Origin of the sequence: Coprococcus sp. HPP0074 (assembly GCF_964238105.1) — a bacterium.
Taxonomy (GTDB): domain Bacteria; phylum Bacillota; class Clostridia; order Lachnospirales; family Lachnospiraceae; genus Faecalimonas; species Faecalimonas umbilicata.
This window is the reverse complement of the sequence record NZ_CAXSKS010000004.1, coordinates 113045-170715: the sequence shown is the minus strand read 5'-3', so window position 1 is coordinate 170715 and position 57671 is coordinate 113045. Positions and strand designations below refer to the sequence as shown.

Annotated in this window: 56 protein-coding genes (2 of these 56 running past the window's edge); 43 read left to right on the top strand and 13 right to left on the bottom strand. The window is 42.3% G+C overall.

Annotated features, from left to right (window positions below):
- The 13 genes from ACESPO_RS06980 to ACESPO_RS06920 form a co-directional block, all read left to right on the top strand.
- Positions 1-28 carry the end of a pro-sigmaK processing inhibitor BofA family protein gene (locus tag ACESPO_RS06980; RefSeq protein WP_117577444.1) on the top strand. Its footprint begins 182 nt before the window's first position, so 28 of the gene's 210 nt are visible here — the last part of the coding sequence; the start codon falls outside the window, past its left edge; its stop codon occupies positions 26-28.
- Positions 29-276: 248 nt separating this feature from the next.
- Complete coding sequence (locus ACESPO_RS06975) at positions 277-1185, top strand: P-loop NTPase family protein (RefSeq protein WP_270665647.1); 909 nt, start codon at positions 277-279, stop codon at positions 1183-1185.
- Complete coding sequence (locus ACESPO_RS06970) at positions 1182-2384, top strand: TadA family conjugal transfer-associated ATPase (RefSeq protein WP_499788626.1); 1203 nt, start codon at positions 1182-1184, stop codon at positions 2382-2384. The genes ACESPO_RS06975 and ACESPO_RS06970 overlap by 4 nt, the downstream gene beginning before the upstream one ends.
- Entirely contained in the window at positions 2341-3096 is a 756-nt protein-coding gene (locus tag ACESPO_RS06965; protein WP_009263415.1) for a type II secretion system F family protein, read from the top strand. Before ACESPO_RS06970 ends, ACESPO_RS06965 begins: the two co-directional genes overlap by 44 nt.
- A gap of 1 nt (position 3097) precedes the next feature.
- Positions 3098-4393, top strand: a complete 1296-nt coding sequence (locus ACESPO_RS06960; RefSeq protein ID WP_009263414.1) for a type II secretion system F family protein — start codon at positions 3098-3100, stop codon at positions 4391-4393.
- 81 nt (positions 4394-4474) lie between these two features.
- Positions 4475-4651, top strand: coding sequence for a Flp1 family type IVb pilin (locus ACESPO_RS06955; RefSeq protein ID WP_008977156.1), 177 nt, complete (start codon positions 4475-4477; stop codon positions 4649-4651).
- Between the two features lie 15 nt (positions 4652-4666).
- On the top strand, positions 4667-6031 hold the full coding sequence (locus ACESPO_RS06950; RefSeq protein ID WP_499788625.1) for a DUF5702 domain-containing protein: 1365 nt from the start codon (positions 4667-4669) through the stop codon (positions 6029-6031).
- Between the two features lie 176 nt (positions 6032-6207).
- Positions 6208-7029, top strand: coding sequence for a pilus assembly protein (locus ACESPO_RS06945; RefSeq protein WP_499788624.1), 822 nt, complete (start codon positions 6208-6210; stop codon positions 7027-7029).
- Positions 7017-7439, top strand: a complete 423-nt coding sequence (locus tag ACESPO_RS06940) for a prepilin peptidase (protein ID WP_016439499.1) — start codon at positions 7017-7019, stop codon at positions 7437-7439. Before ACESPO_RS06945 ends, ACESPO_RS06940 begins: the two co-directional genes overlap by 13 nt.
- Positions 7436-7840 (top strand): TadE family protein, encoded by a 405-nt coding sequence (locus tag ACESPO_RS06935; RefSeq protein ID WP_016439500.1) that lies wholly within the window; start codon positions 7436-7438, stop codon positions 7838-7840. The genes ACESPO_RS06940 and ACESPO_RS06935 overlap by 4 nt, the downstream gene beginning before the upstream one ends.
- Positions 7824-8579, top strand: a complete 756-nt coding sequence (locus tag ACESPO_RS06930; RefSeq protein WP_499788623.1) for a DUF6382 domain-containing protein — start codon at positions 7824-7826, stop codon at positions 8577-8579. Before ACESPO_RS06935 ends, ACESPO_RS06930 begins: the two co-directional genes overlap by 17 nt.
- Before the next feature lie 153 nt (positions 8580-8732).
- On the top strand, positions 8733-9110 hold the full coding sequence (locus ACESPO_RS06925; protein WP_008977150.1) for a RidA family protein: 378 nt from the start codon (positions 8733-8735) through the stop codon (positions 9108-9110).
- A gap of 214 nt (positions 9111-9324) precedes the next feature.
- Positions 9325-9954, top strand: coding sequence for a rhomboid family intramembrane serine protease (locus ACESPO_RS06920; protein WP_499788622.1), 630 nt, complete (start codon positions 9325-9327; stop codon positions 9952-9954).
- Here the strand turns inward: ACESPO_RS06920 and ACESPO_RS06915 are convergent.
- The gene (locus tag ACESPO_RS06915; RefSeq protein ID WP_008977148.1) at positions 9932-10657 is read right to left on the bottom strand and encodes a sensor histidine kinase; all 726 of its coding nucleotides are present in this window, start codon (positions 10655-10657) and stop codon (positions 9932-9934) included. The two genes, ACESPO_RS06920 and ACESPO_RS06915, sit on opposite strands and share 23 nt — an antisense overlap.
- Before the next feature lie 135 nt (positions 10658-10792).
- Here ACESPO_RS06915 and ACESPO_RS06910 point away from each other — a divergent pair, with 135 nt between their 5' ends.
- Both ACESPO_RS06910 and ACESPO_RS06905 read left to right on the top strand, forming a co-directional pair.
- Complete coding sequence (locus ACESPO_RS06910) at positions 10793-11206, top strand: HIT family protein (protein ID WP_016439504.1); 414 nt, start codon at positions 10793-10795, stop codon at positions 11204-11206.
- Positions 11207-11225: 19 nt separating this feature from the next.
- Positions 11226-11774, top strand: coding sequence for an RNA polymerase sigma factor (locus tag ACESPO_RS06905; RefSeq protein WP_009263403.1), 549 nt, complete (start codon positions 11226-11228; stop codon positions 11772-11774).
- Between the two features lie 58 nt (positions 11775-11832).
- On the opposite strand, the gene murG is transcribed toward ACESPO_RS06905, so the two are convergent.
- Positions 11833-12897 carry an undecaprenyldiphospho-muramoylpentapeptide beta-N-acetylglucosaminyltransferase gene (gene murG / locus ACESPO_RS06900; protein WP_499788621.1) on the bottom strand — a complete coding sequence of 355 codons (1065 nt, stop codon included), beginning with the start codon at positions 12895-12897 and terminating at the stop codon, positions 11833-11835.
- A 177-nt stretch (positions 12898-13074) separates the two neighbouring features.
- Between murG and ACESPO_RS06895 the strand changes: the two genes are divergently transcribed.
- Entirely contained in the window at positions 13075-13971 is an 897-nt protein-coding gene (locus ACESPO_RS06895) for a DUF4367 domain-containing protein (RefSeq protein WP_117578443.1), read from the top strand.
- A 56-nt stretch (positions 13972-14027) separates the two neighbouring features.
- Entirely contained in the window at positions 14028-14474 is a 447-nt protein-coding gene (locus ACESPO_RS06890; RefSeq protein ID WP_117578441.1) for a DUF6147 family protein, read from the top strand.
- A gap of 316 nt (positions 14475-14790) precedes the next feature.
- On the opposite strand, the gene ACESPO_RS06885 is transcribed toward ACESPO_RS06890, so the two are convergent.
- The gene (locus tag ACESPO_RS06885; RefSeq protein WP_008977142.1) at positions 14791-15033 is read right to left on the bottom strand and encodes a TIGR03905 family TSCPD domain-containing protein; all 243 of its coding nucleotides are present in this window, start codon (positions 15031-15033) and stop codon (positions 14791-14793) included.
- A 194-nt stretch (positions 15034-15227) separates the two neighbouring features.
- Here ACESPO_RS06885 and ACESPO_RS06880 point away from each other — a divergent pair, with 194 nt between their 5' ends.
- The 7 genes from ACESPO_RS06880 (at position 15228) to gnpA (ending at position 23931) form a co-directional block, all read left to right on the top strand.
- On the top strand, positions 15228-15923 hold the full coding sequence (locus tag ACESPO_RS06880) for a 5'-methylthioadenosine/adenosylhomocysteine nucleosidase (protein WP_009263399.1): 696 nt from the start codon (positions 15228-15230) through the stop codon (positions 15921-15923).
- 153 nt (positions 15924-16076) lie between these two features.
- On the top strand, positions 16077-16889 hold the full coding sequence (locus ACESPO_RS06875; RefSeq protein ID WP_009263398.1) for a hypothetical protein: 813 nt from the start codon (positions 16077-16079) through the stop codon (positions 16887-16889).
- Between the two features lie 65 nt (positions 16890-16954).
- Complete coding sequence (locus ACESPO_RS06870; protein ID WP_008977139.1) at positions 16955-18304, top strand: glucose-6-phosphate isomerase; 1350 nt, start codon at positions 16955-16957, stop codon at positions 18302-18304.
- A 27-nt stretch (positions 18305-18331) separates the two neighbouring features.
- Positions 18332-19435 (top strand): PucR family transcriptional regulator, encoded by a 1104-nt coding sequence (locus ACESPO_RS06865; RefSeq protein WP_120105627.1) that lies wholly within the window; start codon positions 18332-18334, stop codon positions 19433-19435.
- 190 nt (positions 19436-19625) lie between these two features.
- Entirely contained in the window at positions 19626-20660 is a 1035-nt protein-coding gene (locus tag ACESPO_RS06860) for a M42 family metallopeptidase (RefSeq protein ID WP_008977131.1), read from the top strand.
- A gap of 18 nt (positions 20661-20678) precedes the next feature.
- Positions 20679-21332, top strand: coding sequence for a hypothetical protein (locus ACESPO_RS06855; RefSeq protein WP_336305055.1), 654 nt, complete (start codon positions 20679-20681; stop codon positions 21330-21332).
- 433 nt (positions 21333-21765) lie between these two features.
- Positions 21766-23931 (top strand): 1,3-beta-galactosyl-N-acetylhexosamine phosphorylase, encoded by a 2166-nt coding sequence (gene gnpA, locus ACESPO_RS06850; protein ID WP_016441323.1) that lies wholly within the window; start codon positions 21766-21768, stop codon positions 23929-23931.
- 117 nt (positions 23932-24048) lie between these two features.
- On the opposite strand, the gene ACESPO_RS06845 is transcribed toward gnpA, so the two are convergent.
- Positions 24049-24933 carry a helix-turn-helix domain-containing protein gene (locus ACESPO_RS06845; protein WP_016439512.1) on the bottom strand — a complete coding sequence of 295 codons (885 nt, stop codon included), beginning with the start codon at positions 24931-24933 and terminating at the stop codon, positions 24049-24051.
- Positions 24930-25781 (bottom strand): helix-turn-helix domain-containing protein, encoded by an 852-nt coding sequence (locus ACESPO_RS06840; protein WP_278887905.1) that lies wholly within the window; start codon positions 25779-25781, stop codon positions 24930-24932. The genes ACESPO_RS06845 and ACESPO_RS06840 overlap by 4 nt, the downstream gene beginning before the upstream one ends.
- 121 nt (positions 25782-25902) lie before the next feature.
- Here ACESPO_RS06840 and ACESPO_RS06835 point away from each other — a divergent pair, with 121 nt between their 5' ends.
- Positions 25903-27009 (top strand): SPASM domain-containing protein, encoded by a 1107-nt coding sequence (locus tag ACESPO_RS06835; RefSeq protein ID WP_499788620.1) that lies wholly within the window; start codon positions 25903-25905, stop codon positions 27007-27009.
- A 67-nt stretch (positions 27010-27076) separates the two neighbouring features.
- Here the strand turns inward: ACESPO_RS06835 and ACESPO_RS06830 are convergent, their stop codons facing one another.
- Positions 27077-28537: an arylsulfatase gene (locus ACESPO_RS06830; RefSeq protein WP_499788619.1), complete on the bottom strand. Its 1461-nt coding sequence runs from the start codon at positions 28535-28537 to the stop codon at positions 27077-27079.
- A 238-nt stretch (positions 28538-28775) separates the two neighbouring features.
- Here ACESPO_RS06830 and ACESPO_RS06825 point away from each other — a divergent pair, with 238 nt between their 5' ends.
- The 11 genes from ACESPO_RS06825 (at position 28776) to ACESPO_RS06775 (ending at position 40443) form a co-directional block, all read left to right on the top strand.
- The gene (locus tag ACESPO_RS06825; protein ID WP_117578431.1) at positions 28776-30149 is read left to right on the top strand and encodes a carbohydrate ABC transporter substrate-binding protein; all 1374 of its coding nucleotides are present in this window, start codon (positions 28776-28778) and stop codon (positions 30147-30149) included.
- Between the two features lie 76 nt (positions 30150-30225).
- Entirely contained in the window at positions 30226-31116 is an 891-nt protein-coding gene (locus ACESPO_RS06820; protein WP_008977121.1) for a carbohydrate ABC transporter permease, read from the top strand.
- Between the two features lie 15 nt (positions 31117-31131).
- Entirely contained in the window at positions 31132-32013 is an 882-nt protein-coding gene (locus ACESPO_RS06815; protein WP_008977120.1) for a carbohydrate ABC transporter permease, read from the top strand.
- Positions 32014-32025: 12 nt separating this feature from the next.
- Positions 32026-32196, top strand: a complete 171-nt coding sequence (locus ACESPO_RS06810; RefSeq protein WP_008977119.1) for a DUF6903 family protein — start codon at positions 32026-32028, stop codon at positions 32194-32196.
- Positions 32197-32445: 249 nt separating this feature from the next.
- Entirely contained in the window at positions 32446-33372 is a 927-nt protein-coding gene (locus ACESPO_RS06805; protein WP_008977118.1) for a nucleotidyltransferase family protein, read from the top strand.
- 4 nt (positions 33373-33376) lie between these two features.
- Complete coding sequence (locus ACESPO_RS06800; protein WP_008977117.1) at positions 33377-34492, top strand: phosphotransferase enzyme family protein; 1116 nt, start codon at positions 33377-33379, stop codon at positions 34490-34492.
- A 204-nt stretch (positions 34493-34696) separates the two neighbouring features.
- The gene (gene galE, locus ACESPO_RS06795) at positions 34697-35713 is read left to right on the top strand and encodes a UDP-glucose 4-epimerase GalE (RefSeq protein ID WP_008977116.1); all 1017 of its coding nucleotides are present in this window, start codon (positions 34697-34699) and stop codon (positions 35711-35713) included.
- A 188-nt stretch (positions 35714-35901) separates the two neighbouring features.
- Positions 35902-37950: a DHH family phosphoesterase gene (locus tag ACESPO_RS06790; RefSeq protein ID WP_499788618.1), complete on the top strand. Its 2049-nt coding sequence runs from the start codon at positions 35902-35904 to the stop codon at positions 37948-37950.
- Positions 37950-38396, top strand: a complete 447-nt coding sequence (gene rplI / locus ACESPO_RS06785; RefSeq protein ID WP_008977114.1) for a 50S ribosomal protein L9 — start codon at positions 37950-37952, stop codon at positions 38394-38396. Before ACESPO_RS06790 ends, rplI begins: the two co-directional genes overlap by 1 nt.
- A 9-nt stretch (positions 38397-38405) precedes the next feature.
- Entirely contained in the window at positions 38406-39749 is a 1344-nt protein-coding gene (gene dnaB, locus ACESPO_RS06780) for a replicative DNA helicase (RefSeq protein ID WP_008977113.1), read from the top strand.
- An 88-nt stretch (positions 39750-39837) separates the two neighbouring features.
- Complete coding sequence (locus tag ACESPO_RS06775; protein ID WP_116441057.1) at positions 39838-40443, top strand: helix-turn-helix domain-containing protein; 606 nt, start codon at positions 39838-39840, stop codon at positions 40441-40443.
- Between the two features lie 154 nt (positions 40444-40597).
- On the opposite strand, the gene fdxA is transcribed toward ACESPO_RS06775, so the two are convergent.
- The 4 genes from fdxA to pflB form a co-directional block, all read right to left on the bottom strand.
- On the bottom strand, positions 40598-40777 hold the full coding sequence (fdxA, locus tag ACESPO_RS06770) for a 4Fe-4S ferredoxin (RefSeq protein ID WP_330572380.1): 180 nt from the start codon (positions 40775-40777) through the stop codon (positions 40598-40600).
- Between the two features lie 169 nt (positions 40778-40946).
- Positions 40947-41720: a pyruvate formate-lyase-activating protein gene (pflA, locus tag ACESPO_RS06765; RefSeq protein ID WP_008977109.1), complete on the bottom strand. Its 774-nt coding sequence runs from the start codon at positions 41718-41720 to the stop codon at positions 40947-40949.
- A gap of 180 nt (positions 41721-41900) precedes the next feature.
- Entirely contained in the window at positions 41901-42161 is a 261-nt protein-coding gene (grcA3, locus tag ACESPO_RS06760) for an autonomous glycyl radical cofactor GrcA3 (RefSeq protein ID WP_270196201.1), read from the bottom strand.
- Positions 42162-42201: 40 nt separating this feature from the next.
- Entirely contained in the window at positions 42202-44313 is a 2112-nt protein-coding gene (gene pflB / locus ACESPO_RS06755; RefSeq protein ID WP_008977108.1) for a formate C-acetyltransferase, read from the bottom strand.
- 368 nt (positions 44314-44681) lie between these two features.
- Between pflB and ACESPO_RS06750 the strand changes: the two genes are divergently transcribed.
- Positions 44682-45908 carry a substrate-binding domain-containing protein gene (locus tag ACESPO_RS06750; protein ID WP_009263386.1) on the top strand — a complete coding sequence of 409 codons (1227 nt, stop codon included), beginning with the start codon at positions 44682-44684 and terminating at the stop codon, positions 45906-45908.
- A 147-nt stretch (positions 45909-46055) separates the two neighbouring features.
- On the opposite strand, the gene ACESPO_RS06745 is transcribed toward ACESPO_RS06750, so the two are convergent.
- The 3 genes from ACESPO_RS06745 to ACESPO_RS06735 are packed head-to-tail and all read right to left on the bottom strand — an operon-like array spanning position 46056 to position 50579.
- Positions 46056-47471, bottom strand: a complete 1416-nt coding sequence (locus ACESPO_RS06745) for a HAMP domain-containing sensor histidine kinase (RefSeq protein WP_009263385.1) — start codon at positions 47469-47471, stop codon at positions 46056-46058.
- Position 47472: 1 nt separating this feature from the next.
- The gene (locus tag ACESPO_RS06740; RefSeq protein ID WP_016441331.1) at positions 47473-48174 is read right to left on the bottom strand and encodes a response regulator; all 702 of its coding nucleotides are present in this window, start codon (positions 48172-48174) and stop codon (positions 47473-47475) included.
- A 32-nt stretch (positions 48175-48206) separates the two neighbouring features.
- Complete coding sequence (locus ACESPO_RS06735; RefSeq protein WP_116441390.1) at positions 48207-50579, bottom strand: endonuclease MutS2; 2373 nt, start codon at positions 50577-50579, stop codon at positions 48207-48209.
- A gap of 130 nt (positions 50580-50709) precedes the next feature.
- Between ACESPO_RS06735 and ACESPO_RS06730 the strand changes: the two genes are divergently transcribed.
- From ACESPO_RS06730 to ACESPO_RS06705, 6 genes are all read left to right on the top strand, one after another.
- Positions 50710-51963, top strand: a complete 1254-nt coding sequence (locus tag ACESPO_RS06730; protein ID WP_499788617.1) for a S1C family serine protease — start codon at positions 50710-50712, stop codon at positions 51961-51963.
- A 41-nt stretch (positions 51964-52004) separates the two neighbouring features.
- Positions 52005-52946: a 3'-5' exoribonuclease YhaM family protein gene (locus tag ACESPO_RS06725; RefSeq protein WP_016439521.1), complete on the top strand. Its 942-nt coding sequence runs from the start codon at positions 52005-52007 to the stop codon at positions 52944-52946.
- A gap of 242 nt (positions 52947-53188) precedes the next feature.
- The gene (gene rlmD, locus ACESPO_RS06720) at positions 53189-54589 is read left to right on the top strand and encodes a 23S rRNA (uracil(1939)-C(5))-methyltransferase RlmD (protein ID WP_009263380.1); all 1401 of its coding nucleotides are present in this window, start codon (positions 53189-53191) and stop codon (positions 54587-54589) included.
- A 177-nt stretch (positions 54590-54766) separates the two neighbouring features.
- A complete protein-coding gene (locus ACESPO_RS06715; protein WP_336305059.1) occupies positions 54767-55678 on the top strand; it encodes an NAD(P)-dependent oxidoreductase in 912 nt (303 codons plus the stop codon).
- A gap of 48 nt (positions 55679-55726) precedes the next feature.
- The gene (locus ACESPO_RS06710) at positions 55727-56161 is read left to right on the top strand and encodes a hypothetical protein (RefSeq protein ID WP_009263378.1); all 435 of its coding nucleotides are present in this window, start codon (positions 55727-55729) and stop codon (positions 56159-56161) included.
- A gap of 152 nt (positions 56162-56313) precedes the next feature.
- On the top strand, positions 56314-57671 hold the 5' portion of the coding sequence (locus ACESPO_RS06705) for a ribonucleoside-diphosphate reductase subunit alpha (protein WP_336305060.1). It continues 895 nt past the right edge of the window; only the first 1358 of its 2253 coding nucleotides appear in the window; its start codon is at positions 56314-56316; its stop codon lies beyond the right edge, outside the window.

Genomic DNA, 57671 nt, shown 5'->3' with positions numbered 1-57671 from the left:
CGGGATTCTTTTCTACCAAAACTTGTGAGTATTTCACAAAAAGCGTCAAATCTAAAAATGCATATAGACAAAAAGAAAAGATGTCGATATAATACAACATACAAACAGAACATTTCTAAATGAAATATCATTCTATGGTCAAGGGACCATTACATATCAAAAGAGGCTGGCAGTAAGTACAGCCAGATTCCATTACAAATTCAAAAGGAAAAATCCAAAACACAAAAATTCAAAAAGGAAACTTCAAAACACATAAACAGAAATGGAAGTGATTCATTGAAAGGAAAAATACTTGCAATCTGTACACAAGAGCCAGAGTATACAAGAGGTCTGTCGGAGTACATTTTGGGAAGAAGAGAACTGTTATTTCAAGTGATGGTCTTTTTAGATCTGGAGAAACTAAGACAGTTTATAAATGAACATAGAGTAGACCTACTGCTTCTGGATGATATTTATGCTGAGACAGAAACGATGGATGTTAAACAGGTATTTATGTTGTGTGATGATCGGAATTGTAAAGAAACAGATTGCTATCATCCAATTTATAAATATCAAAGTGGAGAGAAGATTATTGCAGAAATTCTAAGCTGCTGTGCAGAGGAGGAGGGAAGTGAGATAATTCTGAGGATACAGAAGGCAGATGTGGAGGTGATCGGTGTTTACTCGCCGATACATCGAATCGGAAAGACACAGTATGCACTGCAGCTTGCAAAAGAATTTGCAAAGAAAGGGAATACACTTTATTTGAACTTGGAGGCATATGCTGGCAGACAGGAGGGAGAAGAGGAGACAGGAGGACTTACAGAAATTTTGTATTATCTCAGGCAGGGCTGTAAAAATATGGGGATCCGGCTGGAGACATTGGTGAAGCATGAGGAGGCGGTTGACTATCTGGTACCGATAGAAATGTATCAGGATCTGAAATCGGTCACAGAAGAAGAGTGGAAGCAACTTTTGACCGAGATTGCTGAGAAAAGTATTTATGAGACAGTAGTGCTTGATATCGGGGATGCAATTCGGGGAACGTATGGAATATTAGAATTGTGTTCCTGCATTTATACACCAATTGTGCAAGAGGAAACGGCACAGAGAAAACTGGAGCAATATCGGCACAATCTGACTGCAATGGGTTTGGATTGTGTGCTTGAGAGAACAATTTTTGTGGAGGTGAGGGAATTGTTATGAGAGATACAGAGCATTTATATCAGAAAATCATGGAGGAGTTGGATCTGTCCAGAGAGATAGAAGACGAAGCGCTGATGGAGTTGATCTATACCGTATTATCGGAAGAACGAAGAGAACACTATATGTCACTTCAGGAGATGAATATGCTTGGAAAGGAGTTGTTTAATGCATTCCGAAAGCTGGACATCCTTCAGGATTTGATCGAGGATGAGGAGATCACGGAGATTATGATCAATGGTGCGCAGCATATCTTTATGGAAAAAGCAGGAGTTGTGACAAGACTGGAGAAGCGGTTTGCATCGAGACAAAAGTTGGAAGATGTTGTGCAGCAGATTGTTGCAGGATCCAATCGAATTGTGAATGAGGCAAATCCGATTGTGGATGCAAGGCTTCCAGATGGTTCCCGTGTCAATGTCGTACTTGCTCCGATTGCGCTGAACGGACCGATTGTGACGATCAGAAAGTTTCCGAAAGAGGCAATGACGATGGAACGTTTGAGGAAGTTTGAGGCAATCTCAGAGGAGGCAGCTGATTTTCTGGAGCAGGCAGTGAAAGCAAGGTATAACATCTTTATCAGTGGAGGGACCGGATCAGGAAAGACGTCCATGCTAAATGCGCTTGCACAGCATATACCTGCTGGGGAGCGTGTCATCACAATTGAGGATAATGCCGAACTTCAGATTCGGGGAATTGAAAATCTTGTAAGGCTTGAGGCTCGTAATGCAAATGTGGAGGGAACTGGTGAAATCTCAATCCGGGATCTGATCAAGTCAGCGCTTCGCATGCGACCTGACCGGATTGTTGTCGGGGAGGTCCGGGGAAGTGAGGCGATTGACATGTTGCAGGCGATGAACACCGGGCACGACGGCTCACTCAGCACGGGACATGCCAACAGTACAAAGGATATGTTCAGTAGACTGGAAACAATGGTGCTTATGGGTATGGATCTTCCATTGAGCGCAGTACAGAGGCAGATTGCTTCCGCAATTGATCTTGTCGTCCATCTGGGAAGGCTGCGCGATAAGAGCAGGAAGGTGTTGGAAATCTCAGAGGTGCTTGCTTATGAAGAGGGGGAGATAAAGGTACAGAGTCTGTATCGATTTGAAGAGACTGGAAGAAAAGATGGAAAGGTGCAAGGGAGGCTAAAATGGGTTCATGAATTACAAAAGAAAGAAAAGCTACTGGCAGCAGGATATTAAAAAGGCAGATTATGGAAAGGCAGCGTTCAAAGGATTAGCGTTGTTATCAGGGATTGCATATCTATTTTATGACTTCTTTTTAGGGGGTCTGATGTTCTCACCATTTCTGGTGATCTATCTTCGTATTTGGGAAAAACAATATATAAAGAAACAACAGCAGGAATTTTGTGCTCAGTTTAAAATGAGTCTGCAGTCGATGTCCTCGGCGCTCAATGTCGGATATTCGGCAGAAAATGCACTGAAGGAGACGGCAAAGGATCTGTCATTGATCTATAAAAAAGATACACGGATCATGAGAGAATATACTTATATGATTCATCAGCTCAATATGAATGTACCTTTGGAGCAAATCTGGAAAGAGTTTGCAGACAGGGTAGGACAGGAGGATGTCTCGAATTTTGTATCTGTCTTTGTGGCAGCAAAGAGAGCAGGAGGGGACAGCATTGAGATGATCCGAAATGCGGTAAAGCAAATCTGTGAGAAAATTGAGGTGAAACGCGAGATTGAGATGACAATGTCAGCAAAAAAGTTAGAATTTCAAGTAATGTCGGTGGTTCCCTTTGGAATTATTTTCTATATGAGGATAGCATTTCCGGATTTTGTAGAGGTACTTTATAGAAATTTTCTTGGGATTTTTGTTATGACTGTCTGTCTGGCTGTTTATGCAGGGGCATTTTATATGGGAAAAAGGATGATTGAAATCGAGGTGTGAGATGATTGTTTCGATAGGAATATTTATAGCATTGGCAATCGCCGTTATTTTGTATCAAAAGAGAAAGCTTCCGGAATGGTGTATGAGAAAGAACAGCAGAAATATTTTTCTGATGCTGCTCGGTGTGAATTCACTTGCCGCGTATCTGCTTTATGTGGATCAACAGGCGGAATTTATGGGAGAACATGCAAGACTGGAGCGAAATAACTGTGGGGAAGGAGTGCGAACAGAGAAGTTGATCGCAAAGACAGGTGGAAGAGAGATTCCGATTACGATAGAACTTCCTGAGAGGCAGTACAATGGAAAGGAGTTGGAGAAAGCATTTGAAACAGCGATGAAAAAGTTGGATGGCATTATTTTGGACAAAAATAAGACATTTGATGAGGTGCGGAAAGATTTGCATTTCCCATCCAGGATTCTGGATATGCCGATTACCGTTTCCTGGGAAGTAGACAACTATGAGGTGATCAATGTTCTCGGAGAGTTGCAGACAGAGGCGCTCAAAGAAGAGGGGACAATCGTTCAGATTACAGGGAAACTGAAATATGGAGAAGAGGAGCGGATCTATATGAGAAGCGCCAACCTGTTTCCACCTAAATTAAAAGGCGATGAGAAGATCGTAGCTCAGCTTGCAGGGCAGGTTGCAGAGAAAGAAAAGGAACATCCGGAACAAAAACAGGTAGAATTACCAGAGATTTTAGAGGGAAAACCGGTCAGCTGGCGACGTCCGGAGGAAAACAGAGGATATGTCATTTTAGGACTTGGATTGGTTGGAAGTATTCTTCTGATTCTGCTGGAGAAAGAAACGCAGAAGGAAGAAATGAAAAAGAAGAAAAAGCAGATGATGATAGATTATCCGGAAATTCTAAACAAATTTGTGTTGTTTCTTGGAGCCGGAATGACAGTAAAAGCTGCATGGCAGAAAATCTCTTCTGATTATGAAAAAGGGAAAATAATGGGAAAGGAGCGGTTTGCATATGAGGAAATGGCATATACGCTTAGAGAAATGCAGGCAGGGGGTTCAGAGAAAGAATGTTATGAGCATTTTGGAAAACGGTGTGAGGCTGTGTGTTACATGCGCTTTGGAGCTTTGCTTTCCCAAAATCTGAAAAGAGGATCAAAAGGGTTAGCAGATCTTCTTAGGCTGGAAGCAGTCAATGCATTTGAGGAGCGAAAGCGTGCGGCAAAAAAAGCAGGGGAAGAAGTGGGGACAAAGCTTCTGGCACCGATGTTTTTCATGTTGACAGTGGTTCTGGTCATTGTAATCGTGCCGGCATTTTTGTCTATGCAGTTTTAAAAAAGAGAAAGAAAAGAGGAGAGTGGACGGGATGGAGCAGAGATATTTCGAGAAACATTTTGCGGGAAAGGGGGTGAAATTATGTGGCGGATCCGACAATTTTTTGCATGTTTGAAAGATGAAAAAGGAATTGGTGTTGTGGAAGTGATACTGATCCTTGTCGTGTTGATCGGACTTGTAATTATTTTTAAGTCACAGCTGACAAGTCTGGTAAACTCAATCTTTCAGAAGATCACGAGTGAAAGCTCAGGGATTTAAGGAGTGACAGAGAAGATGAAGAGAGGAGAAATGACAGCTTTTATCAGTCTGGTCTTTGTGTTGTTGGTTGGATTGATCGGGGCGGTGATCGAGAGTGCATCGGTACAGACTGCAAAGAACTATCGCAGAGCGGATATGGATCGAGCGCTGCAGTCAGTATTTGCAGAGTATCACAGAGAGCTTCTGTCAGAATATGATATTTTTGGCATAGTGGCCGGCTATGAGACCGGGATATTTTCTTTTGAAAATATTGTAAACCGGCTGGAATTTTATGAGGCAGCGGGAATGACGCAGGAACCAGAAAAGCTACAGCTTCTGACAGATGATCATGGACAACCTTTCAAGGAGCAGGCAGTCAGATATATGAAAAGTAGAATGGGTGTTGATCTTGTAGAGGAACTGACTGGAAACTGTGCGGTATGGGAAGAGCAGAGTCAGCAAAGTGGATCCTATGAAGAACAGGGAAGTGATATCTCACAAGAGTTGGATTCAAAACTTCAGGAAGGAGAAAGTGAACTTCCTTCGGAAAACAATCCGCTGGAAAACATTTCTAATATCAAAAAATCAAATCTTTTACAGATCGTTGTTTCAAATCCGGAACAGTTATCACAGAAACAAATATCGTTAGGGGGACTTCCGTCTCATCGTAACTTACAAAAAGGAATTGGAAGATTCCCGACAAAAAGTGATGCACAAGGTAAGATTTCTTCTCTCTTTTTCTGTCAGTATCTTCTGGAGCATTTTGGAAATGCAGTGGATCAGAAGAAGGAAAATACACTTTCTTATGAAATGGAATATATTTTGGAAGGAAAAGAGAGTGATCAGCAAAATTTAGAAGCGGTTGTGAAGAAGCTGCTGTTGATGAGAAGTGGTGCCAATTATCTGTATCTTCTGACCGATGCGGGAAAACAGGCAGAGGCAGAAACACTTGCAGTATCATTGTCTACTGCGATCGCGCTTCCAGTGTTAACCGGACTTGTCAAGCAGGCAATACTCGTTGCATGGGCATTTGGCGAAGCAGTGATGGATATCCGAGCGCTTCTAGATGGAAAACGAGTTGCTCTGATCAAGACTCATGACACGTGGCAGTTGCAGCTTTCAGGGCTTCTGAAGCTTGGGACAGCAGAAGATCAAAAAGAAGGAATGGATGCCGAAGGTGGACTTCGCTATAAGGAATATCTGATGTTTTTATTTTTCCTGAAATCAGAGCAAGTCTGTACGATGCGCGCCCTTGATCTGATTGAGATGGAGATGAAAAAGAAGCCGGGCGAAGAGACCTTTCAGGTGGATCATTGTGTGACAAAATTACAGGTAAAAAGTAAGTGCAAGATTCGAAGAGGAGTGAATTATCAGTTTTCAACTTACTTCGGATATGAGTAAGCAACAGATTGTGTAACAAAAGAAAAGAATATAATACTAGGAGGTGAATGCAAATGCCCTTTCCGTCAAAAAGGCTCACAAATTCAGAACGAATTTTTATTCAAAAGTACAGTATAAAATTAAGAAAGGAGAAAGACTCTTTCATATCCCATGCTCACCGGGACAGACTACAAATCTTGGAAAGGGCATTTTCATTCATCTCCAAAAAGGTGAAAAGCTTCTTTGTTCAGAAGGGAGATAGGTACAAGAAAAAAGAACGAAAACTGCATGCGGTGATTACCATTGAAGCTGCACTTACAATTCCTTTGTTTTTCTTGGCAGGAGTGATGCTGATCTATTTACTGGAAGTGCAGGCGACTAGGATCAGCGTAAAAATGGGAGCCGATACAGCGGCAAAAAAAGCGGCGGAGCGAATCTATCTTGCTCCGGTGCTCCTACCATCAAAAGTAGAGTCAGATATTGTAGGAGCAATTGGGCAGAGACGGTTAAGCCAAAGTATGATTGCTGGTAAATCCGGAGGGATTGACTGTCACAAGTCAAGAGTGTGGCCGGGATCAGGAATCATCGAAATTGTTGTGGAATATAAAATTCAGCCACCAGTGAGAATTTTTGGGATTCCTTTGATTTCACAGACAGAACGGGTCAGGATCAAGGGATGGAATGGTTATCAACAGGGAAGTTATATAGAAAAACAAGGGTATGTGTATATTACAGAAACAGGAACAGTCTACCATAAAAGTTATCAATGTACACATTTGAAATTAGCAATTCGGGCAGGAAACGTATCCGATGTTGCAGATCTCAGGAACGAATATCAAGGGAAATATTACCCATGTGAAAAATGCAAGGCAAAGTCTGCATCCGGGATGATTTATTACACAGCATCTGGGGATCGTTATCATGCTTCCCTTGGGTGCAGTGGGCTAAAAAGAAATATCCGGGCAGTGAAGCTGTCAGAGGTCGGTGGAAGAGGAGCGTGTTCAAGATGCGGACGGTAGGAACAATCAGTATTTTTTTATTTTTAGTAGTCTGTGCGGCGATAGATTTGAAAAAGAGGAGTCTTCCGATGTGGCTGCTGTGGGCAGGAAGTCTCGGAGTTCTTTTGATTAGTTTGTGGAATACCAGGCTGAATCTATTTCCGCTATTTCAAGGGGCTGTTCCGGGAATAGTTCTGGGGATAATAAGCTGGATCACAAGAGAAGCTGTCGGATATGGAGATGTATGGATCATCACTCTTTTGGGGATTTATCTCGGAATCTGGGATACCGTCACCTTGGTATGCATTGCGTTCTTTTTCAGCAGTATTGCCGCAGTGGGATGTCTGGTTTGGAAAAAATTCCGGAGGGATACGAGGATTCCGTTTGTTCCTTTTCTTACAGCAGCATATGTGGGGGTGGTTTTTTTATGAGGATGAAAGCAAGTGCGACCATTGAGGCGGCGGTTGCGTGTTCCGTATTTTTTCTTAGCTTTTTTTTAGTTATCAGAGGAGTGTTTTATTATCATGATAAAAATATTCTGATGGGAACTGCCTATGAGGCGGCAGTTGTGCATAGCCAGAAAAAAAGAAGTCCGGAAGCTTGTACTATTGCGGAGGCAGAGCAGTCGTTTGAAATTGCGGCAAGGAAAAGGATGCTGTTATTTTCAGCAGTGAATCTGACGATTGAGGAGACCGATCAAAAGATTACTGTACAAGGGATTGCATGGAAAGGGAGAATGAAAATTTCTGTGAGCCAGAGTGTGGCTGTGACAGAGCCGGAGAAATTTATCAGAAATATGAGAAAGGCAGGAATACATGAAGACGGAGGTTAAAAGAAATCTTGACAAGACATACTTACTTATCGAAGAGGCGGGCATTTATGAAGAGGATTATCAAATGCATATGCTAAGGGAAAATAAAATTCCAGGTCTGCTTGAGGTACGTGGCAGAGGAGCCGGGGAGAACAGTCAGTACTATTACGATATCAGTTGTAAAGTTTCAATGAAAACAAAATATGAAAAGATTCCCATTGGGTATGAAGAATTGAAAGCATTTTTATATCAGCTTCTGACCGTGATGAAGGAAATGAAAAAGTATTTTTTAAGTGAAAACAAGGTGATCCTTAATCCAGAGTTTATTTATTATGAAAAGGGAGTGTTCTCTTTCTGTTTTTTGCCGCGTTATGCAAAAGAGACGACGAACGAGTTCCGGCATCTGGCAGAATATTTTGTCAGCCGGGCAGAATATCAAGAGAAAGAATGTGTATTTCTGGCATATGAGCTGCATAAGATTTCCATGCAGGAAAATTACTCAATGAAACAGATTCAAATGCTGATGGAAACAGACTGGAAAGAGCAGATGGAACAGCTGAGATCACAGCAGAAGGGGTATGTTACAGAGGAGGGAATATTGGATGAAACTGGTTGGGAAGCCGGAGAAAATATAGTGCTGCGGGAAAAGGATGGATGGTTTGTGGAATGGAAGAAGCATACAAAAAAGATTTTTTCAAAAAAGAAAAAATGGGGAGAATGGGACGAATTAGAGATGTTTCGGGATGACGATACAGTCTAGGAGGAAGGAGATGCTTGTGAAATTTGGACAAAGAGAAGGGAGATTCAAAGCGGATGCTACTGCAAAATGGATATTTTTTGTTGAGAAATCATTCCTTAAGTGGTATTATGAAAATTAGAAAATAAGTTCTACGAAATGAAGGAGGGTTTAACTATGTTAAAAGTAATCAGTACAGAAAAGGCTCCGGCAGCAATCGGACCATATTCTCAGGCAATGGTATTTGGAAATCTGATGATTTCTTCAGGACAGATTCCAATTGATCCTGCTACAGGTGAAATTGCAGGAACAACAATTCAAGAACAGGCAGAGCAGGTAATGAAAAATATCGGTGCTGTTCTGGAAGAGGCAGGAGCAAACTATACAGATGTTATGAAGACAACTTGTTTTCTTGCTGATATGTCTGATTTTGCAGCGTTTAATGAAGTTTACGGAAAATATTTCACAGGCAAACCGGCTCGTTCCTGTGTTGCAGTGAAGACACTTCCAAAGAATGTTCTCTGTGAAGTGGAAGTAATTGTTGCATTGGCATAATTTTAAGAATAGTTACAAGAGTGAGCAGTTTATGGTTGATGTGCTCACTCTTTTTGTACGCAAAATAAAAAAGAAACTGAATGTGGGGTGCTGTGATGGAGCCGCTGGAATATATGGTCCTTAGGAAAGAATCCGGAAAGGTTCTTGACACATACCTATTTTTGCTTAATACTAATAATTAATGTGACTTTATAAAATGAAATGGTGGTAAAGCGTGAAACAGGAAAAGAAAGCAGTCTGTACAATAGCAATGATCGTGATCAATATCACAATATTTCTTGTCCTTTCCTTTCAAGGAATGACAGAAGATGGAATTTTCATGTTTCATCACGGGGCAATGTATGTACCCAGCATGCTTGAGGAGGGGGAATATTATCGCCTGTTTACAAGTATGTTTCTACACTTTGGATTTGAGCATTTGATGAACAATATGTTCATATTGGGTGTGATCGGATGGAATCTGGAATTAGAAATCGGAAAATGGAAATACCTGGCAGTCTATCTGTTAAGTGGACTTATGGGGAATCTGCTGTCTGCGTGGATGGACATACAGACAGGGGAATATGCTATTTCTGCAGGGGCGTCAGGGGCAATCTTTGGGGTGATTGGGGCATTATTCTATGTAGCGCTTCGAAACAGAGGACGAATTGGAAACATCAGCAGCAGAGGACTTGCAGTTATGGTTCTATGTAGTCTCTACTTAGGCTTTACAAGTAAAGGTGTGGATAATTCGGCTCATATTGGTGGAGTTATCAGCGGAATTTTGCTGGCAGCTATATTGTATCATAAGAAGAAATATCCAAATGGCAGGGACAGTCAGCTTAAAGAGGAAGCGAAACTGTAAAGGTAGCCCCCGATCCCGGCTTTGAGGAGACGGTCAGAGTACCGCGGTGGGAGTCAATGATCCGTTTGCAGATTGCGAGTCCAAGTCCGGTTCCATTTGTCTTATAGGAGGTAAATGGAGAAAAAATGGTAGGAATCTGTTCGGAAGTAAGACCGCATCCGTCATCCGTGATTTCGACAATCACGTGATGGTCATTGCAAAAGGCCTTTAGTCTTATAAGGCCATTTTCTGTGATGGCATCTTTGGCATTCTGAAGAAGATTTAAAAGTACTTCCTGAAGCTTTCGCTGGTCTCCGATCAGATCCGGAAGATTGTCTGCGATTTCAGAACAAAATTGGATGTTCGTCTGTTCAAGAGAAAGTGCAAAGGACAGTGCGATGTGTCTGAGAAATACCGAAAATGGAAAGACAGACAGGTTCAAATGTTCGCCGTGATTATAGGAGGAAAGTTCGTCCAAGAGTCCACAGATATATTTGACATCCTCAAGTGTATCTGACCAGTGCTGGATTTTTGTAAGTTGTGGATGTTGCGCCTCCATTAATTGAAGAGAACTGTACACAAGTGTCAGTGGGTTACGGATTTCGTGCGACATTTTGGAAAGGATAAACTCATATTCTTTCATGAGTTTTTCAATCAAGATCTGTATTTCAGGATTTTGTTTTGCAAGAACCTTTAGCTTTTGTGAATCTGTTGTATTAAGCATACAAATCACCTCTCTGAGACGAGTGTAACATTGTAGTCACATGGATTCAACTATATTCCGACGACAAAGTTCGACAGAAAGAGGTCGGAAAAGTCAGACAGGAATGACATAGAAAAAACGAAAGAAGGAAAAATAATGAGAGATGAAAAATGTATTTTTTGTAAAATAGCAAATGGAGAGATTCCATCGGCAACACTTTATGAAGATGAGGACTTCAGGGTTATTTTAGACCTTGGACCGGCATCTAAAGGACATGCTTTGATTTTGCCAAAGGAGCATTATAAAGATTTGTATCATCTTGATGATGAGATCGCGGCCAAGGCGCTCGTTCTTGCAAAAAGAATGATCACAAAGCTGACAGAAGTACTTGGATGTGAGGGATATAATATTGTGCAGAATAATGGAGAATTGGCAGGACAAACTGTTTTTCATTTTCATATGCATCTGATTCCAAGATATAAAAACGACAATGTCGGGCTGGGATGGAATGTCGGAACACTTACAGAGGAAGATAAATTGGAAATTTTATCAAAGTTGAATGAACAGTAAGATAGAACGGGGTACCTGAGTGAGTCAGAAATTAAGTGAGAATATAGATTTTAATACGGCATATGACAAGTATGTAAATCTCGTTTTCAAAACAGCGTTGAATTACTCCGGAGATCACTATGTGGCAGAAGAAGCTTCTCAATATACATTTATGCAGTTATATATTCAGTTTGAACAAATAAAAAGAGGAAATATAAAGTCCTGGCTGATTACAACTGCAAAAAATTATGTGTTGAACTATAAGGAGAAGGTAAAATGGGAGCTTACAGACGAGAATATCGTAGAATTATGTGATATGAGGGAAGCTGCCCGCAGTACAGAAGAGAATGTGTTTATAAAAACAAAAGAAGAAAAGCATACATTGTTACGGAAAGAAATTTTTACTCAGCTATATCAGAAAAATCCGAGATGGTGGCAGGCAGTGGTGCTGGCGTATATTTATGAAGTACCGCAGGAAGACATTGCAGTGAAAATGAGAATAGAGCTAAATGCTCTGTATCAGATGCTTTACCGAGCAAGAAAGTGGATTACAAAGAATTATAGAGAGGAATTTGAAAAGCTGATCTAAAAAGAGACTGTCACGAAAATATTTTGTGACAGCCCCTGACGTTTTAGAAAGCATCCGACTATTTGCACACGGATTCAATCAGTTCAATAATTGTGTCAATGGAATTTTGTTGATTGGATTGCTGCATCGCTTTGATATAAGATTCCTTGTCGCGGAACAATGTCTGCAAAGAATCAAGTAAGGTGGATTTATTTAATTCCTCTTCCTCGAGAACTTTGCTGAATCCTTGCCGTTCAAAAGAGCGAGCGTTCAAAATCTGGTCTCCGCGACTTGCATTTGCAGAAAGTGGAATCAGGAGATTCGGTTTATGCAGAGCGAGCAGTTCACAGATGGCATTGGCGCCCGCACGAGAAATCACTACATCAGCCAGGGCAAACAAATCTTTCAATTCGGATTTAATATATTCAAACTGAACATATCCTTCCAAGGACTTGAGAGAATCGTCTACCTTGCCTTTTCCACAGAGGTGGATCACATGAAAATCTTTGAGAAGATCAGGCAAAATCTCGCGGACTGCATTGTTGACGACAACGGAGCCGAGGCTTCCTCCAATGATTAGAATGACTGGTTTCTCTGCGGAAAGGCCACAGAATTTTAATGCGGCATCAGCATTTCCCGTGAGAAGTTCCTGTCGGATCGGAGAGCCGGTGAAGACCGCTTTTTCTTTTGGCAGGTGTTCTAATGTCTCCGGAAAGTTACAGCAGATTTTTGTGGCGGCAGGAATCGAAATTTTATTTGCAAGTCCCGGGGTCATATCAGATTCATGAATGATCGTTGGGACTTTACATTTTTTCCCAGCCATTACAACCGGAACGGTTACAAAGCCGCCTTTGGAAAAAATGACATCTGGCTGTAGTTCTTTGATCAGTTTTTTTGCTTCGCCAAATCCTTTTAATACACGGAATGGGTCTGTAAAGTTCTGCAAACTGAAATATCTGCGGAGCTTTCCTGATGAAATTCCATGATATGGGATGCCAAGCGGTTCGATCAGCCCTTTTTCCATACCATTATAAGAGCCGATGTATTGAATATCATACCCGAGTTCCTTTAAACGGGGAAGAAGGGCAATATTAGGTGTTACATGTCCGGCAGTTCCTCCGCCGGTAAGAATAATACGTTTCATGATGTTCCTCCGAATCTTTTCTATATCTAAGAATCATATTAAACAGATTTGAGAAAATGTCAAGAAAAAACAAAATAGTGAAGGTTGAGAAAAGAGAAGCGCATGTAAAAAATTCTATTGCCGTATATAAATGAGATAAAAAAATAAAATTCCTTTTGAGAGAAAGAGAGGTGGCAGATGGAAGAAAAATTCAAGCAGTTTTTGAAGAAGCAGATGGAAAAAGAGGCGGAACAAATAGAAAAGGAAGTTCTTTCAAATGAATCTTTAAAAGAAGTTCAGGCGCCAGACACATTGCGGGAAGCACTGGCAAAAAGCATAAAAGAATATGAAAAGAATCGGACAGATGCTCCTAGTGAAGAGTCAGAGGAGATTGGGATCAGTATAGAAGAGTTTTGTGAGAAACTTTCTAAAGAAGATCGGGAATCTTACTTCAGGTGGAGAGCGGCTGAGGAAAAGAAGAAAGCAAAGAAAGCGAGAAAAAGATTCCATTTTCCAAGAAAAAAAAGGGCAGTGTTTGTTGTTGCCGCAACGATGGTTTTGGTATTGGGGATTGGCATGACAAGTCTTGGAGGCAGACCATACTGGTTGAAAGTTGCGGATCTGGTGCTGGGGAATGAGAATACAGTGACCGTTGATACAGAAGGTGAAGATAGAATTCTGACAACAGATGTGAGCGAGAAAGAGGCATACGAACAGATTAAAGAAGAATTAGGAATTGAGCCTGTGCAGTTACAGTATATGCCTGCGGGGATGGAGTTTGATAGATGTGTTATAGAAAAAGAATTGGGGACTGCAAAATTATTGTATTTATATCAGGAACAGATATTGGAATATGAAATTTGTTATCAGTATAGTGATGTAGCTAGAAGTATTTCAACAGAAGATAATTTGCTACAATCTTATAAGAAGGAAAAAGATGGAGTGGAAATTAGCATTAGAGAGTTTCAAGTTGAGAGTATAGAACAAAGTATGTATAGTGTTACTTTTGAAAGACAAGACGTATTATATCGTTTAAGAGGGATAATAAATAGAGAAGAAATGGAAAAAATTGTAGAAAATTTATTTTTTTCTTAAAAATGCGTAAGTTTTTTGGGACTCATCTGTTTACTTAAATAGAGGAGGAAATAAAGATGAAAAAGAAAGTATTAATGTTTTTTACAGCAGTTTCTATTCTCGTAAGTATGAATTTGATAAATGCCACTGATGTACAGGCTAGTTCAAAGCTAACTGAAGATATAATGGCAGAGGGAAGTACAAGCGAGCATGCAAGAGGTCAGTATCTTATGGAAGGAACAACAACAATAAGAAATGCGGGGAAAGGAACTGTTGCAGCAGGAGGAGATACAACCGCACAGAGAATTGTGGATAAAGTTCAAGTTGCTGTAATTGTAGAGCAATATAATAACGGATCTTGGTCACAAGTTTATACATGGAGAGAAACTGCTTATAATACGGCGATTGCAAGCACAAGTAAAGTTTTAAATGTTCCAAGAGGTTATTATTACCGCGCCAGAGGAATCCATTCTGCCAACACAGATATAGCAAATTCTTTCACAAATGGAATTTGGATGGGCTAATTTGTAACTAGTATGTGATTTATGGATTTACGTATCCATAATGGAATTACAAACTTGTCATAAGAAAACTGAATAGAGTTAAGGCAAAGGGACTATCTCAGTCTCTGCACCCGGTATGTTTGGGGAATGATTTTCATACCTGCAAAAACCTGTCATTTTCCAATAGAAAACGCCACACTAAAAAACCAAAATAATAAGGTAAATACTACATATTGGGATGCAGAGACTGAGATGGTCCCTTTGTAAAATGAGTAAAAGTAGAAAGAGACAAACTGCATGAAGACTTGAAAGATTGTATGTTTGTCTCTGTTGTTTTTTATTTTCCAGTAGCTTCTTTTAATGCTTGTGCAAGCTGGTCTGGACAGGATGTAGATTTTGCACCACAGCGGATTCCTTCCATACGTGCGATGGCATCGTCTACCTTCATACCTTCTACGAGACGGGCAACTCCCTGTGTATTGCCGGAGCAGCCTCCAACAAATTCTACGGATTTGATAGTATCTCCGTCTAAGTCAAATTTAATTTCTCTGGCACAGACACCGTGTGTTTTGTATTCCATAATAGCACCTCACTTTCATTTAGATTCAATGTTTCTTTTTTATTATAGCAAAAGGGCAAAAAAAATACCAGTCTGTTGAAGGATTTGCGCCAGATAACATGCCCATCTGAAAATAAATGTGCCAGGACACTAGGTATTGGAGCAAATCTTTGCTATAATTGAGAAACAAAATGATACAAACAGGAGGAAAAGAGATGATCATAGGAATTATCGGTGCGATGGAGAAGGAAGTAGCAATTCTGAAAGAGAAGATGGAGATTAGTGAAGTGGTGGAGAAGGCTTCTATGACTTTCTGCAAAGGAATGCTTTGCGGCAAGGAAGTTGTTGTTGTGCGGAGTGGAATCGGGAAGGTAAATGCAGCAATCTGTGCACAGATTCTTGTAGATAGATTTGGAGTAGATCTTTTGATCAATACGGGAATTGCAGGATCTTTAAATGCAGCTATTGATATTGGTGATATTGTGATTTCCAAAGATGCGGTACAACATGATGTGGATGCATCCACATTTGGGGATCCGGTTGGTCAGGTTCCAAACATGGATGTCCTGGCATTTCCGGCAGATGAAAGACTTGCAAAGCTTGCGAAAGAAGCAAATGAAGAAGCAAATCCAGATATTCATACATTTACAGGGCGAATCGCCAGTGGAGATCAGTTTATCGCAGAATCGGAAGTAAAGCAGAGGATTACTGAGCGATTTGGCGCAGATTGTGTGGAAATGGAAGGTGCGTCCATCGCGCATGCGGCATATTTGAACAAAATTCCGTGTGTCATTCTTCGAGCAATTTCGGACAAAGCCGACAACAGTGCGGAGATGGACTATCCTGCATTTGAGCAGAAGGCAATCGAGCATTCTGTAAGGCTTGTACAGAATCTGCTTCCACGTTTATAAGAAAAAAGCAAAAGACAGAATGAGAAAAGAAAAACGATTCTGTCGAATTTTGATGAACGATTCAAGAGTCGCTCCTCTTTTTCTTCGGACATTCCTGGTCTATAATGAACGCAGAATCAGTAATGAGAAGAAAGAAGAAGGAGGGACTCTTTTATGTTCAAGACAATGTTAGACACACAGATGATTTTTTATCTAATGGGGGTGATCGGAGGAATTGGGATACTCAGTAAACTGGTTTCGGAAGGGACACTTCGGAGTTTGGTGAAGGCTGCAGAAAATATGTCAAAGAGCAGTCATCGCTTTATGAAGCTTGTTCGTGCAAAATTTGAACATGCATGTATGGTCAGTGACAAGGTGGACAATGTAGGTGCATTTGTAGAAAAATTTATTCATGAATATCGGTCTGTAGGTTTGCGGTTGCATACATGGCAGCAGCTGGAGCGGCAGTCGATGAGATTTGTCGGGATTTTGGGGCTCATAGGGGCATTGCTTAGTTACAGTATTTATGGAATGGGAGAGCAGGCATTTCGGTATGGTGCGTTTGGAGCGATTGAAATGGTACTTCTGTTTTTGATTTGTCAGGCAACGGATGAAAAATATAAAGTGGAAATGCTTCATGTCTACATGGTGGATTATCTTCAAAATGTATGTGCACACCGGTATCAAAAAGCAGCGAGGCAGGAAATGCGGGGAGACAAGGAAGAAGTGCAGTCCGCTCAGCAGGTAGACGGTAACCCATCGGAGGAGTGGGATCGGCAGGAGAATCTGGCGCAGGCAAAGACTGAAGAACAGACTGTGGATCAAGCTCAAATGGAAATGCGGGAGAACAGAGGTGGAAAAGAGAAAGAATTATTTGCGGAAGCACAGCAGGAAGAGAGAAAATCTGAGGAAGTTATGGATAAAATGGAAAATGACCTGAAACGGGAGGCAATGATCCGGGATATCTTAGAGGAGTTTTTGGCTTGATAAACAGAGGACCATTTGATAAAATAAATATGATTATGAGGCATATTTAGAAGGAGAGGATAACGATGGCAAATAAAGTAAGATTTGACTATTCAAAAGCAAGCAAATTTATCAATGCGCATGAAGTAGAGTATATGAGTGAACTGGCAGTAGCTGCAAGAGAAAAATTAGTGTCCAAATCAGGGGCAGGAAATGATTTTCTTGGTTGGATCGATCTTCCGGTAGATTATGATAAAGAAGAATTTGCACGCATTCAGAAGGCGGCAGCAAAGATTCAGAGCGATTCAGAAGTGCTTCTTGTGATCGGAATCGGTGGTTCTTACCTTGGAGCAAGGGCTGCAAATGAATTTTTAGGGCACAGCTTTTATAATGTGATTTCCAAGGAAATGCGCAAAACACCTGAGATTTATTATGTCGGAAACAGCATCAGCAGTACTTATATCAGACATCTGATCGATGTGATCGGAGACAGAGATTTTTCGATCAATATGATTTCAAAATCAGGAACAACGACAGAGCCGGCAATCGCATTTAGAGTATTCAAGGAATTACTTGAGAAGAAATACGGAAAAGAAGAGGCAGGAAAGAGAATCTATGCAACTACAGATAAGGCGAGAGGAGCCTTAAAGAACCTTGCAACAGAAGAAGGATATGAGACATTTGTTGTTCCGGATGATGTTGGAGGACGTTTCTCTGTTCTGACAGCAGTAGGTCTTCTTCCGATCGCAGTTAGTGGAGCTGATATTGAAAAGCTGATGGAAGGTGCACAGGCAGCAAGAAAAGAGGCTCTGGAAGCGGAGTTCTCAGAAAACAGTGCGTTGCAGTATGCGGCAATCCGTAATATTTTACTTCGCAAAGGAAAAGCAGTTGAAATCGTAGCAAATTATGAGCCAAGCCTTCACTATGTTTCAGAGTGGTGGAAACAACTTTACGGGGAGAGCGAAGGAAAAGACCAAAAAGGAATTTTCCCGGCAGCAGTAGACCTGACAACAGACTTACATTCTATGGGACAGTTCATTCAGGATGGAAGCCGAATTTTATTTGAGACCGTTTTAGATGTGGAAACTGCAAAAGAAGAGATTCTGATCAACGAAGAGCCGGTGGATCTTGACGGATTAAATTATTTGGCAGGAAAGTCTGTGGACTTTATCAATAAGAGTGCGATGAATGGAACAATTCTTGCTCATACAGATGGAAATGTTCCAAACTTGATGGTACATATTCCGGAGCAGAATGAATTTTATCTCGGACAGTTATTCTATTTCTTTGAATTTGCCTGCGGTGTGAGCGGATATTTATTAGGAGTGAATCCATTTGACCAACCGGGCGTAGAAAGCTATAAGAAAAACATGTTTGCGCTTCTTGGAAAACCTGGGTTTGAAAAAGAACGTGAAGAATTATTAAAGAGATTATAATTAGGAAACGACAGAGGAAGTGGCAAGTTGTTATCAAGACAGATATTACAGAGAACGATCAATGAGATGAAAGAAATTGTGGCAGCAGAAATATCTTTATGGAATGCAGAAGGAATGATTGCTGTGAAAACATCAGGGGCAGATGAGAGCGCCAAGGAGCAGGTCAAAATCTATCTTTCCAAATGGAAAGAGCAGATGGAGGAAGACGCGGAAGAACTCTCAGAGGCGGTTGAGGAGAAGGCAGCATTTTTTCCAATCTTGAACCATATGAATGAATTGGAATATGTTCTGATGATCCATGGAGTTTGGGATGACATAAAGGTGATCGGCCGGTTGTGTGTAAGTCAGATTAGAAATTTGATCATGGCTTACCATGAACGGATGGATAAGAATAATTTTCTGCAAAATCTTCTTCTTGACAATTTTCTTCTGGTAGATATTTATAATAGGGCAAAGAAGCTCGGAATCGCAATTGAAGCACGGAGAGTTGTTTTTCTGATTGAGCCTAAAAAAGAAGGAGACAGCATTGTTATGGAGACAATGCGCGGGCTCTATGCGACGGGAACAAAGGATTTCATTACGGCGGTGGATGAAGGGCATATTATTTTTATCAAACATCTCGAGGTGACAGACGGGTATAAGGAAATCAATGATATTGCAAAGACAATCACTGATACATTGAGCGCTGAGGCGATGATGAAAGTGCGTGTTGCCTATGGAACTGTGGTGGAAGAGTTAAAAGATGTTTCTAAGTCTTATAAAGAGGCTGCGATGGCGCTGGATGTGGGAAGAATTTTTTACAGTGAACGGACGATACTGGCATACAATGAGCTTGGAATTGGGAGGCTGATCCACCAGCTTCCGGTCTCACTGTGCGAGATGTTTCTGCAGGAAGTATTTAACGGAGACGCTTTTGAGCAGTTTGATGAGGAAACTTTGGTTACCGTGTATAAGTTCTTTGATAATAATCTGAACGTATCGGAGACAGCAAGGCAATTATATATTCACAGAAATACACTTGTGTACCGTTTGGAAAAGATTCAGAAATCGACAGGGCTGGATGTGCGTGTGTTTGATGATGCACTTACATTTAAGATTGCGATGATGGTTGCAAGCCATATTAAAAAATAAAAAAGATATTCCGAATAATTTGGAAGCGTAGAACAGAAAGCTGCGTTTCTAAATGTTTGGAATATTTTTTTGTCTGCCAGCATATAGAGGAAGTAAAAATGAATAGAAGGATATTTTCAAACAACTCTAGTCAATGCTCTTCCCATTTGTTATAATACTTGTATTGTAAAAATAATGGAGGGATTTTATTATGGCACATCAGAATCATGAATATCACGAATACATCGTGGAACAGACTGAGAAAGTGATCGGGATCGACAGCCCGACAGGTTATCATTACAATGTACAGAAATATCTTGTAGATACAATACAGGCGATGGGGTTTGAAGTTCGTACGCTGAGAAAAGGCGGTGTAATTGCAAATCTTGGCGGAGAGGGGAATCCGTTGATGATGCTTGCACATGTAGATACGTTAGGCGCATTTGTACATTATATTAAAGGGAATGGACGTCTTGCAATTTCCAATGGGACATTGAACCCAAATAATATTGAGACAGAAAATGTGCGTGTCATTACAAGAAGTGGTGCGGTGTATGAGGGAACAATCCAGCTTGAGAATGCTTCTGTGCATGTAAATCCAGATGTCAACGCAGAGCGTAAATTTACAAATCTGGAAGTAGTTCTTGATGAAGATGTCACTTCCAAGGAAGACGTAGAGAAGTTGGGCATTTGTGCCGGAGATTTTCTTGCGGTAGAACCAAGATTTCAAGTGACAGAAAAAGGATATATTAAGAGCCGTTTTCTGGATGATAAGGCTTCTTCGGGAGTTCTTCTTGGAATCGCAAAATATGTGAGCGAGCATCCGGGATGTCTGAAAAGAAATGTACAGCTGTTCTTTACGACATTTGAAGAGATTGGACATGGGGCGTCAGCAGGAATCCCAGAGGAGATTGAAGATCTTCTGGCAGTGGATATGGGATGTGTCGGGGATCATCTGGCATGTACGGAAAAACAAGTATCCATCTGTGCAAAAGACAGTTCCGGAGCATATCATTTTGAAATGACAAATGAGCTGATCGAAGTGGCAAAGGAACATGGAATCGATTATGCAGTTGATATTTATCCATCTTATGGATCCGACGCAGGAGCAGCGCTTAGATCTGGTAAGGATGTAAGATATGCATTGATCGGACAAGGAGTATATGCTTCACATGGATATGAGAGAACACACAAAGACGGCATGAAACAGACATTCGAACTTGCTTTGAATTATGTTCTGAAATAAGGTAAGGCAGGGAAATGAATGATGCAAAAGAAACATGAGTCTGATCTGACAAGGAAAGAGAAGTGGCAGTTAGAGAGGGAAAAAGTAGCTTCGATGAGCTGGAAGAAGCGAATCGAATATTTCTTCACTTATTACAAATGGGTACTTGTGGTGGCAGTGGCAGTGATTGCACTCGGAGTGTTTGGGGTAAACTGGTACAAGAACTTGCAGAAAGAAGAGCTATTAAATGTGGTAATCGTCAATTCTTCTGTGCCGAGTACAGAAAATTTAAATCAAGATTTGCGGAAAGCACTGAAAATCAAAGACAAGAATCAGATTATCACGATCGATACTTCCGTCTATACCGGAGAAGGAAATCAGACGACATATAACAGTACGATGAAGCTATCTGTTGTAATGGGGGCAAGAACCGCGGATATTTTTGTTTGTGATAAAGAAACATTTGCAACATACGATCAGGATGGTGTTTTTTTAAGTGTAGAAGAGTTAATGGGAAGTGAATTTTGCGAAGAACATGCAGAGGAGGTTGGAGAAAATTATATGCTTGCCAACCAAAGTAAGCTCGCAGAGGAATATGGAATCGTTGGGTATGAAGATGCGTATATCGGAGTATTTTCTTACACGGAACATCGAGAACATGCGAAAGCATTTGTAGAATTTCTATTCGAGTAAATTGCTTGCTTAGCGGCGATGTGATTCGGGAAAAGAGAGAAAAGACAGTCAAGATTTCAAAAGTCTGTAGATCAGATTTTTGAAAAACTGGCTGTCTTTTTATTCGATAGAAATTCATTGGAAACTCCCAATTTTTACAGTGGATTTGGCACTTGTTTCTGTAATTTATTCTACCATAAGAAAGATGGGAAACAAAGACAATTCCAGGATGAATCTGGAAAAGACAGCGGTAGTACTTAAAAGTATTTTGGCAGGAGAGTATTTTGGAGTGGAGATTTGACCGGGGATTATGGAAAAAGAGAAGAAAATTGTTAAAATGTAAGGATATAGCAATATTTATAATATTGTAAACAAGATTTGCGTAGATTTGCTTATGAGAAGAAGTTATACTAGATTTAGAAAAATGCGAATTTTTTAGAAAAGGAGAAACATTATGGGTAATGAAAACACAAGAGGAAGGGTAACGATCCCGACAGATGTTGATGTTGTACCAGAGACACTGGAATTACTGGAGCGCTGGGGGGCAGATGCGATTCGTGATTGTGATGGAACAGACTATCCGGAAGGATTAAGAGATGTAGATGCAAAAGTGTATTCTACTTATTATACAACAAGAAAAGATAATGAGTGGGCAAAGGCGAACCCGGATGAGATTCAGCAGATGTATATTATGACTTCTTTCCATACAGCAGTGGAGGAAGAGCTTTCGATTCATTTGATGGATCATTTATATCCAGATATGCTGAAGGTAAATTCTCATGATGATATCAAGCGCTGGTGGGAAGTAATCGACCGTACTACAGGGGAAGTTGTTCCGACAGATAGTTGGTCTTACAGTGAAGAGACTGGTGATGTGACGATTCATGGAGCAAAGGCATTCCATGATTACACCGTAAGCTTCCTTGCATACATTATGTGGGATCCGGTACATATGTACAACGCAGTTGTCAATGACTGGAAAGGTGTGGAGAAGCAGATCACTTTTGATGTGCGTCAGCCTAAGACAAAAGAATTTTCCATGAAACGTCTCCGCAAGTTTATCGAGGACAATCCACATGTAGATGTCATTCGATATACAACATTCTTCCATCAGTTCACACTGATCTTCGATGAACTGGCAAGAGAAAAATATGTAGACTGGTACGGATATTCTGCATCTGTCAGCCCGTATATTTTAGAGCAGTTCGAGAAGGAAGTGGGATACAAATTCAGACCAGAGTATATTATTGATCAGGGATATATGAACAATCAATACCGGATTCCGTCAAAAGAATTCAAGGATTTCCAGGCATTTCAGAGAAGAGAAGTTGCAAAACTTGCCAAAGAGATGGTGGATATCACGCACGAGATGGGAAAAGAAGCAATGATGTTCTTAGGAGACCACTGGATCGGTATGGAGCCGTTTATGGACGAATTCAAATCCATCGGACTGGATGCAGTTGTAGGAAGTGTTGGAAATGGTTCTACGCTCCGTCTGATCAGCGATATTCCAAATGTGAAATATACTGAGGGACGTTTCCTCCCATATTTCTTCCCAGATACTTTCCACGAAGGCGGAGATCCGGTCAAAGAGGCGAAGGTGAACTGGGTAACAGCAAGACGTGCAATCCTTAGAAAACCGATCGATCGAATCGGATACGGCGGTTACTTAAAGCTTGCACTGGAATTTCCGGAATTTATCGATTATGTAGAAAGTGTATGTAAAGAATTCCGTACATTATATGAGAATATCAAAGGAACAACACCATATTGCGTGAAGACTGTTGCAGTACTCAACAGCTGGGGTAAGATGAGAGCATGGGGAAATCACATGGTACATCATGCTTTATATCAGAAGCAGAACTACTCTTACGCAGGAATTGTGGAGACGCTTTCCGGAGCGCCGTTTGATGTGCGTTTTATCAGCTTTGATGATATTAAGACGAATCCGGCAGTCCTTGACGATATCGATGTTATCATTAATGTCGGAGGAGCTTACACTGCACACAGTGGTGGAGCTGCATGGGCGGATGAAGAGATCGTGACAGCAGTGAAGAAATTCATCTACAATGGCGGCGGATTTATCGGTGTTGGTGAGCCGACAGCTTATCAGTGGGAAGGACGTTACTTCCAGCTTGCAAGCGCACTCGGTGTAGAAAAAGAAAATGGATTTAACTTAAATACAGATAAATACAATTGGGAAGAACATGACCACTTCATCAAAGAAGACTGCACAAAGGACATCGACTTTGGGGAAGGTCAGAAAAATATTTTTGCATTAGACGGAACAACAGTATTAAGACAGATTGACAAAGAAGTGCAGATGGCAGTCAATGACTTTGGAGCAGGACGTTGTGTTTACATCAGCGGGCTTCCATACAGTTTCGAGAACAGCCGTCTTCTGTATCGTTCTATCCTTTGGTCTGCACATGACGAAGGAAACCTTCACAAATGGTTCAGCACAAACTTCAACGTGGAAGTGCACGCATATGTGAAGAATGGAAAATACTGTGTAGTAAATAATACTTATGAGCCACAGGATACAACAGTATACAGAGGAGATGGAAGCAGTTTCGATCTTCATCTGGATGCAAATGAAATTATCTGGTACGAAATCTAGTAAAATCTTTAATAGAAAAAACCTCCGGGGGAAAGCATATGACAGCTGACCTGCGGAGGTTCTTTTCTATATAAGAAGTTTTGTGATTTTTACTAAGTTTTACTCAAAGCCTCATGCTTAGACTTCTGAAAGTGCTTTGATAGACGAGACATATTCGGACGGTGTCATGCCGGTGATTTTCTTGAACTGCCTTGAAAAATAGTGGATGGAAGAATAGCCCAGTTTCTCGGCAATCTGTGTGAAATTCATTAAATCTGTACGCATCATTTGCTTTGCGGCATCGATTTTCATATTGGAAAAATATTCAATCACACCAAGTCCGGTTTTCTGTTGGAAAATCTTTTGCAGCTGCGAGCGGCCAATCATATTGTCGCGGCAGATCTGCTCGATCGTCAGGTGCAGACAGAGATTTTTTTCCATATAAGCAAGCACACGGTTAAACACTTCGGAATTGCCTTTGGAGGCGATCACTTTTGGAGTCGAAGAAGGACTGTCCTGTTTGCGACGAAGCAGATGGAGCAAAAAATGCTCCAGATGAATCCGGATAAATTGTTCTGCACCAAACGGAGGCTGCTCGCATTTTGTCATTTCGGTAAGGTAAGGGTCATCCAGTCGACAGTTGAACAGTGTCTTCGCCTCTTTGACGATCTCACCGAGCAGAATCTTTTCGGTTTCATCGAGAGAGAAGATCTTTCCTTCAAAAAACTGCATCACTGCATCACTGCATTCGAAAGAGATAACGACAAGGTTTGGAGCAGAGCTTCCGGTCGCCTGTAGTCTGTGAAATTCATTTGGTTTGTGAAAGGCGACCTCCCCTTTTTTTAAACGTGCATGGATACTTTCCATGTAAATATCAATCTCGCCTTTGTCGACGAAGACAAACTCCCAGAAATTGTGGGACTCTCCGGCAAAAGAGAAATCGCTCATATATTCAAAATAATGGATGGTGAATACTTCGTGGATGGATATGGTGTCCGTCAGAAGTGTTCCTTTATACATCATACTAAACCTCCTGCCTCATTTTGTGAGTCCATACTCTTGCGGTATTTGTTCGGAGAAAGCCCGGTTTCTTTTCGAAATACCTGCGAAAAGTAGGATTGAGAGGAAAAACCGACGACGGAAGCAATCTTTGCAATTGGGAAATTGGTAGTGCCAAGCAGATGTTTTGCCTCAGAAATCCGCTTCTCAATCAGGTAGTTGATCGGGGAAACTCCTTTATAATTTTTAAATGCATGTACCAGATAATATTTGTTCAGATACGTCAGGTCACTGAGTGTCTGAAGTGTGATATCTTCTTTGAAATGTTCATCCAGATACTGTTCGATGAACCGACATTCCTTTGTGATCTTCTTAGTCGGAGCAACGGACAGTGTTGTCTGTGTCTGACGAGTGATATTCCAGATGATCAGCTCCAGAAGATTCTGGCAGATGGATTCAAAATTTTCTTCTTTTTTCCGCACCTCTTTGAGCAGCATTTTTAGGTAAAAATGGAGCTCCTCGCGGTAGTGAAAGAAATTATGAATCGTATAATTAGTAAATTCGTCCTTGTCCGTAAATTGCAGTCCGTTGATCCCAAGGACAATGTATTCAAGAGGAGTGCCGGTTCCGCCTGATTCGGTGTGGGAAACATTCGGATTGACAATGATCAGATCATTTTCTTTGACCGGGAAACACTCGTTCTCAATTGTAAATTTTCCGGTTCCGTGGGTAATAAAAAACAATTCGGTAAAATGATGCGTATGTGCAAGGCTATGCCAGTCCTGCTCATATTTTGCTTCTGTGATATAGAGCAGATGGACATCGATTTTTTTGGAATTTTTCTCTTCCAGGCGATAATTTTGATTACTCATAATAGGTCTCCTTTGGGTTTATTATATAGATGTTTGTTGAAAAAAGCAATAAACGAATCGGTGTCATTTACAAGCTTGCTGTCAGATAGTATAATCCGTGTAATGAGGAGGAGAAAACATTATGAACTATCTTTCATTTTTAGTAAAACCTGCATCATCCCTATGCAATTTGAAGTGTCCGTACTGCTTCTATGAGGACATCAGTAATAGGAGAGAACGTCCATGCAGTGGGAAAATGAAGCCGGAAATCATGCGGAAATTGATTGACCGTGCCATTGCAGAAACGGAGGAAGATGCACAGATTACATTCGCATTTCAAGGTGGGGAGCCCACCCTTGCCGGGCTGGAGTATTATAGACAATTTACAGAGTATGTCCGTGAAAAAAAAGGGGCACGCACAGTACGATATGCCATTCAGACAAATGGTACGCGGATAGATGAGTCGTGGGCACGGTTCTTTCGAGAAGAAGAATTTCTCGTGGGTGTTTCGTTGGACGGGTATGAGTCTAACACAAACCGTTTTCGGGTAGATCAAGAGGGAAAGGGAATGTATGTGCAGATCATGCAGGGAATCCGGCTGCTGGAACAATATGAAGTGGCATATAATATTCTTACTGTACTGACACCACGGCTTGCGGCGCATCCGGAAGCATATTATCATTTCTTGAAAGATCAGGGATTTTCTTATGTGCAGTGTATTCCGTGTCTTGGAGAATTTCCAGAACAGCAACAGAGCGCAGTGACTGGAAATGATCAGGAACTAAAGCCAGAACAGTATGCCGAATTTTATAAGCGGTTCTATCGGCTCTGGCTGGATGATTATGTGCATGGAGATTACATGAGTGTGACTCTGTTTGATAATCTGCTGTTGATGTTGTCTGATCGCCCTCCACAACAGTGTGGAATGCTTGGATTTTGTACAGCGCAACTTGTGGTGGAAGCAGACGGCAGTGTATATCCGTGTGATTTTTATGTGTTGGATCAGTATTGCTGCGGAAATCTGCAAGATCAGACACTTCAGGAACTTTTATATAGCGAAGCAATGAAAAATTTCATTCAGGAAGAAAGACAGATAAAAAAAATCTGTGAGACATGTCCATTCTGGAAAATCTGCCGCGGTGGCTGTAAGAGACAGAATCGGACCTATCTCACAGAAGAGTGGTGTGGTCACAGAGAATTTCTGATGGAGGCATATCCGACATTGTTCAGGATCGCACAGACACTTTGAAAGACTCTGTGATTATCTTTTAAAAGCAGCAGAACCCAACTGGAAATCAAGATTTTCAGCTGAATCCTTATAGAATATGAGATAAATTTGCGACAGGTGTACAGCTGCTTTGGAGTGAGACTCCGTCGCTGTACCCCTCTTCGCGGCCATCGAGTTCTTGAATCAGAAGAGCGCGAAGATAGGCGATCCGAGCCTGATATGCTTCATCGGCGATTGCATTGTGTTCTTCCCGCGGATCTTTTCTCAGATCAAAGTACTGTTCAGTATTTTTCTCGCTGTACCAAATATATTTATCAGTCTCCGTCACGATAAAATGACTGGACAGACCGGAGTGGAAGCTGTGTTCTCCGTGCAGATACTCGCGGTTGTTTTGCTCTTCTTTCGGCTTTCCGACAATCTCTGGCATCAGAGAGAAGCCGTCCACACCCTCTGGAACCGGGATACCTGCAAAATCGAGGAGTGTTGGAAGGATATCGCGCAGTTCTGTGATCGTATTGCTGCGAATCGGTTTGGAAGGGCATACATTTTTGCCGACGTGGAACAGAAGTGGGATATGTGTGCTTCCTTCGTAGGCAAATACTTTTCGGTACAGGTGATGATCAAAGAGTAGTTCCCCGTGATCGGACAAGAAGAGAATCACAGTGTTGTCATATTCTCCGCTTTCCATCAGTGCAGAGAGAAGCCGTCCGATCTGGTGGTCGACATGTGTGATGCAGGCATAGTATCCCGCCATTGCATTGTGTTGCTGTTCGGCATCGTTGCAGCCGTAGATAGAGTCTTTCCTATATCCGAACTGTTCGGTACTTGCGGTGTCATCCCAGTCGCCGCAGGCAGGTGCCCTAAGTTCTTTGTCTTTGTACAGATCGAAGTAGGATGCCGGCGCATCAAAAGGCTGGTGCGGACGGACATAGGAGCTCATCAGGAAAAATGGTCTGGTGCGATCACGTGTTTCTAAGAAGCGGATACTTTCTTCCGTCACCCAGTTTGTCGGATGCAGCCGTTCTTCATAGATCCACGGGTGGGTCACCCAGGAGTTGCATTCCGGTCCGCTGGCATTGAAATCCGCATGGGATCCGAGAGCGTTTTTTAAATCATAAAGATAGTCATCAGTCACCGTCTGATGCTGAAAATGCGGAATGGAGGCATCCCGGTAATATCCAAGATAGCCATCGTGCAGACGCAGTCCTTGGAACCCGCAATGTTTTCTCACCGGATGTACATGCATCTTTCCAACACACTGTGTCTGGTATCCGTGTGTACTGAACTCTTCAGCGAGCATGTGATCGTAGTTCCAGTCGATACCATCCTCATATCCGACACGTCCGTGGTGCTCTTGACTTTTCCCGGTAAAAAGCGCAGCTCTTGCAGGGATACAGCTTGGACAGGAGGAATAGGCGCGGTCAAAAAAGGCACCATCAGAAGCGAGCGTGTCAAGGTAAGGTGTCTTGACGTCCGGATGTCCGGCATAGGAAAGACAGTCTCCACGAAACTGGTCACACATAAGAAGTAAAATGTTTGGTTGTTTCATCATTTTTTCCTTTCATATTATTACATATTTTTCGGTTACCAATGAAGGCAGCTTTTGATACAATCATAAACACTGGGAAAAAGAAAAGCAAGGAAGAGTTTTTTATTAATTTCATATTTTTAGCTTTGAGAGCAATATACATAAAAATGAGAACAACATTAATATAGAAAAAATGACGGATGTAGTGTAGAATATAGTGTATAAAGTGAACGAAATAAACAAAAGGAGGAGTTCGGTTATGAAAATGAAAAAAGTAACAGCGCTTTTACTTACAGTTGCAATGGCTGCTACTATGCTTGCAGGATGCGGAAGTAAAGAGGAAAAAGCAGAAGGCAAGAAAGAAGATGGAAAGACAGTCCTGAAATTTGCTGCATTTGAAGGTGGAAATGGAGCTGAGATCTGGAAAAATATCGAAAAAGCATTTGAGGAAGAACACAAAGATGTAGACGTAGAATTACACCTTTCTTCTGAGCTTGATAAAGATTTACAGAAAGACTTTAAGAACGGAAATGTTCCAGATGTTGTATATTACAACTTAGGTCAGGAGAGCGGATTCGTAGAGACCATGTTAAAAGAAAAAGCAATCGCTGACATCTCAGACGTATTTGATGATGAGTTAAAAGGTAAATTAGTAGGTGGTATTACAGAGAATGCTGCGGCACAGCCATACGGTGACGGAAAAGTTTACCTTGCTCCGATCATTTATACACCAACAGGATTATGGTATAACAAAGACTTATTTGAAGGAGCAAATAAGAAATACGACCTTCCGACAACATGGGATGAGTTCTTTGCACTTGGAGACAAAGCAAAAGCTGACGGAATTTCTTTATTTACATATCCACAATCAGGATACTTCGACGCAACAATGTATCAGATGTTAGCACAGGCAGGTGGAATTGATTTCTACAACAAAGCTGTAAACTACGATGAAAAGACATGGACATCTGAAGAAGGAAAGAAAGTTGTTGATACAATCGCAAAACTTGCTTCACCAGATTATATCCAGGCAGATACAGTTGCAAATGCAAACTCAGACGGTGGATTCAAGATCAATCAGCAGAACGTGATCGACGGAAAAGCATTATTTATGCCAAATGGTAACTGGGTAATCGGGGAGATGGCAAACTCTACTCCGGAAGGATTCAACTGGGGAATGATGGCACCTCCGAAGTTCAATGCAGATGAAGATAACTACATCTACACATTCACAGAGCAGATGTGGATTCCTGCAGATGCAGAAAATATGGATCTTGCAAAAGAATTTGTAAAATTCATGTACTCTGATACAGTTGTTGATTTAATGCTCAACAACAAAGTAGTGAACAAAGAGACAAATGAAGAATCAGCAGCTCCAATCGTATCACCGGTTCTTGGTGCATCAGACAAGCTGGAAGATGGAACAATCAAAGATACTTATACACTGGCATCTTCTGACGGATACGAAGCAGTTGCAGGTACATGGGCTACAACAAAACCAATTGATGGATTTGATATGAAAGCAACAGTTTATGGTGCAATCGATGCTCTGAATACAGGAGAGATGACAGCAGATCAGTACCAGAAACAACTGGTAGATGCATGGGAGAAATTATTAGAAAACGTAGAATAATTATCCAGATAAGTTATAGTTAGTCAGAACGGTGAGTTATCAGGGCTCACCGTTTTTTAAGGAGAAAGATAAGCTTATGAACAGAAAACGATCAGAAAGAAGATTTGTCTTTGCATGTCTGGCACCGGCAGTAATCTTGATGGTTCTCTTTATTTTCATTCCTACAATCAATGTATTTCGGATGTCCTTATACCGCATGGGAGGAATTACGAACAAACAGACATTCATAGGACTGGAGAACTTTAAAACACTGCTGGGGGATAAGAATTTCCTTCAGGCAATGCAGAATACAATATTGATTATTGTGTTAGTAATGATCTGCACGATCATTCTTGCTGTATTATTTGCAGCATTGTTAAACAGAGGAACTTTTAAGGGAAAGAACTTTTTCCGTGTTATTTTTTACATTCCGAATATTTTATCCATCGTTGTTATTGCGGGTATCTTTGGAGCGATTTATAACCCGAGTACAGGTCTTCTCAATACATTCCTGAAAGCGATTCATCTTGATGGACTGGCACGTCAGTGGATGGCAGAGCCGAATATTGTGATCTATTCTGTAATCTTTGCGCTGATCTGGCAGGCAATTGGATACTACATGGTAATGTATATGGCAAGTATGGCAGCGATTCCACCGGATTATTATGAGGCGGCATCTCTGGATGGAGCGACAGAGATCCAGATGTTTTTCAAGATTACATTCCCTCTGATCTGGAGCAATATTCGTACTACACTGACATTCTACATCATCAGTACGATCAACTTAAGCTTCCTATTTGTCCAAATTATGACAAACGGAGGACCGAATGGAAATACAGAAGTGGCGCTGAACTATATGTATAAGCAGGCATATACAAACGGTTCTTATGGATATGGTATGGCGATCGGTGTTGTGATCTTCCTGTTCTCATTTATTCTGGCAGGAATTGTAAATAAGATCACAGACAGAGAAGTTTATGAATTTTAGGAAAGGAGAGCAGATATGGAAAAAATTAATAAACATAAAAAACCAAGCAGTTATATTTATAAGCTGTTCATCTATGTAGCTCTTCTTGCACTGGCAATTTCTATCATTATTCCGGTAGCATGGGTATTCATGGCAAGTTTGAAGAAGAACTCAGAGTTTATCGGGGGAGATGTAAGTCCGTGGGCACTTCCGAAAGAATTTTTTGTACAGAACTTTGTTGTGGCATTCCGCGATGCGAACATGGGAACGTTTTTCTTAAATTCTGTGATCGTTACTGCAACAGCATTGATCCTCCTGTTACTTCTTGCACTTCCGGCATCTTATGCACTGTCAAGATTTAACTTCAGAGGGAAAAAGATTCTGAACATTGCATTTATGGCAGGACTTTTCGTCAACATCAGTTACATTGTAGTACCAATCTTCCTGATGCTCAGTGATGCAAATAAATTGCTCGGGGTAGATTTCTTCCTGAATAACCGGTTTATCCTGGCGCTTGTCTATGCATCGAGTGCACTGCCATTTACAGTGTATCTTTTGAGCGGATATTTCCGGACATTGCCGAAAGGATTTGAGGAAGCGGCATATATTGACGGATGCGGATACTTTAAGACGATGACAAAGATCATGGTGCCGATGGCAAAACCAAGTATCATCACAGTAATTTTATTTAACTTCTTATCATTCTGGAATGAGTATATCATTGCCTATACATTGATGGATGGAAATGATACGCTGGCGATGGGACTGAAAAATCTGATGGCAGTGGAAAAGACAGCTACCAACTACGGTATTATGTATGCCGGACTTGTGATTGTTATGCTGCCGACATTGATCTTATACATCATGGTACAGAAACGTCTGACAGAGGGTATGACTCTCGGCGGACTGAAAGGTTAGGAGGGACTGGCAATGAATAGTAGTACAGTAAGAAATATTATCATGTGTGTTGCATTTGTTATTTTCCTTGCTATGATCATCGTTGGTCAGAGACATATTTCTGTATCCGGACTTGCGATGGAGGTCATCGGATTGATCGGACTTCTGACACTTTTGTTCGTATATAACCACAGATACAAATAGAAGAGAATATGCTGGAATCTAAGAACGGATTCCGGCATATTTTTTTTGGAGGAACTGCATTCCTTTTTTTAAAAATATGAGTTATATTAATGTAAGAAGATTATATAAAAGGAAAGAAAGGCATAGACCTTGAAAGGAGACGATTGTGCAAACATAGAAAGAAATTGACTAAAGATTTTTTAAAAAACATCAGGTAGAATAGTAGATAATACAAAACAGAAGTGATAGATGAACAGGAGGTAGTTCAAAATGAAAAAACCAGTATTAGTAATTATGGCAGCCGGAATGGGAAGTCGTTACGGCGGATTAAAACAGATTGACCCAGTAGATGAGCAGGGACATATTATTATGGATTTCTCTATCTTCGATGCAAAGAGAGCAGGATTTGAGAAAGTCGTATTTATCATCAAAAAAGAAAATGAGGCAGATTTTAAAGAAGCAGTCGGAAAACGTATGGAAGAAGTGATGGATGTTGCTTATGTATTCCAGGATCTTCACAACATTCCGGAAGGATTTGAAGTGCCGGAAGGACGTGTGAAACCTTGGGGAACTGCACATGCCGTATTAAGCTGTATCGATGAAGTGGACGGACCATTTGCGGTAATCAATGCAGATGACTACTATGGAAGAGATGCCTTCCAGAAAATCTATGACTTCCTTTCTACTCATGAGGACGATGACAAGTTCCGTTATACAATGGTCGGATATCAGCTGGAAAATACATTGACAGAGAACGGACATGTAGCCCGCGGGGTATGTACGACAAATGAGGCAGGCGAGCTTGTAAAAGTAGAAGAGCGGACAAGAATCGAGAAAAAAGGTGACGGTGCTGCCTATACAGAAGATGAGGGAGCAACCTGGACAGATCTTCCGAAGGGAAGCATTGTGTCTATGAATATGTGGGGATTCACAGCAAGCATTCTGCAGGAGATCAAAAATGGATTTGCTTCTTTCTTAGAGGAAGGATTAAAGACGAACCCTCTGAAATGTGAATACTTCCTTCCGACAGTTGTCAGCAATCTGCTGGAAGAAGACCGCGCAACTGTATCCGTACTGACATCTGCAGATAAATGGTATGGAGTAACTTATAAAGAAGATAAGCCAGTCGTAGTAGCTGCGATCAAACAGATGAAAGAAAATGGATTATATCCGGAAAAATTGTGGGGAGAAGAGTAAGATCATGGGAATGGTATCAAACAGACAAAAAGACGAAGCAATTGCAAATTTTAGATTTGAAGGGGTTCTGATTGATGAGCGTCCATATGGAAGTGGACATATCAATGATACATTCCTTCTGACATTCGATATCTCAGGTATGGGACTTCTGCGTGTAATCTTACAGCGCATGAACAAAGAAATCTTTACACAGCCGGAAGAATTGATGGAGAACGTACTCGGTGTTACTTCTTACCTTCGTAAGAAGATCATTGAAAACGGTGGAGATCCGGAGAGAGAGACATTAAATATCATTCGCACAGTTGCAAACAGACCGTACTATGTGGATTCTCAAGGGGACTATTGGAGATGCTACAAATTCATCGATGGAGCTACCAGCTATGACCAGGTAGAAAAACCAGATGATTTCTATCAGAGCGCAGTATCTTTCGGTAACTTCCAGAGATTGCTTGCAGACTATCCGGCAGAGACTCTTCACGAGACGATCAAAGGATTCCATGATACAAAGGCACGTTTTGAAGTGTTCAAAAAAGCAGTGGAAGCAGATGTGTGCGGACGTGCAGCTTCTGTTCAGAAAGAGATTGATTTTGTTCTGGCACATGAAGATGTAGCTAACGTATTTGGAGATATGCTTGCGGCAGGAGAACTTCCACTTCGTGTGACACACAATGATACAAAATTAAATAACATTATGATTGACGATAAGACTGGAAAAGGAATCTGTGTGATCGACCTTGATACAGTTATGCCGGGACTTGCAATGAATGACTTTGGGGATTCTATCCGTTTTGGAGCAAGTACAGGAGCAGAAGATGAAATCGATCTGAGCAAAGTGTCCTGCGATATGGAATTATTTGATCTGTATGCGAAAGGATACATCGAAGGATGTGGCGGAAAACTTACAAAGAAAGAGATCGAGTTGATGCCAATGGGAGCAAAGGTTATGACATTTGAATGTGGTATGCGTTTCTTAACAGATTATCTTGAAGGAGATCATTACTTTAAGATCCACAGAGAACATCACAATCTTGACCGCTGCCGTACACAGTTTAAGCTTGTGGAAGATATGGAAGCAAAATGGGATATCATGCAGGAGATCATCAGGAAATATAATGTTTAAGTAAGAATGTTTCTTGAGAGTGTGTGGGAAATCCGTAGAGAAGATTTGAAAGAATTTGTGAGAAATAAGTTTAAAACAGAAAAAATGTTTTAAAACAAAAAATATAAAAAATAGTTGTACTGCCCGCAGTACGGTATTATAATAGAAGAAGAGAGAGATTTCTCATGTTACCCTACAAATCGTAAAAAACAGGAGGATACGAACATGGCAATTTTAGTAACAGGCGGAGCCGGATATATCGGAAGCCATACATGCATCGAATTAGTGAATGCAGGATATGACGTTGTTGTATTAGATAACTTATGTAATTCCAGCAAGGAATCTTTAAAACGTGTTGAGAAGATCGTCGGAAAACCAATCCCATTTTATGAGGCAGATATCCGCGATGCAGAGGCGTTAAAGAATATATTTGAGAAAGAAGATATCGATGCAGTCATTCATTTCGCAGGATTAAAAGCAGTTGGAGAATCTGTTGTAAAACCATTAGAGTATTATGACAACAACATTGCAGGAACACTGGTACTCTGCGATGCAATGAGAAATGCGGGAGTGAAGAACATTATCTTCAGTTCTTCTGCAACAGTATATGGAGATCCGGCATTTGTACCGATCACAGAAGAATGCCCGAAAGGACAGTGTACAAACCCATACGGCTGGTCGAAGTCAATGTTAGAGCAGATCCTCACAGATTTACATACAGCAGATCCGGAATGGAATGTCGTATTACTCCGTTACTTTAATCCGGTAGGAGCACATAAGAGCGGAACAATCGGAGAAAACCCGAAAGGAATCCCGAATAACTTAATGCCTTATATTACACAGGTGGCAGTTGGGAAGTTAGAGTGTCTCGGAGTATTCGGAGATGACTATGATACACATGACGGAACAGGTGTGCGCGATTATATCCATGTCGTAGACCTTGCACTTGGTCATGTGAAAGCATTGAAGAAGATTGAAGAGAAAGCCGGTGTATGCATCTACAACCTTGGAACAGGAAATGGATATTCTGTTCTGGATATGGTAAAAGCATTCAGCAAAGCATGCGGAAAAGAGATTAAATATGAGATCAAACCGCGTAGAGCCGGAGATATTGCAACTTGCTACGCAGACCCTGCAAAAGCAAAAGAAGAACTTGGATGGGAAGCTGAGAGAGGACTCGATGAGATGTGCGAAGACTCATGGAGATGGCAGTCAAACAATCCAAACGGATATGAAGCATAAAAATATATGAGAATCTCATAGAGAGAAAGAGAGAAGACAAGCTCTGGTTACAGAGGGATTGGATTCTCTCTTTTTTTTGGTTCGAGCATTTTAGGAAGCAGATTGTCTGTCCAAGGATTGGTACTTCCATATCGGGGGGAAAAGTGGTATAATTTAACGGTAACTTTAGTTCTATTGAGGGTTAAAATATGAAGAAGGATATTCGATTAAAAGGACAGCTCCGCTTTTACATGCAGTGGCCGATCTTTATGCTGATCCTGCTCGTGGCGATGACCATCTGGATCTTTTTTACGAGCAGTCAGGCAGGAATCATGATGGCAATCATTGTGACAGTGTATGGAATCGGAGTAGGTGTGCTCTATATGTACAGTAAGTCGCTGATCATGGCAGACCTGGTACAGTTCGCAGCACAGTATGGTGTTGTTCAGAATACACTGCTGAAGGAACTTTCCATTCCGTATGCACTTCTGATGGATGATGGGCAGATTATATGGATGAATGACAGTTTCAAAGTAGTGACAGGGCAGGGCGACAAGGCAGAGAAGTATATTAATAAGGTCATTCCGGAACTGAACCGGGGCGTATTTCCAAAAGCGGAATCTGAGCAGGTGCAGCTGAATGTTATTTACAAGGAGAAGGAATATTCAGTAGCTATGCACAAAGTATCTGTGGAAGGATTTAGTGAGACAGAGGAACTTTTGCAGCTTCCCAAGGAGAAGGAATACTTTATTGCAATCTACCTGAAGGATGTCACAGAACTGAATAAGTACATTCGCGAAAATGATGCACAGAAGATGGTAGCAGGTCTGATCTACATTGATAACTTTGATGAAGTCATCGAGAGTGTTGAGGAAGTCAGACAGTCACTTTTGGTAGCGTTGATCGACCGGAAGATTAATCAGTATATTGCAAAGATTGACGGGATCGTCAAGAAAATGGAGAAGGATAAATACTTTATCGTGATTAAGAAAAAGTATTTCCAACAGTTGAAAGAAGATAAGTTTGCATTGTTAGAGGAGGTCAAGGGCATTAGCATTGGAAATGAGATGCCGGCGACACTCAGTATCGGTCTTGGGATGAGTACCGACACTTATGCACAGAGTTACAACTATGCCCGGGTGGCAATCGATCTTGCACTTGCAAGAGGGGGTGACCAGGCGGTTGTAAAGGATGCGAACAATATTACGTATTTTGGCGGAAAGCGCGAACAGGTGGCAAAGAATACGCGTGTGAAGGCGCGAGTCAAGGCGGAGGCTCTGCGGGAATTTATTGCCGCTAAGGACAAAGTCATTGTCATGGGACATAAGATCGGGGATGTAGATTCTTTTGGAGCGGCAATCGGTATTTATCGTGCAGCTACAATTATGGAGAAGAAAGTACATATCGTGATCAACGATATCACAAGTTCTGTCAGACCGCTGTATGAGCGTATCCGGGATAATGCGGCATACGATGAAGATCTGTTTCTTACTTCCTCTCAGGTGGAGGATGTGGTAACAGAAAATACGATGGTTGTTGTAGTCGACACAAATAAGCCGGAACTGACAGAGTGTGAGGAACTGCTTGGCATGACAAAGACGATCGTCGTGCTCGATCATCACCGGCAGGGAAGCAACAGCATTGATAATGCAGTATTATCTTATATTGAACCGTATGCATCTTCCACCTGTGAGATGGTCGCAGAAGTGCTGCAGTACATTGCGGATGATATCCGGATCAAGGCGGTGGAAGCAGACTGTATGTATGCGGGAATCATGATCGATACAAATAACTTTGTGAGCAGAACCGGTGTGAGAACCTTTGAGGCGGCAGCATTTTTGAGGCGCTGTGGTGCAGATATCACCCGGGTGAGAAAGATGTTCCGGGATGATATGGATTCGTATCGTGCAAAGGCGGAGACGGTGCGCAGAGCAGAGGTATACAGAGGTGAATTTGCTATTGCGGAGTGTCCGGGCAAAGGAATTGAAAGTCCGACGATCGTCGGAGCCCAGGCAGCGAATGAGCTGCTCAACATTGCGGGGATCCGTGCATCGTTTGTATTGACAGCATACAATGGGAAGGTGTATTTGAGCGCCCGCGCCATTGATGAGGTAAATGTTCAGGTGATTGCAGAACGTCTCGGCGGAGGCGGCCATATCAACGGAGCAGGAGCACAGTTTTCCGATATGGAAGTCGAGGAAGTCATTGGGATGATCAAAGGCACACTGGACGAGATGATAGAAGGAGGAGATATATAATGAAAGTAATTTTATTAGAAGATGTAAAGGCACTTGGGAAAAAGGGAGAGATCGTAAACGTCAATGACGGGTACGCAAGAAACTTTATCTTGCCGAAGAAATTAGGTCTCGAAGCAACTGGAAAGAATTTAAATGACCTGAAGCTTCAGAAAGCGAACGAAGAAAAGATTGCGCAGGAGCAGTTAGAGGCTGCCAAAGCACTCGCAGAGAAGATTGCAGCAGGAAAAGTGACACTGCAGATCAAAGTTGGAGAAGGCGGCAGAACTTTCGGATCTGTTTCTTCCAAAGAAGTGGCACATGCAGTCAAAGAGCAAATGGGATATGATATTGACAAGAAGAAAATTCAGTTAAAAGAAGCAATCAAGACATTGGGAACACATATCGTTCAGGTAAAACTTCACACAAAGGTGACAGCAGATCTGAAAGTCGTTGTCACAGAAGCGTAGGTGGAACGCATGGAAGAGGCATTGATCAAAAGAGTCCTTCCGCACAGCCTCGAGGCGGAGCAATCCGTTGTCGGAGCAATGCTGATGGACAAGGATGCGATCATGACAGCGGCAGAAATCGTCAGCCGGGAAGATTTTTACCAGACGGCATATGGCATTCTGTTTGAGGCTATGGTGGAACTTTTCAATGAAGGGAAGCCGGTCGATCTGATCACCCTTCAGGAGCGTCTGAAAGAAAAGGATGTTCCGCCGGAAATCACCAGCCTTGAATTTGCAAGAGATCTTCTGACAGCAGTTCCGACTTCTGCGAATGTAAAATATTATGCAGAGATCGTCATGGAAAAATCGATGCTGCGGAAACTGATCAAGCTGAATGAGGAGATTGAGAACATGTGTTATCTCGGTCGGGATTCGCTGGAGGCGGTGCTTGAGACGACGGAGAAGAGAGTATTTGAGCTTGTACAGAAGAGAAATACCGGAGACTATGTTCCAATCAAGCAGGTCGTGTTAAATGCGTTAGATAAGATCGAGAAGTCTTCCAAGACGAAGGGAACTGTCACCGGAATTCCGACAGGGTTCATTGATCTTGATTATAAAACATCCGGCCTGCAGCCGTCTGATCTGATCCTCGTGGCAGCGAGACCGTCTATGGGAAAGACAGCGTTCGTGCTTAATATCGCACAGCATGTGGCATTTCGCAGCAATAAGACGGTGGCAATCTTCAGTCTTGAGATGTCCAAGGAACAGTTGGTGAACCGTCTGTTTTCTTTGGAGTCTCAGGTAGATGCACAGCTGCTCCGTACCGGTAATCTGAAGGATTCCGATTGGGAGAAGCTGATTGAAGGAGCTGGAGTGATTGGAAAGTCTAAGATGATCATTGATGATACGCCGGGAATCTCTATTTCAGAACTCCGCTCTAAGTGCAGAAAGTTTAAGTTGGAGCAAGGGTTAGACCTGATCATCATCGACTATTTGCAGTTGATGACCGGACGTGTAGGCGGACGTGCAGAATCCAGACAGCAGGAGATTTCGGATATTTCCAGATCATTGAAAGGACTTGCCAGAGAGCTGAATGTACCGGTTATTGCACTTTCTCAGCTGAGCCGTGCCGTAGAGCAGAGGCCGGATCATCGTCCGATGATGTCAGACCTTCGAGAATCTGGTGCAATCGAGCAGGATGCCGACGTGGTGATGTTTATTTACCGTGATGATTATTATAACAAAGATACAGATATGAAGAACATTGCAGAGATCATCATTGCGAAACAGAGAAACGGTCCGATCGGAACTGTGAATCTTGCATGGCTTCCAAATTATACGAAGTTTGCCAATGCGACGAGAAAGCAGGAATAATGGCGAAACTTGCGATGGAAAGAGCAAAAGAACAGACCTTCAATATGTTATAATCTTTATAGGTTATTACATATTGGAGGTTATTTTTATGGGCGAAGTTCACTATATGATTTCAGAAGCTGCAAAGAGAGTCGGGGTGGAGGCACATGTGCTGAGATACTGGGAGGAAGAACTTGACCTTCCGATCGGCAGGACAGAGATGGGGCACCGTTACTATACAGAAGATGACATCCGTTTATTTCACTGCATTAAGGATCTCAAAGAGCAGAGCATGCAGTTGAGAGAGTTAAAGACCGTCATACCAGAATTAAAGAAAGCGCGGGAACAGAAGAAGAAAAAGCTGGCAGAGATGGAGGAAAGGGAGAACAGCAGAATGAGTCAGACAGAAGGACAGCTTGTCAAGGCACAGCCGGAAGTGGTGGATACGGACAAGTTTTTGCAAGTTCAGAGCTTTATCGGGGAGGCACTTCAGAAAGTTATCGTGGAGAATAATACGAAGCTTGCGCAGGAAGTCAGTCATACAGTTACAAAGAATGTACTTGGCGAGATGGAAACGTTGTTTCATCTGAAAGAGCAGAAAGAAGAAGAACATTACCGCAAGCTGGACAGCCTGATCAGACAGCAGCAGCAGATCAGACGCGAGAGTGTGAAAGTATCACCGGTTGGAAAGTTGAGAAAATTGCTGGAAGGATAGCATGAAGTGAACAAAATATGGAGTATAACATGATTTTTTAGGACAAGTTTATGCTGCAAAAAAGGGGACGGATCAGACATTACATCTGATCCGTCCCACTTTTTTGCCTATATACTTACTGGGCTATGTTGGCTGCCAGGCAGCCATATCTGAATTATTCAGCAGAGATAGCTCCTGTTGGACATTGTGCAGCACAAGCTCCACAGTCTACGCAAGCATCAGCATTGATTTCGTAGTGATCTGCTCCCTGAGAGATTGCTCCAACTGGACATTCAGCTTCGCAAGCTCCACAGCTTACACATTCATCGCTAATTACGTGTGCCATAGTATGTATCCTCCTTTTCTGTGGCAGAATGAACTCTGCCTATTTGTGTTTATTTTAATACAAATGAGCCAAATATACAAGTCTATTTTGTGCTCTGAATTTAATACAAAGAAAAAGAGTTTCAATCAGAGCACAAAAAGACTAGAAGACAACAGAACAGGGACCGGAACAATTTGTCTTAAAGTTCTTCCGACAGTTTGTTCAGACGCTGCTTTTCATGCTTATATGCAGCGAGAACAACACGTTTGGCAGCCTCTGCATCTTCTTTACTTGGTTCTGGAGTATCCTTTAACGGATAATCCATATGAAGGTTATCATATTTTGCCTTTCCCATAGAGTGGTAAGGAAGAATATCAAGCGCTTTGACATTGTTCAGTGTTCCGAGAAATGTGCCAAGTTGTTCCAGATATTCTTGATAGAAAGTGATGCCGGGAACAATCACATGGCGTACCCAGATCGGAATGTTTTGCTCATCGAGATAGCGTGCAAATGCCAGGATACGCTCATTGGAGTGTGCAGTCAGTTTCTTGTGTTCTTCTCCGTTGATATGTTTGATGTCAAGCATGATCAGGTCTGTGACCTGAAGGAGCTTTTCCAGCTTTTCCATAAATACTGCATTGGATGGCTGAAACATAATCCCAGAAGTATCGATACAGGTGTGGATATGATCTTTCTTCAGCTTTGTAAAGAGCTCGATCAGAAAATCCATCTGCATCATTGGTTCACCGCCTGTCACAGTCACACCGCCATGGCGGTAAAATGGGAGATTAGAGTAGAAGCCTTCGAGTACTTCCTCTACACTTTGTTGTTCTCCGATGTTTGGCTCCCATGTATCTGGATTGTGACAGTACAGACAGCGCATCGGGCAGCCCTGAAGAAAGATTACGTAGCGCAGTCCCGGGCCATCTACGGTTCCACAGCTTTCAATCGAATGTATATATCCTTTTGTCATAAAAGACACCTGCCTTTCAGTATGATAAAGTTCGGTATGAAAAAAGGCTGTCGCAGAATGGAAAGATCAGAAACCATTTCGGCGGCAGCCCCTTGAAGTCATTATTGCAATTCGATACGGAGAACAGAACGTCCGATGACATAGACGATATGTCATCAGACGGCTCTCTCTGCCGTTACATTACATTCCTTCGTGGAATGTACGGGAAATAACGTCGTCCTGCTGTTCTTTTGTAAGTTTGATAAAGTTTACAGCGTATCCTGAAACACGAACAGTTAACTGTGGGTAGTTTTCTGGGTGTTTCTGAGCGTCTAATAATGTTTCTCTTGTAAATACGTTTACATTTAAGTGGTGTCCACCCTGTTCTACGTATCCGTCTAACATATTTACTAAGTTATCTACCTGCTGCTGATTTACTGCCATAGTGTTATCCTCCTTGATTTTGGTTTTTCTTTATCTGATTTTTGTATTGTCGGACAGATTATTCGTTGTCGATGCTGTCCATGATGTTTGGAATGTTGCAAGCCTGGTTTCCACATTCTTCGATTCTGTCAAGGTCAAGGTCACCTGCAAAGATCTTATCTTCTTTTCCAAGTGCTCCCGGAATGATAGAGAATGTGTTGGAAATTCCGTCCTGAGCATGTCTGAATGGAATCTTAGCTACAGATGCAAGGGAAGCTAATGCTCCGTGAGAATCACGTCCGTGCATTGGGTTTGCTCCTGGTGCTAAAGGTTCTCCAAGCTTTCTTCCGTCTGGTGTGTTACCTGTCTTCTTACCATATACAACGTTAGATGTGATAGTAAGGATAGAAGTTGTAGGAACACCGTGACGGTATGTGTGATGTTTTCTGATCTTGTCCATGAAAGAACGTACAACAGTTACTGCGATCTCATCTACATCATCATCGTTGTTACCGTATTTCGGGAAATCTCCCTCTACTTCGTAGTCTACTACTAATCCATCTTCGTCTCTGATCGGTTTTACTTTTGCATATTTGATTGCACTTAAAGAGTCAGCTACAACAGAAAGTCCTGCGATACCTGTTGCAAAGTAACGTTTTACTTCACGGTCATGAAGAGCCATCTGGATTTTTTCGTAGCAATATTTGTCATGCATGTAGTGGATGATATTTAATGTGTTTACATATAATTCAGCAAGCCATTCCATCATGTCGTCGAATTTAGCCATAACATCATCGTAGTCAAGGTATTCACCTTCTACCGGACGGTATTTTGGTCCTACCTGTACTTTGGATTTCTCATCCACACCACCGTTGATTGCGTATAATAAACATTTTGCAAGGTTTGCACGAGCTCCGAAGAACTGCATTTCCTTACCGATTCTCATAGAAGATACACAGCATGCGATTGCGTAGTCATCTCCGTGAGTCGGACGCATTAAATCATCGTTTTCATACTGGATAGAAGATGATTTGATAGACATCTTCGCACAGTATTCTTTAAATGCTTTTGGAAGACGAGTAGACCAGAGAACTGTTAAGTTCGGTTCTGGAGCTGTTCCAAGGTTGTCTAATGTGTGAAGGTAACGGAAAGATGTCTTTGTTACGAGCGGACGTCCGTCAACACCAACACCACCGATAGACTCTGTTACCCATGTCGGGTCACCGGAGAATAATGCATTGTATTCTGGTGTACGTGCAAATTTTACAAGACGAAGCTTCATGATGAAGTGGTCAATGTATTCCTGAGCCTGTTCCTCTGTGATCAGTCCTCTTTCTAAGTCACGCTGGATATAGATATCAAGGAATGTAGAAGTACGTCCAAGACTCATTGCTGCACCGTTTTGTTCTTTAACAGCTGCAAGGTATCCAAAGTATAACCACTGGATAGCTTCTTTTGCATTGGAAGCTGGTTTTGTAATATCGTATCCGTAGATTTCTCCTAATTTTGCTAATTCGCCAAGTGCGCGGATCTGCTCAGATAATTCTTCACGAAGACGGATGTTATCTCCTGTCATTCTCACTAAAGAAGTAGCAAGCTGTTCTTTCTTGTCTGCGATCAGCCAGTCTGTTCCGTATAAAGCAACACGGCGGTAGTCACCGATGATACGTCCACGTCCGTATGCATCCGGAAGTCCTGTGATGATACCAGATTTTCTTGCTGCTCTCATCTCTGGTGTGTAGGCATCAAATACACCCTGATTGTGTGTTTTTCTGTATTCTGTAAAGATTTTTACGATTTCAGGGTCAACTTCATATCCATTTTCATGGCAGGCGTTCTGAGCCATACGGATACCACCGTAAGGTTGTAAAGAGCGTTTGAATGGTTTATCTGTCTGGAAACCAACGATCTGTTCTAAGTCTTTGTTTAAGTAACCTGCGGCATGGGAAGTGATGCTTGATACAATTTTTGTATCCATGTCAAGAACTCCGCCTGCTTCGCGTTCCTGCTTTGAAAGATCCATTACCTGAGCCCAAAGAGTCTTTGTAGCTTCTGTAGGACCTGCTAAGAAAGAATCGTCCCCCTCATATGGTGTGTAGTTTGACTGAATGAAGTCACGTACGTTTACTGATGTACGGTTCCAACGTCCTGGCTTGAATCCGTCCCAACTAGAGTTCCAGTTTTTTTCCATTATATTTCCTCCTAAATCGTTGTAAAAAAGTTAGTAGTTTGTAAAATGTTTGTTAAATAATTCACTTAGATTATATCAATTTGCTATAAGAAAAGTCAATAGGTTGGATTGTACTAAATTGCATACAGTATACAAATTGTGAACACTGTATAAAACCTTATAAAAATTTAAGAAAAAATTTCTTCTATTTTTTGTAATTTAGTGTATAGTAGATAGGTAATAACCTAGAGGGTGGACGGAAGTTGATTTTTTTCTTTTAAAATTGTGAGAAGTCATTGTCGGTGCCCGAAGATTTTACGTATATTTACAAGTGTGTGACATAGGCTTTGAAATATACGTTCAGAATGAAAAAATGGAGTGTGTAAAAAATGCAGAGAAGAAGGAAGAGCATCATAGGGCTGGCATGTCTGATGAGTGCAATGCTTCTATTTTCTTCTTGTGGGAAGGAAGCAGAGGAAGAGAAGCAAGATACACAGACACAGGCAGATACAGAAAAAGAGGAGCCGAAAGAGAAAGAAGGACAGGGCAATTTAAATATTATTTCTCCGCAGGCGTATAGCAATGTGGACGGTCTTACCCTGGAACCGGGAACATACATTTCCCTGATCGGGAAGGAAGCCGGAACCGAATATTGGAAAATGGTAGAAAAAGGCGCCAAGCAAGCAGTATCGGAATTGAACAGTGCACTGGGTTACAAAGGGGAAGATAAGATCAAGTTAAATTACAGCGGTCCGAGCGAGAGTGAGAGCGTGGACGAGCAGATTAATATTTTAGATGAAGAACTGGCCCGCTATCCAAATGCAGTTGGGATTGCGATCATTGACTCCAATGCTTGTTCGGTGCAGTTTGATCTTGCTACAGAGAATGGAATTCCAATTGTTGCCTTTGATTCCGGAAGTGATTACCAGGGACTGCAGTCACTCTGCTCTACCAATAATACAGAAGCAGCACAGACTGCGGCAGTGAATCTGGCTACGGCATTAGATAACAAGGGAAAGGTAATCGTATTTGTCCACGATTCTAATTCTACTACTGCGAGAGAGCGTCAGAGTGGTTTTGCGGATACACTCGCAAAAGATTATCCGGAAGTTGAGATCGCGGAAGTTGTCTACCTGGATAATCTGGAAGACGTGAAAGGACTTTTGGCAGAGAAGAAGAACCGGGAAGCGAAAATCAATCCAGAAGATGAGAAGGCAGCGCAGAAGGAAGACTTTACTGATGAGCAGGCAATCCAGTATATTCTGGAGCAGCACCCGGATGTGACGGGCTGTTTTACAACCAATGTGGATGCGACACAGAAAGTACTGTCGATTGTCAATGAGATGAAGCAGTCAAAAGATACTAAGCAGGCAGAGGCTGCCAAGAATCTCAAGATAATCGGATTCGACGGAGGAGAGAAACAGATGGAGGCGCTGGAGAATGGAGAACTGGAAGGTCTTGTTGTTCAGAATCCGTATGGTATGGGATATGCGACTGTGATTGCCTGTGCGCGTTCCATCGCGAATCAAGGAAATGAGGCAGTTGTTGATACAGGATATGTGTGGGTGACAAAAGATAATATGGAAGATAAAAATATCAGCCGTATTTTGTATTAGTGAGGAAAGGAATATGAAATTCAAAAGCAGATAAAGCTGTAATCAATGCAGATACTAATACAAATCATCAAAAAAGAGAAACGACATTTCAGTGGAGGAAATGTGTTTCTCTTTTTTTGTATCGTTTCTTTTCGTGTAAGGAAGAAACTAATTTTCACTGCTTTTTGTGAGTGAGAAAATAAATTCTGTGCCGACTCCTTCGGTGCTGATAACGTTGATATTTTCTCCATGTGCCTGAATGATTTCCTTGACGATTGCAAGTCCGAGCCCGGTTCCTTTCTTGTCTTTTCCACGGGAGAGGTCGCTCTTATAGAAACGCTCCCACACTTTTGTGAGACTTTTTTTGGGAATCCCGATTCCGGAGTCTTTGACGGAGACGAACACTTTTCCATTGCGTTCGGTCGTCTCGAGTACGATGGAAGAGTCCGGATTACTAAATTTGATCGCGTTGTCCAGCAAGTTGTATAAGACTTGCTGAATCTTACCGCGGTCGGCAAAGACATTCTGGATGCGCGGGTCAAAGAGCAGTTCAATTGAAATTTTCTTGGAGGTACAAGTTCCTTCAAAAGAAGCGGCAGTGTGTTTGATCGTGTCGTGCAGATTGAAGTTGGTCTTGTCAAGAAGAAGATCTTTCGTGTCAAATTCATTTAATGTCAGAAGATCTTTTGTCAGATCCGTCAGGCGCTCGGTCTCAAACAGTATGATGTTCAAATATTTTCCCTGAAGTTCTTGTGGGATTGTTCCATCGACAATCGCTTCCACATATCCTTTGATGGATGTGAGCGGAGAGCGGAAGTCGTGGGAGACATTGGCGATGAACTTCTTCTGATAGTCTTCCATATCTTTGAGCTGTGCTGCCATATAGTTGAGAGAGGCAGACAGATAGCCCATCTCGTCTTCTGTCCGCACCGGGATCTCATAAGTCAGATTGCCGGAGGCATACTGGGTGGCAGCCTCTGTGATCTTCCGCAGCGGCTGGTAAATGAAAAAGTGGAATGCCAGCAGTATGCAGAAAGATAAAATGTAGATGACAACAATGGTAATATAGACATTTCGCAATAAAGAAGAAGTCTGCTGTTCGAGATCTTCGTAAGGTTTGTGCAGCAGCAGATATCCCTTCGTCGTAAAGCCTTGTGTGACCGGTGCAATCACTGTGATGACTTTTTTATCAAAAAGATCATGGTAAGTTCCGAGCAGATATTTGGAACTGCCATTTTCCGCAGGATCAAAGTCTGGGATTTCGGATGGCGGAACCGGCATTTCATCTGCTCCCGCAGATAGAATCACCTGTCCAGTGCGGTCAATGAACCATGTTGATGCATGCAGATAGGTCGACATCCCATTTAACTGCGTGTGAATGTCGGAAAGTGTCAGATCGTCTGTAAAATATCCGGTCAGGTAATCATTGGCGAGCAGGGTGGCTTCTTTATAAAGGGTATCAGAAGTATCTTCTTCCAGCTCGGAGATTGTCAGCTCATGGGTGAGTGTGGCGACTGTGAACAGGCAGAGAAATCCGAAGATCAGATAAATGCTGATAAATTTTAAGTATAAAGTGCTGCGCATACTATTTCACCTCAAACTTGTACCCGATACCCCACACGGTGCCGAGACTCCATGTCGGATGGTCCTTGATTTTTTCGCGCAGACGCTTGATATGCACATCGACAGTTCTTGTATCTCCGATGTATTCGTAGCCCCAGATTTGGTCGAGGAGCTGTTCTCTTGTAAATACTTGATTTGGTGAGGATGCGAGGAAATAAAGCAGTTCCAGTTCCTTTGGAGGCATTTCGACTACTTTTCCGTCACAGACGACAGAGTAGTTCGTCAAGTTGATCTCAATGCCAGGGTAGGAAACGCATTTGCCTTTCTCTGCGGCAGCAGTTTCCTGTCTAGGTGCCTGGTAGCGGCGGAGCACTGCTTTGACTCTTGCGACAAGCTCTTTGGAATCAAAAGGCTTGATCATGTAGTCATCTGCACCAAGTTCGAGACCAAGTACTTTATCAAAGACTTCTCCCTTTGCGGAGAGCATGATGATCGGAGTATCTGATTTTGCCCGAATCTCGCGGCAGACCTGATAACCGTCGATGCCCGGCAGCATTAAGTCAAGCAGTACGAGATTTGGCGAATAGCTGTCAAATGCAGCTAACGCCTCCTCACCGTCATGTACCATCATCGTGTCGAAGCATTCTTTCAAAAGATAGAGGGAGATCAGCTCTGCAATATTTTCATCGTCATCGACGATTAAGATTTTCTGTTTAGTTACCATGGGGTAGGAATCCCTCCTTTATTTCAAATCTACTACTTAAATTCCACGATCGTGACGCCGGCATCTCCTTCACCGAACGCACCGAGGCGGTAAGATTTTACATGTTTTTGTCGTTTTAAATAGTTATGGATACCGCTGCGGAGTGCACCGGTTCCTTTGCCGTGCACGATGCGGACGGGACTGATGTGCGACATGTACGCATCATCCAAATATTTGTCAAGTTCTGCGATTGCCTCGTCTACTGTCTTTCCGAGTAGGTTAATCTCTGGGCGGACAGACATGGTCTTTTTCATTTTCATCTTTCCGGAGGAAGTCTTCTGCAGATGTTTCCCCGTGATCACAGGTTCATCGATGATCTCCAGATCGGAGATATTTACCTGGGAGCGAAGGATTCCCATCTGTACGAAAAGATCTCCTTTCGCATTTGGAAGAGAACTTACGGTTCCGGTCAGATTGAGGCTGAGCACTTTTACAGCCTCGCCGAGTTTGAAATCACTTGGCTTATGCTGTTTTTTCGGTTTTTTCGTGTCAAGCTTCACACCGGATCCGGTCTTTTTGATCTTCTGGCGGAGTCGTTCTCGCTCGCGTTCCATCTCTGCGGCAGAGATATTTTCTTTCCCAAACTTGCGGAAGTTCTTCATAGTCTCGTCAGCAACTTCTTTTGCCTCGCGGAGAATCGCGTTTGCTTTTTCGTTCGCTTCATTGATAATGCGCTCTTTGCGCTCGTCAAGGCGTTCTTGTTTTTGCTCTAATTTCTGTTTCAGAGCTTCTACTTCGCGCTTGTAGGCAGCGATTTCCTGCTGTTCTTTCTCAATGGTACGTCTGCTGTTTTCGAGGTCTGCAAGGAGATCTTCAAAGGATTCATCCTGTTCGGACAGACGTTCTTTCGCATCTGCGATAATATAATCTGGCAGACCAAGTTTACTGGAAATTGCGAAGGCATTACTCTTTCCCGGGATACCGATCAGCAGATGGTAAGTTGGACGGAGTGTCTCTACGTCAAATTCACAGCAGGCATTTTCTACACCCGGAGTGGAAAGTGCATAGACTTTCAACTCACTGTAATGAGTCGTTGCCATCGTGCGGATTTTCCGCTCGTGCAGGTAGGACAGAATGGAAGTTGCAAGTGCAGCTCCTTCGGTTGGATCGGTTCCGGCGCCGAGCTCATCGAACAGCACAAGAGAGTGCTCATCCACGTGCTGCAGGAAGGAAACGATATTGGTCATATGAGAAGAGAAGGTACTGAGACTCTGCTCGATACTTTGCTCATCGCCGATATCCGCATACACTTCGTGGAACAGCGCCAATTCTGAGCGATCCAGTGCAGGAATATGAAGTCCTGCCTGCCCCATCAGCGTGAAAAGACCGACTGTTTTTAGCGATACGGTTTTTCCGCCGGTGTTCGGACCAGTTACAATCAGAAGATCAAAGGCATCTCCCAGTGTGACCGTGATCGGGACTACCTTTTTCTTATCGAGAAGCGGATGGCGTCCTTCACGGATATGGATATAGCCATGGTCGTTAAAAATCGGTTTGCTTGCATTTAAGGAGAGGGCAAAGGAACCCTTTGCGAAGATAAAGTCCAGTTCTGTAAGCAGCTTATAGTTTCTGCGAATCTCCGTCACATAGCCGGCGGCATCTGCGCTGAGATTGGCAAGGATCACCTGGATCTCTTCCTGCTCCTTTCCGTAAAGTTCTTTTAGATCATTATTTAACTTTACGACAGCCATTGGTTCAATAAAGAGTGTCGAACCGGTAGAAGACTGGTCGTGGATCATTCCCTGTACCTGGCTGCGGTATTCCGCTTTGACTGGAAGACAATATCTGTCTCCGCGCATCGTAATAATGGCATCCTGCAGATAAGTACGCAGAGAGCCGTTGACAAGCGAAAGCAGCGTAGAATGTACTTTGTCGTTTGTCTGGGAAATACTTCTTCGAATGTGCTTCAGGGTACTGCTCGCGTCATCGCTGATCTCATCTTCATCGATAATGCAGCGGCGGATCTCGCCGGCAAGGATCGACAGTGGTTCCAGCTGATCGAAATACACGTCGAGGCAGTCCTGCTCCTCGTCCACAGTCTCGTGCCGCCCATAAGCTTTGGCACGGTTTGTCACTTCCAGTAATTTGCAGATGCGGAGCAGTTCATTACAGCCGAGCGCTCCGCCAATCTCCAGACGCATCAGAGAATCTTCCACAGTGTATACACCGCTGAAAGAGAGACGTCCTTTTTTTACAATTCTTGTAAAAGCCGCCGCGGTCTGTTCTTGCGCGGTTGTGATTTCGGCCAGGGAGGTCATCGGAGCCAAATGGCTGCAGAGTATCTTTCCGCCCGGGGAAGAAGCCTGCTCTGCAAGTAATTCAGTTATTTTGTTGTATTCTAGTTTTTTTAAAGTCTTTTTATTCATAATCATTCACCTGTTTCCATTCTACCTTATATTTGTAATAAAGGAAAGCAGAAATATTCTATACTTATTGAACATTGACAAATGTTAGGGTATACTGTAAAGAGGATGAAAAAGGAGATACGTCATGTCTATGGAGAACAAGGAAGGACCAGAAAAGTTTTCTTTTTTGCAGGAGGTAATCAAGGAGAAGCCTCTGAATCGAAAAAAGCTCATGCATAAGGCAGCCGGGCTGGCGGCGGCAGGAATTCTATTCGGTGCGTTTGCCAGTATTAGTTTTTGTGTGTTGCAACCATGGGTTGATGAACAGCTGAATGCAGAAGAAGAGATTACCATTCCAAAGGACGAGGAACCTGAAGAACATCCACAGGAAGCAAAGGCAGAGGAAGAAGAAAGAGAGCCGGAGCTTACCCTTGAAAATTTTGAAGAGCTGGAACGTGCGATGTACCAGGTCGCTGCGGAGGCGAACAAAAGTATTGTCTCAGTGACTTCTGCCGGAGAAGATGATAACTGGACAGAGGAAGAGCGAAAAGAAGGAACCGGTGCATGTGGCGTGATCATGCCGTCCAACAGCAGAGAATATCTGATCCTGACGATGGGAAGTGCCATCAAGGATGCAGAGCAGATTCAGGTGACATTTGGAGATGGCGCATCCTGTGATGCTGCAGTCAGAAAGAAGGATGCGGTATTGGGGATTGCCGTGCTTGCGGTTGATCGGAATCAGGTCAGTGACAGCACAAAGAATCAGATCCAAGAGGCTGTCCTTGGCAATTCTAACATGACTTACAAAGGAGATGTAGTGATTGCACTGGGAAGTCTGTTTGGTTACTCCAAAGGGATGGGATATGGCATTATCAGTTCCAATAAAAATACAGTCAGTGTAGCAGACCGAGTATACCGGCTGTTGGACACAGACATACCTGCCTCCAGACAAGGGAGCGGTGTGTTATTTAATATCGACGGTGAAGTCATCGGATTTACATTTGCTGCCGAACAGGTGACGGATGAAAGCAGTACACTGCGTGTCCTTGCAGTTTCGGATGTGAAAGAAGAACTGGAAAAGCTGCTAAATGGCAACAGTGTTCCATATATCGGTGTTGTCGGGACGAATGTGACGGATGAAATTGCAGAGGCACAGAAACTTCCGAAGGGAATCTATGTCAAAGAGATTGAGGCAGATTCTCCGGGAATGGCTGCAGGAGTTCAGTGTGGAGATATTATCACTGCAATGGACGGCGATTCGGTGGTGACCGTGAAAGCACTGCATAACAAACTGCTGACATTTCAGCCGGGAGATGAAGTGAAGTTGTCGGCAAAAAGACTTGGTTCCGAAGGATATGTGGAGATCAGTTATACCGTTGTCATCGGAGGAGCCGAGAAGAAATAGAAGAATTAAAATGAGAATATTATAATAGAAAGAGGACAGAAATGAGATATATTAATACATTACATGAGGGAGAGACCATCCGCTGTATTTATTTGTGCAAAGGAAAGCGCTCTGCAGAAACGAGAAATGGAAAGGCATATGACAATCTGATTTTACAGGATAAAACGGGAACTTTAGACGGAAAAGTGTGGGATCCAAATTCTAATGGAATTGCAGAGTATGATGAGATGGATTTTATCGAAGTATTCGGAGATGTCATTTGCTATAATGGAAATCTTCAGCTGAATATCAAGCAGATCCGCAAGGCATTTGAAGATGAGTATGTGGCGGCAGACTACATGCCGACAAGTGAGAAGAGTGTCGAGGGAATGTATCAGGAGTTGATGAAATATGTTGCACAGATTGATAATGAATATTTGAGAAGAGCAGTGGAGTATTATTTCAAAGACGATGCGGCATTTATTAAGCGGTTTCAGGCACACTCTGCGGCAAAGAGTGTACATCACGGATTTGCAGGAGGTCTTTTGGAGCACACGCTCAGTATTGTCAAAATGTGTGAATACTATGTAGGGGCGTATCCAATCCTGAATAAAGATCTTCTGTATGCGGCGGCGATGTACCATGATATCGGGAAGACAAAAGAACTTTCCGCATTTCCGGAAAATGATTATACGGATGATGGACAGCTGCTCGGACATATCATTATCGGAGTCGAGATGGCAAACGATGCGATTCGATCTATTCCGGGATTTCCGGAAAAGCTGGCAAGTGAGTTGAAGCACTGCATTATTGCACATCACGGAGAGTTAGAATACGGTTCTCCGAAAAAGCCTGCGCTGGCAGAAGCACTGGCACTTAATTTCGCGGACAGCACAGATGCCAAGTTACAGACTTTGACAGAGATTTTCAAAGAAAAAGATACGACAGACTGGCTTGGATATAACAGACTGTTCGAGAGTAATTTAAGAAAGACAAGTATTTAGAAATAAAAACAGAGAGATGAAAAAGGGTGCTGCAAAACAGAGAATTTCAACAAGATATAGATTGCATCGAATCAGAGATGAACTATACCATGTCTAAGAAATTGATTTTGCGGCACCCGCTTTCTTTGTTACATAGGAAATTCTTATGTAAAAAACACGCTTCACGCGCGAGCAGTGATGAAAATGCCAAAAAGGCAAAGAGAAGTTGGAAACGGATACAATTTTATGGTAGGAGGAAGATCATGAAGAAAAATGATACAGCGGTCGTGAAGATCGAAGATATCGGGATCAATGGAGAGGGAATCGGAAAGGCAGACGGATATACACTGTTTATCAAGGATACCGTGATGGGAGATCTTGTGGAAGTGAAAGTGATGAAGGCGAAAAAGAACTATGGATATGCGAAGCTGCTTCGTGTCATTGAACCTTCAAAAAATCGTGTGGAAGCAAAATGTCCGGTCGCAAAACAGTGTGGAGGATGTCAGATCCAGGAGATGGATTATCAGGAACAGTTACAGTTCAAGCAGAAAAAAGTCATTGGAAATCTGGAACGGATCGGAGGATTTGCGCCGGAAGTATTAGAAAAGATCACGCAGCCGGTGTGTGGGATGGACGAGCCGTTTCATTACCGGAATAAAGCGCAGTTCCCGATTGGGACGGACAAGGACGGCAAGGCAGTCGCCGGATTCTATGCGGGAAGGACACATCAGATCATCCCGAATACAGATTGTGCGCTGGGGGTTTCTCAGAATCAGCAGATTTTAGAGGAGATTCTATCGGTCATGAATGAGAACCACATCCCGGCGTATAACGAGCAGGATTGCAGCGGACTAGTGCGCCACATTTTAATCCGTTATGGATTTACGACGAAAGAGATTATGGTTTGCTTTGTGATCAATGGGGATAACCTGCCATGTGCGGACAAATTTGTGGATAAGTTATCTCAAATCGAGGGCATGAGGAGTATAACTTTCAGCAAGAACAAAGAAAATACAAATGTCATTATGGGAAAAGAGATAGAAGTACTCTGGGGAGATGGTTACATTACCGATTACATTGGAAATGTAAAATATCAGATTTCTCCGCTGTCGTTCTATCAGGTGAATCCGGTACAGACCGAAAAGCTTTATAAATATGCATTAGAATATGCAGGGCTGACCGGAGAAGAAACCGTGTGGGATCTGTACTGCGGAATCGGAACGATTTCTCTTTTCCTGGCACAAAAGGCAAAGCAGGTGTACGGTGTTGAGATTGTACCGCAGGCGATTGAAGATGCCAAACAAAATGCAGAATTAAATGATATGAAAAATGCAGAATTTTTTGTCGGGAAAGCAGAAGAAATACTTCCGGCATATTATGAAAATTATGCGAAAGAACATCCGGGGCAGCAGGCACATGCCGATGTGATTGTTGTCGATCCGCCGAGAAAAGGGTGCGAGGAAGCGCTGCTTGAAACAATGGTAAAAATGCAGCCAGACAGAATTGTCTATGTCAGCTGCGATTCTGCTACATTGGCAAGAGATTTAAAATATCTATGCGGGGAAGGGTATGCGTTGGAAAAAGTACAGGTAGTTGACCAGTTCCCGAATACCGTTCACACAGAATGCGTGACATTATTGCAGAGGAGTAGAGGGAAGAAATAATTGAGAAGAGATTAAAATAATAAGGAATATAAGAGCTATGGGATGCAGTGAGGTGAAGCATAGCTCTTATTTTTATGTTTTGAAAATAGATTTCTTTTTTGTTTCCAATAGGACAAAGTCACATCCAGTGCTATAATAAAATAATAGCTGAAACATATGGAAGGGAAGGAAAAACTTATGAAAAAAATAAAAAAACTTGTGGCAATCCAGCCGGTTTCTATTCTGGAAGAGAGTAAAGAAAAATTGAAGGAATTTTGTGAGGAAATCATTTTCTTTGATTCGCAGCCAGAGAGTGCAGAGGAGATTGTAGAAAGAATCGGAGATGCAGATGCGGTATTTGTCAGTTATACACATGCAATCGGGGAGGAAATCTTAGCAAAGTGTCCGAATCTTGTATACATTGGGATGTGCTGCAGTCTGTATTCAGAGGAAAGTTCTAATGTGGATATTGCTTATGCAAGAGAACATGGAATCACAGTGACAGGAATCCGGGATTACGGTGATGAAGGCGTAGCAGAGTATGTGCTGATGAACTTGATCGGACGGCTTCATGGGACAGATGGGCATCCGCCGCTTTTAGGAGAAAGTTCGGAGATTTCCGGTGCGAGTATCGGATTACTTGGGCTTGGGGCAAGCGCGCAGGCAGTCGCAAGAGCATTAGGCGCAATGGGAGCACAGATCAGTTATTACAGCCGGACGAGAAAACCGAAACTGGAAGAGCGGGAGGGGTATCGTTACTGTGAACTTTCAGAGTTATTAAAAGAAAGCGATGTCGTTTGTAGTTGCCTGAGTAAAAATGTGACGTTGTTATACGAGGAAGAGTTTGAGGCACTCGGAGAAAATACGATTTTATTTAACACGGCGCTGAGTCCTTGTTTTGAGCAGCATGCGATTGAGAAATGGCTGGACCGGAACAATACCTGGTATTTTTGTGACACCCTGATGGGACTTGGAGAAGAATCGCTTCTTGTGCGGGAAAATGTCAGATGTCAGAAGCGTTCATCTGGGATGACAAGGCAGGCCGTAATTCGGCTGAATAAGAAAGTACTTGAAAATCTGGAGAGATACTGTAGTGAGAATATTTTTTAGTTGATCGGGTATACTTTCACCGAAAGAAAGAGAAAGGTGGAAACAAAAATGGTAGAACCGGATACAATTAAATTATTAAGAGAATGTGATGCAGGGATTAAAATGGGAATTTCTTCGATTGAGGAAGTGTTGGAATATGTACACGAGAAGAAATTGTACCAATGCCTGTCTGACTGTATGGAAAAACATGAGAAGCTGGAAAAAGAAATCCAGGAAATATTGAAGGAATATCAGGATGAGGGAAAAGAGCCTGGAATGATGGCGAAGGGAATGTCGTGGGTGAAGACTAATGTCAGGCTTGTATGGAATGAGTCTGATGCAACAATCGCAGATCTGATCACAGATGGCTGTAATATGGGAGTGAAGTCTCTTGGGAGATATTTGAATGAGTATCCTGAAGCGGAATGGAAAGTGAAGGAGATTGCCAGAAAACTGATTCGCCTGGAGGAAAAACTTGCAGAGGATCTCCGAATTTATTTGTAATCTGAAAATTATTTTAAGGATATTCGTAAGAAGCTATCAATTATTTTTTCGCAGAATAAGTGAGAACAAGCAGGAAAAAATCTTGCGAAGCACTATATATTGTGGTAATATCAAGAAAGCAATACAATAAATAGTGTGAGGCGATATAAGAAATGAATATAAATCAAGAAGGAAAAAACTACGATTTTCCGGAAACAGAAGGACTTCAGGAAGTATTTTCAGACATCAGCAGGGAATTTCTGGATCCGGTATATAGCTTGGAAAAACTGGAAGAAAAATACCATACATTCTATAAAACAGGATTCTCAGGAGAGGAACAAATGAAGATGCTCCTCAAAGCGGCAGTGGAATTGACGACGCAGGAGGCACCGAAATGGGAGATGATCGCAGCGCGGATTCGCCTGGTAACATTTCGAAATGAGTTGAAAGCACAGATGAAACAGCGGAACGTGAATTCTTTTTATGAGAAAATATGTTATCTGACAAAAGAGAATCTGTACGGTGCTTATATTTTAGAAAATTATACGGAGGAAGAAATCACAGCATTTGAGAAATTGATGCGGGAGGAACGGGATCATCTTTTTAATTATTCGGGGCTGGAACTGCTTCTGAATCGTTATGTGATCCGAGATCAGAAGGGCGTTTTGTTAGAAAGTCCGCAGGAGATGTTTCTCGGGATTGCGATGCATCTGGCGATGAAGGAACCGTGTGATCGGTCTGGATGGGTGGAGAAGTTTTATAATATGTTAAGCAAGCTGCAGGTGACGGTGGCGACACCGACACTTGCCAATGCGAGAAAGCCGCACCATCAGCTTTCTTCCTGCTTTATCGATACAGTGCCGGACAGTCTGGATGGAATTTATAAGAGCATTGATAATTTTGCGAAAGTCAGCAAACTTGGCGGTGGAATGGGAATGTATTTTGGAAAAGTGCGTGCAAGCGGAAGCCCGATCCGTGGATTTGAGGGAGCAGCAGGAGGTGTGATCCGCTGGATCCGTCTGGTCAATGACACGGCAGTCGCGGTCGATCAGCTTGGGGTTCGTCAGGGAGCAGCAGCGGTCTATCTTGATGTGTGGCATCGGGATCTTCCAGAATTTCTCAACTTGCGGACAAATAACGGAGATGACCGAATGAAGGCGCATGATATTTTCCCGGGAGTGTGTTATCCGGATTATTTCTGGGAACAGGCGAGAGACAATCTTGAGGGAGAATGGTATTTGATGTGTCCGCATGAGATCTTGAAGAAAAAAGGATATGCACTGGAAGATTCTTTTGGAGAAGAATGGAAGAAAAAATATCTCGATTGTGTGGCGGATCCGGAGATCCAAAAGAGAGTCATTCCGATCAAGGATGTGATTCGGATGATCATTAAAAGCGTTGTGGAGACAGGGACGCCATTCGCATTTAACAGAGATCATGTCAACCGGGCAAATCCAAACAGCCATAAGGGAATCATTTATTGCAGCAATCTCTGTACAGAGATTGCCCAGAATATGAGTGAGATGGAAGT

What these genes read in the sequence shown, in the direction of transcription:
- ACESPO_RS06970 (WP_499788626.1), top strand. Translation starts at nt 1,182, where the DNA reads ATGAGAGATACAGAGCATTTATATCAGAAAATCATGGAGGAGTTGGAT.
- ACESPO_RS06965 (WP_009263415.1), top strand. Translation starts at nt 2,341, where the DNA reads ATGAATTACAAAAGAAAGAAAAGCTACTGGCAGCAGGATATTAAAAAG.
- ACESPO_RS06960 (WP_009263414.1), top strand. Translation starts at nt 3,098, where the DNA reads ATGATTGTTTCGATAGGAATATTTATAGCATTGGCAATCGCCGTTATT.
- ACESPO_RS06955 (WP_008977156.1), top strand. Translation starts at nt 4,475, where the DNA reads ATGTGGCGGATCCGACAATTTTTTGCATGTTTGAAAGATGAAAAAGGA.
- ACESPO_RS06950 (WP_499788625.1), top strand. Translation starts at nt 4,667, where the DNA reads ATGAAGAGAGGAGAAATGACAGCTTTTATCAGTCTGGTCTTTGTGTTG.
- ACESPO_RS06940 (WP_016439499.1), top strand. Translation starts at nt 7,017, where the DNA reads ATGCGGACGGTAGGAACAATCAGTATTTTTTTATTTTTAGTAGTCTGT.
- ACESPO_RS06935 (WP_016439500.1), top strand. Translation starts at nt 7,436, where the DNA reads ATGAGGATGAAAGCAAGTGCGACCATTGAGGCGGCGGTTGCGTGTTCC.
- ACESPO_RS06930 (WP_499788623.1), top strand. Translation starts at nt 7,824, where the DNA reads ATGAAGACGGAGGTTAAAAGAAATCTTGACAAGACATACTTACTTATC.
- ACESPO_RS06925 (WP_008977150.1), top strand. Translation starts at nt 8,733, where the DNA reads ATGTTAAAAGTAATCAGTACAGAAAAGGCTCCGGCAGCAATCGGACCA.
- ACESPO_RS06915 (WP_008977148.1), bottom strand. Translation starts at nt 10,657, where the DNA reads ATGCTTAATACAACAGATTCACAAAAGCTAAAGGTTCTTGCAAAACAA.
- ACESPO_RS06910 (WP_016439504.1), top strand. Translation starts at nt 10,793, where the DNA reads ATGAGAGATGAAAAATGTATTTTTTGTAAAATAGCAAATGGAGAGATT.
- murG (WP_499788621.1), bottom strand. Translation starts at nt 12,897, where the DNA reads ATGAAACGTATTATTCTTACCGGCGGAGGAACTGCCGGACATGTAACA.
- ACESPO_RS06895 (WP_117578443.1), top strand. Translation starts at nt 13,075, where the DNA reads ATGGAAGAAAAATTCAAGCAGTTTTTGAAGAAGCAGATGGAAAAAGAG.
- ACESPO_RS06890 (WP_117578441.1), top strand. Translation starts at nt 14,028, where the DNA reads ATGAAAAAGAAAGTATTAATGTTTTTTACAGCAGTTTCTATTCTCGTA.
- ACESPO_RS06885 (WP_008977142.1), bottom strand. Translation starts at nt 15,033, where the DNA reads ATGGAATACAAAACACACGGTGTCTGTGCCAGAGAAATTAAATTTGAC.
- ACESPO_RS06880 (WP_009263399.1), top strand. Translation starts at nt 15,228, where the DNA reads ATGATCATAGGAATTATCGGTGCGATGGAGAAGGAAGTAGCAATTCTG.
- ACESPO_RS06875 (WP_009263398.1), top strand. Translation starts at nt 16,077, where the DNA reads ATGTTCAAGACAATGTTAGACACACAGATGATTTTTTATCTAATGGGG.
- ACESPO_RS06870 (WP_008977139.1), top strand. Translation starts at nt 16,955, where the DNA reads ATGGCAAATAAAGTAAGATTTGACTATTCAAAAGCAAGCAAATTTATC.
- ACESPO_RS06860 (WP_008977131.1), top strand. Translation starts at nt 19,626, where the DNA reads ATGGCACATCAGAATCATGAATATCACGAATACATCGTGGAACAGACT.
- ACESPO_RS06855 (WP_336305055.1), top strand. Translation starts at nt 20,679, where the DNA reads ATGATGCAAAAGAAACATGAGTCTGATCTGACAAGGAAAGAGAAGTGG.
- gnpA (WP_016441323.1), top strand. Translation starts at nt 21,766, where the DNA reads ATGGGTAATGAAAACACAAGAGGAAGGGTAACGATCCCGACAGATGTT.
- ACESPO_RS06845 (WP_016439512.1), bottom strand. Translation starts at nt 24,933, where the DNA reads ATGATGTATAAAGGAACACTTCTGACGGACACCATATCCATCCACGAA.
- ACESPO_RS06840 (WP_278887905.1), bottom strand. Translation starts at nt 25,781, where the DNA reads ATGAGTAATCAAAATTATCGCCTGGAAGAGAAAAATTCCAAAAAAATC.
- ACESPO_RS06835 (WP_499788620.1), top strand. Translation starts at nt 25,903, where the DNA reads ATGAACTATCTTTCATTTTTAGTAAAACCTGCATCATCCCTATGCAAT.
- ACESPO_RS06830 (WP_499788619.1), bottom strand. Translation starts at nt 28,537, where the DNA reads ATGAAACAACCAAACATTTTACTTCTTATGTGTGACCAGTTTCGTGGA.
- ACESPO_RS06825 (WP_117578431.1), top strand. Translation starts at nt 28,776, where the DNA reads ATGAAAATGAAAAAAGTAACAGCGCTTTTACTTACAGTTGCAATGGCT.
- ACESPO_RS06820 (WP_008977121.1), top strand. Translation starts at nt 30,226, where the DNA reads ATGAACAGAAAACGATCAGAAAGAAGATTTGTCTTTGCATGTCTGGCA.
- ACESPO_RS06815 (WP_008977120.1), top strand. Translation starts at nt 31,132, where the DNA reads ATGGAAAAAATTAATAAACATAAAAAACCAAGCAGTTATATTTATAAG.
- ACESPO_RS06810 (WP_008977119.1), top strand. Translation starts at nt 32,026, where the DNA reads ATGAATAGTAGTACAGTAAGAAATATTATCATGTGTGTTGCATTTGTT.
- ACESPO_RS06805 (WP_008977118.1), top strand. Translation starts at nt 32,446, where the DNA reads ATGAAAAAACCAGTATTAGTAATTATGGCAGCCGGAATGGGAAGTCGT.
- ACESPO_RS06800 (WP_008977117.1), top strand. Translation starts at nt 33,377, where the DNA reads ATGGGAATGGTATCAAACAGACAAAAAGACGAAGCAATTGCAAATTTT.
- galE (WP_008977116.1), top strand. Translation starts at nt 34,697, where the DNA reads ATGGCAATTTTAGTAACAGGCGGAGCCGGATATATCGGAAGCCATACA.
- ACESPO_RS06790 (WP_499788618.1), top strand. Translation starts at nt 35,902, where the DNA reads ATGAAGAAGGATATTCGATTAAAAGGACAGCTCCGCTTTTACATGCAG.
- rplI (WP_008977114.1), top strand. Translation starts at nt 37,950, where the DNA reads ATGAAAGTAATTTTATTAGAAGATGTAAAGGCACTTGGGAAAAAGGGA.
- dnaB (WP_008977113.1), top strand. Translation starts at nt 38,406, where the DNA reads ATGGAAGAGGCATTGATCAAAAGAGTCCTTCCGCACAGCCTCGAGGCG.
- ACESPO_RS06775 (WP_116441057.1), top strand. Translation starts at nt 39,838, where the DNA reads ATGGGCGAAGTTCACTATATGATTTCAGAAGCTGCAAAGAGAGTCGGG.
- pflA (WP_008977109.1), bottom strand. Translation starts at nt 41,720, where the DNA reads ATGACAAAAGGATATATACATTCGATTGAAAGCTGTGGAACCGTAGAT.
- pflB (WP_008977108.1), bottom strand. Translation starts at nt 44,313, where the DNA reads ATGGAAAAAAACTGGAACTCTAGTTGGGACGGATTCAAGCCAGGACGT.
- ACESPO_RS06750 (WP_009263386.1), top strand. Translation starts at nt 44,682, where the DNA reads ATGCAGAGAAGAAGGAAGAGCATCATAGGGCTGGCATGTCTGATGAGT.
- ACESPO_RS06745 (WP_009263385.1), bottom strand. Translation starts at nt 47,471, where the DNA reads ATGCGCAGCACTTTATACTTAAAATTTATCAGCATTTATCTGATCTTC.
- ACESPO_RS06740 (WP_016441331.1), bottom strand. Translation starts at nt 48,174, where the DNA reads ATGGTAACTAAACAGAAAATCTTAATCGTCGATGACGATGAAAATATT.
- ACESPO_RS06735 (WP_116441390.1), bottom strand. Translation starts at nt 50,579, where the DNA reads ATGAATAAAAAGACTTTAAAAAAACTAGAATACAACAAAATAACTGAA.
- ACESPO_RS06730 (WP_499788617.1), top strand. Translation starts at nt 50,710, where the DNA reads ATGGAGAACAAGGAAGGACCAGAAAAGTTTTCTTTTTTGCAGGAGGTA.
- ACESPO_RS06725 (WP_016439521.1), top strand. Translation starts at nt 52,005, where the DNA reads ATGAGATATATTAATACATTACATGAGGGAGAGACCATCCGCTGTATT.
- rlmD (WP_009263380.1), top strand. Translation starts at nt 53,189, where the DNA reads ATGAAGAAAAATGATACAGCGGTCGTGAAGATCGAAGATATCGGGATC.
- ACESPO_RS06715 (WP_336305059.1), top strand. Translation starts at nt 54,767, where the DNA reads ATGAAAAAAATAAAAAAACTTGTGGCAATCCAGCCGGTTTCTATTCTG.
- ACESPO_RS06710 (WP_009263378.1), top strand. Translation starts at nt 55,727, where the DNA reads ATGGTAGAACCGGATACAATTAAATTATTAAGAGAATGTGATGCAGGG.